Source organism: Pseudobutyrivibrio sp. MD2005 (genome assembly GCF_000621865.1).
In the GTDB taxonomy this organism is placed as follows: Bacteria; Bacillota; Clostridia; order Lachnospirales; family Lachnospiraceae; genus Pseudobutyrivibrio.
This window is the reverse complement of sequence record NZ_JHXE01000014.1, coordinates 115,343-163,949: the sequence shown is the minus strand read 5'-3', so window position 1 is coordinate 163,949 and position 48,607 is coordinate 115,343. Positions and strand designations below refer to the sequence as shown.

Genomic DNA, 48,607 nt, shown 5'->3' with positions numbered 1-48,607 from the left:
GTGAGACAGTTCGGTCCCTATCCGGCGCGGGCGTAGGATATTTGAGAGGAGCTGCCCCTAGTACGAGAGGACCGGGGTGGACGGACCACTGGTGTATCAGCTGTCGACCAACGGCATAGCTGAGTAGCCAAGTCTGGACGGGATAAACGCTGAAGGCATCTAAGCGTGAAGCCCCCCTCAAGATGAGATATCCCCTTTCTTTAAGGAAATAAGATCCCTTATAGACGATAAGGTAGATAGGTTCAAGGTGTAAGTGTGGTAACACATTCAGCTGATGAATACTAATAGATCGAAGGTTTATTCTAAAAAGGAAATGTGTAGTTAGGATGTAATTCTGAAATTTACTGTATGAAGTTTTGAGGTTGCTATAAATTTTATAATTTATAAGCAAGCCAAAAGCTTGCTATTTTTCATAAATAGTAAATATGGGGGCGTAGCTCAGTTGGGAGAGCACCTGCCTTGCAAGCAGGGGGTCAAGAGTTCGAATCTCTCCGTCTCCACTAAAATCCTTGTTTTATTCAAGGATTTTTTTATTTTAGCCACTTTTTTTATATTGAAAAAAATATGAAAATTTTGTGATTTTACTATTGCAGATATCTAGATATTGTGGTACTATAATCAAGTCGCGTGGGTGAGGGACTTAAACTAAGTTTAGGTTTTTCGCTTACGATTTAGGGGACTGGTCAAATGGTATGATAGGGGTCTCCAAAACCTTTGGTGGGAGTTCGATTCTCTCGTCCCCTGTTTGACTATAGCAGTAAATCAGATTTGATTTGCTGCTATTTTTTTTTGCGATTCATTGAATATAAAATTGCGGAGTGCTATAATAACAGTAAATATTCTGAATATTCAGTCAGAATTGAATGTACGGCTAAATATAATTACAAAAAAGGAGAAGGGGATTATGCTTGCTACTTTAGTACCACTATTTTATGAAGACATGTCAGTTGCGTCATATTGCCTGTATGCACAAAAAGAAAACTTGTATGAACACCCACATCTTTTAGTTTCTAAAAAGTATGATGGAGCAGGTTCTATTGTTGGAATTGAAGTTTTTGATAGTGTATCTGAAGATGATTTAGTTGCTAACTGCAGTATTATAATACCAATTAATAATATTTCGTTATTCTCTAATATTGAGCAACAGCTGACAGGATTTGACGGAAGAATTATATTGTTAGTTGATCAGACAATTAAACCAGAAGAGTCTTATAATAAGCGCTTACTTGATCTAAAGAGTAAAGGCTTTAAACTTGCGCTTAAAGATATTCCAGTAGCTAATATTGAGCAGTTTAAGTTTATGTTGGATGATTTTGATTTGTTCTTAATCGATAGCGAGCAAGGGGATGTTATCGAGCAGGCAAAGCAATTTAAAAAGATTATGCCAAGTACTACATTCTGCGCAGAAAACCTTCATACTATTGAAGAATTTGAAAATGCAAAAGCTTCTGGATTATTTAAAGTATTCGAAGGCACATTCTTTAGAGTACCTATAAATAAGGGGGACACAGAAGTTGCTCCTATTAAGATTAACTATATGAAATTGATGAAGGTAATCAATCAACCTGATTTCGACCTTTCAGATGTTGCTAATGTAGTTGGTCAGGACCCTGCATTATCAATCGAGCTTTTAAAGATTGCTAATAAACTTACTATAAACTCTAATATTCGATCTATTGCGCAGGCTACTGCACTTTTAGGACAGAAGGAGATTAGGCGTTGGCTTAATACTACACTTCTTAATGGCTTAGCTGCAGGAAAGCCTAACGAAATTACACGTCTATCACTTATTAGAGCTCGTTTTGCAGAGAATTTGGCTCCTGTATTCGATTATGCCATGAGAAAAGAAGAGCTTTTCCTTATGGGGCTATTTTCACTGTTAAATCTTATTCTGGATATACCTATGGAGGATGCCTTAGAGCAGGTAGGTGTTAGTAACGAGATTAAGAAAGCGCTGGTTAGTGACGATGGAATTTTCGCTCCACAGCTTGAGTTCTTACTTAGCTATGAAGCAGGTGATTGGCAGGAAGTATCGCGATTAATGGTACTACATGATATAGAGATGCATGACGTTTATGACGCATATGTTGAAGCATTAAAGTGGTACGGCAATATGTTTATCTAATTCTTGCTATTTATAGGGCCTCAGGTATGGTTACCTGAGGCCTTGTTTTAGCAAAAAAACATTAGGAAATTATTAAAATTTTATTAAATTTAGTATTGTGCAATATAGTAATTTTGGGAAACTGAATAGAATGAACTGGGCTGAAAATCCTATTATATAAGTGATATACGGGAAACTAAACTGCGCTTAATTGCTTGTTAGGTTTTATTTGTATTATTATATATCGACAGATTTTATAAAATTACATATATTTCAATGAAAAAACACATTAATTTGCATTGACACATTGCATTATAGGTGATATAAATTGACTTACCTTATTAATCATTCATATGTAATAGGAGTGGATTTTATGAAGTTTAAGATTTTGTTAAAGAACACACACGATGCAGAAGAATTTGTTAAGGCTGCTACAATGTGTGGTGGTGATGTTGACCTTCATAGTGGCGTTGTCTACATTGATGGAAAATCATTACTTGGTGTTTTAGCAATGGGAGTGAAAAGAGAGTTAGATGTTTATGTATCAGCACACAATGATGGAGCATTCAAGAATGCCGTTCAGAAGTTCGTTGTTGCATAGAATGGAATAATGTATAATATGACCTGTAAGTTTTGGCTTACAGGTCATATTTTTTTGTTATGAAAGTTTCAAGATTAGTAACTCCAGACGGAGAAAAGGCTCAAATAAATATATCAGTTAGAAATCTTGTAGAGTTTTTGCTTCGAGAAGGTGATATTGATGATAGAAAAGGTTCGGTAGACCCATTCGAAGTTATGCAAGCTGGAAGCAGGATCCATAGAAAGATACAAAATGCTATGGGTCCTTTTTATAGTGCCGAAGTTCCACTAAAGTTTAAGATAGAATATGATGATTATATTTTGGGCCTCGAGGGACGTGCAGATGGGCTTGTTTTAGATCGTGATGAAGAGGGAACTGTTGTTACAGCTACCGTTGATGAAATCAAAGGCATGTATATGGATGTAATGAGCTTTGAAAAGCCTGTTCTTGTACATGAGGCCCAGGCTAAATGCTATGCATACATTGTGGCTCAAGAATATGAGCTTGAAACAGTTGAAGTCCAAATGACTTATGTCAGCCTTGAGACAGAGGAAATCAAATACTTTAACCATGTCTATACTTATGAAGAAATAGAAGAATGGTTTTATACAATTATTGGTATATTTAAGAAATGGTCCGATTTTCAGTATTATCACAAGAAAGAATTATTAGAATCAGTTCAGGGATTAAGTTTTCCTTACGAGTATCGCGATGGGCAAAAGAAACTGGTAAGTGATGTTTACAGAAGCATATATAGAAGGAAAATTCTATTTATGCAGGCGCCAACTGGCACAGGCAAGACTATTGCTAATGTCTTTCCTGCTGTTATGGCTTTGGGGCAGAATCTAGCAGAACGCGTTTTTTATTTAACAGCAAAAACTGCGACTGCTCTAGCTGCAAGAGATGCATACAAACTATTAGTAGATAATGGTTATGAAGGCAAGACCATCATGCTTACAGCTAAAGAAAAAATGTGTATGTGCTCTGAGGCAGATTGCAATCCTGAAAATTGTCCATACGCCCGTGGTCACTTTGATAGAATCAATGATGCAATTTATGAAGTTATTACAAAAGAGACTGTAATAACAAGAGACGTCATCCTAGGGTACGCAGAAGAATATGTGGTATGTCCTTTTGAATTGGCGCTTGATGTAAGCACCTGGTGCGAAGGGATTATCTGTGATTACAACTATGTGTTTGATCCAAATGTGTATTTGAAAAGATTCTTTGCTGATGGGAAAAATGGGGAGCATATTTTCCTGATAGATGAAGCCCATAATATGGTAGATAGGGCCAGAGAGATGTATTCTGAGACTCTCATCAAAGAAGAAATTCTATCTATCAAAAGATACGCGAAGCCAGTTAGCAAAAAGCTGGTGAATGCATTGGAAAAATGTAATCGAATAATGCTTGAATACAAGCGAGAGTGTATAAATGATATAACGATTCTTTATGATGTGGATATATTGCTAAATGCTTGTGATAATCTTCAGATGATTTTAGAGCAGCTATTTAAGAAAGAAATCAAATTTGGAATATACCAGGATGAAGTTTTAGATTTTTATTTTAGGCTGAGAAATTTTACAGCATTGGCATATCAACAGGACCGAGACCATTATCGAATATATTGCGATTTTGATGAAGACAAGAATTTCAATCTGCATTTGTATTGCATTGATCCATCTGCGCAATTGCAAGACAGATTAAGGATGGCTCGTTCTACAGTGTATTTTAGCGCAACACTACTTCCTATAGATTACTATAAGGATTTGCTGTGTAACGAAAAGGATGTATATGCCATCTATGTTGATTCTGTATTTGAACAGGAAAAGCGTTTGTTGATGCTTGGGACAGATGTGACAAGCAAATATACAAGGCGAGGAGATGACGAGTATCAGAAGTTTGCAACCTACATTCACACAATTGTAGCGGCAAAGCAGGGCAATTATATGGTGTTTTCTCCATCTTACAAATTTATTGAAGAAATCCAAGGAAGATTTGATGCTTTTAATGATGATGTAGATGTGATTGTTCAAAATCAGAATATGACTGAATCGGAAAGAGAAGAATTCCTTGCTGAGTTTGATAAGCATAGGGATAAATCGCTTGTAGCCTTTTGTACATTAGGGGGCATTTTCTCAGAAGGAATAGATTTGGTAGGAGGAAAGCTGATAGGTGCTATTATCTTAGGGGCAGGTTTACCTCAGGTCGGAAATGAAAGAAAACTAATGTCTGATTTCTTTGACGAGAATGGAAAAAATGGTTTTGAGTATGCATATTTATACCCTGGAATGAATAAAGTAATACAGGCTGCAGGAAGAGTAATCAGGACAAAAGAGGATTATGGTGTGATAGCTCTTTTGGACGAAAGGTTTAGATTTTCAAGCTATCGCAAGACTTTTCCAAGGGAGTGGAACGATGCTGAATTTACGACTGTAGAAAACGTTTCGTTAAAATTAACAAATTTCTGGGATAAAAAAGGATAAAAAATTATTAGGACTTGTGTATTTTTTGTGTTATACTCTTTGTAACTGTGAGGCTGACTGTCATAATTACTAGCTTTTGAGACACAATTGACAGGCGGCATTTCACAGACTATCAAGTAAATATACGGAGGTTGTAAAGTGGGCAAAGTAAGAAGAGTTTACGTTGAGAAGAAACCGCAGTATGCAGTGGCTGCCAAATCTTTGTTATCAGAGATAGGGAGTTATTTAGGCATCAAGGATGTTACCGGAGTGAGAGTGTTGATACGTTATGACATTCAGGATGTTTCGGATGATGTATTTACAAAGGCTATCAAGACGGTTTTTTCAGAACCTCCTGTTGATAATGTATATGAAGGTACTTTTGACTTTGAGGGTAATGTTTTCAGTGTTGAATTCTTACCAGGACAGTTTGACCAGCGTGCAGATTCTGCCGAGCAGTGTCTAAAGCTTTTAAATGAGGACGAAGAGCCTACAATTCACACAGCTACTACTTATGTTATTGAGGGTAGCATTACCGATGACGAATTTAATGCTATTAAGAAGCATTGTATTAATCCTGTTGATTCTAGAGAGACTTCAGAAGATTTACCAGAGTCTCTATCTAATAATTTCGATGAACCAGCCGACGTCAAGACATTTGACGGTTTTTCTTCTATGGCTGAAAATGATTTACGCAAGTTATACGATTCCTTAAATCTTGCCATGACATTTAAGGATTTCATTCACATTCAGAATTATTTTTCCAAAGATGAGCATAGAGACCCTACTGTTACTGAGATTAGGGTGTTAGATACATATTGGTCTGATCATTGTAGACACACTACATTCTCTACAGAGCTTAAAAATGTAACAATAGAAGATGGATTTTATAAAGCTCCAATTCAGGAAACTTATAACGATTATCTTGATAACTTCAAAATCCTTTACAAGGATAGAGATGACAAATTCGTTTGCTTAATGGATTTAGCTCTTCTTGCAATGAAGAGATTAAAGGCTGATGGCAAGCTTGCAGATCAGGAAGAGTCAGATGAAATTAACGCTTGTTCAATCGTTGTTCCTATCAATGTAGATGGAACAGAAGAAGAGTGGCTTATCAACTTCAAGAACGAGACACATAACCATCCAACAGAAATTGAGCCATTTGGTGGCGCTGCTACATGTCTTGGTGGAGCAATCCGTGATCCACTTTCAGGACGTACTTATGTATACCAGGCAATGCGTGTTACAGGTGCAGCTGATCCTACAGTTTCTGTAAAGGATACAATCGAAGGAAAGCTTCCTCAGAAGAAGCTTGTTCGTGAGGCTGCTCATGGTTACAGTTCATATGGTAACCAGATTGGTCTTGCTACAGGATACGTTAAAGAGATTTACCATCCTGATTATGTTGCAAAGCGTATGGAGATTGGTGCTGTTATGGGTGCTGCTCCAAGACGCGCAGTTCAGAGATTAAATTCTGATCCAGGAGATAAGATTATTCTTCTTGGTGGTCGTACAGGCCGTGATGGTATTGGTGGTGCTACAGGTTCTTCAAAGGCACACAATACAGAATCTACTGCAGTTTGTGGTGCAGAGGTTCAGAAGGGTAATCCACCTACAGAAAGAAAGATTCAGCGTCTTTTCAGAAGAGAAGAAGTTTCTTATATAATCAAGAAATGTAACGACTTTGGTGCCGGCGGTGTTTCAGTTGCCATCGGAGAGCTTGCTCCAGGACTTATTGTTGATTTGGACAAGGTTCCAAAGAAATATGCAGGTCTTGATGGAACAGAGCTTGCTATTTCAGAGTCTCAGGAGAGAATGGCAGTAGTAGTTGCTCCTTCAGATGTTAATAAGTTCCTTCAGTATGCAGCAGAAGAAAACCTTGAAGCTATTGAGGTTGCTGTAGTTACAGAGGAGCCACGTCTTGTACTTAACTGGAGAGGCAAAGAAATCGTTAATCTTTCAAGAGCATTCCTTGATACAAACGGTGCACATCAGGAGACAGATGTTTATGTAGAACTTCCTGATAACAAAGATAAATACATTGATAAGATTGGCATCGAAAAGGTAGCATCAGATGTTGCTAATGGCGATTTCAAGGCAGCATGGCTTGATTCACTTGCTGATCTTAATGTATGTTCCCAGAAGGGTCTTGTTGAAATGTTCGATGGTTCAATCGGTGCAGGCTCAACACTCATGCCTTTCGGTGGAAAATATCAGCTCACAGAAACTCAGGCAATGGTAGCAAAGGTACCAGTTGCTGACGGCAAGACTGATGCGGTTACAATGATGGCATACGGCTTCAATCCTTATGTCAGCTCATGGTCACCATTCCATGGTTCACAGCTTGCAGTTCTCGAATCTATTTCTAGAATTGTTGCTACTGGTGGTGATTATAAGAAGATTAGATTTACATTCCAGGAGTACTTCCGCAGAATGAGCGAGGATCCAAAGAGATGGAGCCAGCCATTTGCAGCACTTCTTGGTGCATATAAGGCACAGATGGAATTCGGACTTCCTTCAATCGGTGGTAAGGATTCTATGTCAGGAACATTCAACGAAATCGATGTTCCTCCAACACTTGTTTCTTTTGCAGTAGATGTTGCTAAGGAGCAGGATATTGTTACTCCAGAGTTAAAGGAAGCTGGCGATAAGCTCTTCATTCTTCGAATTCTTCGTGACAATTACGACCAGCCAAACTACCAGCAGGCTAAGGCAGTCTTCGAAATCGTTAGACAGATGGTAGAGCTTGGAAATATTAAGGCTGCTTACGCTCTTGATGCAAACGGACTTGTACCTGCTGTTTCAAAGATGGCATTTGGTAACAAGCTTGGTGTAAAGCTTGTTGATGAATGTCAGTCAGTAATGCTTTTTGGCTGTGTTATCGGCGATATCGTAGTAGAGGTTTCAGAGGATGGCGCACTTGCTATCACAGCTGAGCTTGAAAAGCGTGGCCTTTCAGATTGTGGCTTCGTAGTTGGTGAAGTTACAGATGATGCTACATTCACATATCGCGATGCTAAGATTTCTGTTGATGAAGCTCTTGCAGCTTGGACAGGAACACTTGAGCCAGTATTTAAGACAAGAAGTTATGAAGACACAAGTAGCATAGAAACAAAACTATACGAAGCAAAGAATTTCTACTTATGCAAGAATAAGATTGCAAAGCCTAGAGTATTTATTCCAGTATTCCCAGGTACAAACTGTGAGTACGATTCAGCTAGAGCTTTCGAGCAGGCTGGTGCAATCGCGAACGTAAAGGTATTTAAGAACCAAACAGCAGAGGACATAAGAGAATCTGTAGACGAGTTCTCAAGAGCAATTGCTCAGTCTCAGATTGTTATGTTCCCAGGTGGATTCTCTGCCGGTGATGAGCCAGAGGGTTCAGCTAAGTTCTTTGCTACAGCATTTAGAAATGCAAAGATGAAAGAAGCTATTACAAACCTTCTTGAAAATAGAGATGGTTTGATGCTTGGTATCTGTAATGGTTTCCAGGCACTTATCAAGCTCGGTCTTGTTCCTTATGGTGAAATCCATACACAGGAGCCAGACTCACCAACACTTACTTACAATACAATTGGCAGACATATTTCTAAAATTGCATATACAAAGGTAGTCAGCAACAAGTCTCCATGGCTCGCTGGCACTCGTTTAGGTGAAACATATTGCGCACCTGCATCACACGGTGAAGGTCGTTTTGTTGCATCAGAAGAGTGGATTAAGAAGTTATTCGAAAATGGACAGGTTGCTACACAGTACGTTGATGTTGATGGTAATGCATCTATGGATGAAGAATGGAACATCAACGGAAGCTATTGCGCTATCGAGGGTATTACTAGCCCTGATGGTAGAGTATATGGAAAGATGTGCCATGCAGAACGTAAGGGAAATGGTGTTTCTATAAACATCTATGGCAACCAGGACATGAAGCTATTCGAGTCTGGTGTAGATTATTTCAGATAAACGTAAACTCCAAGGTAACTATATACCTTGGAGTTTTAATAAAAAGGGTAGAAAAGAGGAAAGATGAAAGCATTTTTAATTTTGGAAGACGGAACAGTTTTCGAAGGAACTAGTATCGGTTCAACAAGAGAAGTCATTAGTGAAATAGTTTTTAATACTTCTATGACTGGCTACTTGGAAGTTCTTACAGATCCTTCTTATGCGGGACAGGCTGTTTGTATGACATATCCGCTCATAGGTAATTATGGTATTACAGATGATATGGAAAGCGGAAGACCTTGGCCAGATGGATTCATCGTAAGAGAGCTTAGCAGAATTCCTTCAAATTTCAGATGTAAGGGAACTATTCAGGATTTCTTAGTGAAGCATAATATTACAGGTATTTCTGGCATCGATACACGTGCTCTTACTAAAATTCTTCGTGACCGTGGAACTATGAATGGAATGATTACCACAAACGAGCACTATAATTTTGAAGAAATCAAGCCAAAGCTTCAGGCCTACGCAACTGGAGATGTAGTATCAAAGGTTACCTGCAATGAGAAATCAGTATTATCAGGAAACGGCAAGAAGGTTGCACTCCTTGATTTTGGTGCAAAGAGAAATATTGCAAAATCCTTAAATGATAGAGGCTGCGAGGTTACCATTTATCCTGCACATACACCAGCTAAAGAGATTCTTGCAGCAGAGCCAGATGGAATTATGCTTTCAAACGGACCTGGAGATCCAAAGGATTGCGGTGAGATTATAGATGAGGTAAAAAAGCTTTACGATTCAGATGTGCCAATTTTTGCAATCTGCCTAGGACATCAGCTTATGGCTCTTGCTAATGGTCTTGATACACATAAGCTTAAGTACGGTCATAGAGGTGGAAACCATCCAGTAAAGGATTTAGAGACAGGTAAGGTTTACATTTCATCTCAGAATCACGGATATGTAGTAGATACAGATGGTCTTGATGAAAAGATTGCAGTTCCTGCATTTGTAAATGTTAACGACGGTACAAATGAAGGTTTGAAATATACAGGAAAGAACATCTTCACTGTTCAGTTCCATCCTGAGGCATGCCCAGGACCACAGGACAGCGGATATTTGTTTGATAGATTTATTAAGATGATGGGAGGAGAGCAGTAATGCCAAAGAGAAGTGACATTAAAAAGGTAATGGTGATTGGCTCAGGTCCTATCGTTATCGGACAGGCGGCAGAGTTTGACTACGCAGGTACTCAGGCTTGTCGTTCACTTAAAGAAGAGGGCATGGAGGTATGCTTAGTTAACTCAAACCCAGCTACCATCATGACAGATAAGGAAATAGCAGATCAGGTTTATATCGAGCCACTTACAGTTGATGTTTTAAAGCAGATTATCATTAAGGAAAAGCCAGATTCACTTCTTCCTACACTTGGTGGACAGGCTGGCCTTAACCTTGGTATGGAGCTTGCAGAATCAGGTTTCCTTGAGGAGCAAGGTGTAAAGCTTATTGGTACCACAGCTGAGACAATCTTTAGAGCAGAAGACAGACAGGCATTCAAAGACACTATGGAAAAGCTAGGTGAGCCTGTAGCAGCATCACTTGTTGTAAACACAGTTGAGGATGGTATCAAGTTTACAAACACAATCGGCTACCCTGTAGTGCTCCGTCCTGCATACACACTGGGCGGTTCAGGCGGTGGTATTGCACATAATCAGCAGGAGCTTGTTGAGATTCTTACAAACGGTCTTCGCCTTTCACGTGTACACGAGGTACTTGTTGAAAGATGTATTGCAGGCTGGAAGGAAATCGAATACGAGGTAATGCGCGACGCCAACGGCAACTGCATAACAGTTTGTAACATGGAAAACATCGACCCAGTCGGTGTACACACAGGTGATTCAATCGTAGTTGCTCCATCTCAGACACTTGGTGATAAGGAATATCAGATGCTTCGTACATCTGCGCTTCGTATTATCGATGAGCTTGGAATCACAGGTGGATGTAACGTACAGTATGCTCTTCATCCAGAGAGCTTTGAGTACTGCGTAATCGAGGTAAACCCTCGTGTATCTCGTTCATCAGCACTTGCTTCAAAGGCAACTGGTTACCCAATCGCAAAGGTGGCAGCTAAGATTGCCCTTGGATACACACTTGATGAGATTCCAAATGCTATCACAAAGAAGACATTCGCCAGCTTCGAGCCAATGCTTGATTACTGCGTAGTTAAGATTCCACGTCTTCCATTTGATAAGTTCATTACAGCTACAAGAAAGCTTACAACACAGATGAAGGCTACCGGCGAGGTAATGTCAATCTGTAATAACTTCGAGGGTGCTCTTATGAAGGCTATCCGTTCACTTGAGCAGCATGTAGATTCTCTTCTTAGCTATGATTTCTGCGACATGACAGATGCTGAACTTGAAGAAGCCCTTACAGTAGTTGATGACAGAAGAATTTACTGCATCGCTGAAGCACTTAGACGAGGCACATCATACGAGACAATTCATGAAATCACAAAGATTGACTTGTGGTTTATTGATAAGATTAAGATTCTTGTTGAAATGGAACTTAGACTTCAGCAGGAAGAACTTACAGTAGACCTTCTTAAGGAAGCAAAGAGAATCGAGTTCCCAGATAGCGTAATTGCTCACTTAAATGGCAAGATGACTGAGGACGAAGTTCGCAAGATGCGTTACGATAATGGCATTGTAGCTGCTTACAAGATGGTTGATACCTGTGCAGCTGAGTTTGATGCCATGACACCATACTACTACAGTGTATACGGTAGTGAAAACGAGGCTGTTAAGACTGAAGGTAAAAAGAAAGTTCTTGTACTGGGTTCTGGTCCAATCCGTATCGGACAGGGTGTTGAGTTCGACTATTGTTCAGTTCATGCTACCTGGGCATTCGCTAAGGAAGGCTGGGAGACAGTTATCGTAAACAACAACCCAGAGACTGTTTCAACTGATTTCGATATTGCAGATAAGCTTTATTTTGAGCCTCTTACAAACGAGGATGTAGAATCAATCGTAAATCTTGAAAAGCCAGATGGCGCTATCGTACAGTTCGGTGGCCAGACAGCTATCAAGCTTACAGAGCATCTTATGAAAATCGGCGTGCCAATCCTTGGTACAAAGGCAGAGGATGTAGATGCAGCAGAGGATAGAGAGCTCTTTGATGAAATCTTAGAGCAGACACAGATTCCTCGTGCAGCAGGTGGCACAGTTTTCACTGCTGAGGAAGCAAAGGCAGTTGCGAACCGCTTAGGTTATCCAGTACTTGTACGTCCTTCATATGTACTTGGTGGTCAGGGAATGCAGATTGCATTCAATGACGAAGAGATTGAGAAGTTCATGGACATCATCAATCAGATTGCTCAGGATCACCCAATCCTTGTAGATAAGTATTTACAGGGTAAGGAGATTGAGGTAGATGCCATCTGCGATGGAGAAAATATCTTAATCCCTGGTATCATGGAGCATATTGAGCGTACTGGTATCCACTCAGGTGATAGTATCTCAGTTTATCCTGCTCACACAATCAGTCAGGATATTAAGGATAAGATTGTTGATTACACAGAGCGCCTTGCAAAGGCACTTCACGTACTTGGTATGATTAACATCCAGTTTATTGCAATGGATGGAGAGGTGTACGTAATCGAGGTAAACCCACGAAGCTCTCGTACAGTTCCATACATCAGTAAGGTAACAGGTATTCCAATCGTAGATCTTGCAGCAAAGGCAATCCTTGGTCATAAGATTACAGAGATGGGATATAAGACAGGACTTCAGCCAGAGGCAGATTACATTGCAATTAAGATGCCAGTGTTCTCATTCGAAAAGCTTAGAGGCGCTGAAATCAGCCTTGGACCTGAAATGAAATCAACAGGTGAGTGTTTAGGTATCGCAAAGACTTTCGAAGAAGCTCTTTATAAGGCATTCCTTGGTGCCGGCGTTGTCCTTCCAAAGCACAAGCAGATGATTATCACTGTAAAGGATGCAGATAAACCAGAAGCACTTGAGGTAGCAAAGAGATTTGAAAAGCTTGGTTACAAAATCTACGCAACACGTTCTACTGCAAAGTATTTGCAGGATGGTGGAGTAGATGCACTTCAGGTTAATAAGATTTCACAGGAATCGCCAAACGTAATGGACCTTATCCTAGGTCACAAGATTGATCTTGTAATCGATACTCCAACACAGGGACATGGCGATAAGACAAGAGATGGATTCCTGATTCGTAGAAATTCTATCGAGACAGGTGTAAATTGTATCACTGCTATCGATACTGCTGTGGCACTTGCTACATCACTCGAGAGTGCAACTACTGAATACACACTTGTGGATGTTGCAAAAATCTAGAAATTAAGTCATGATTTTATAAGGCTAGTGGCATATTGCTGCTAGCCTTTTTTGGATATTAATATAAAACTGTGGTATAATACAAAAATTGTTGATTATATTCAATAAAATGAAAAAAAGTATTGACCTTCCACCTTGTAGAAGGTTTATATTTTAGCCATAGACAAGGCCAAGTCTTAAGAAACTTGAGGAGACAATATGAAAATCAATCAAGTAGAAGAGTTAGTTGGAATCACAAAAAAGAATATTCGATTCTACGAAGACCAGGGGCTGATAAGTCCAAAGAGAAACAGTGACAATGGATATAGAGATTATTCACTTCAAGATGTTGAACTATTAAATAAGATAAAGCTTCTAAGAAGATTAGATGTTCCTATTGAAGAAATAAGAAAGATAGAAAATGAAGAAATCTCTATGCAGAATTGTCTCGATAGACATATATCTCATTTCACACATCGACAGCATGAAATTGATGTAATGAAAGAGATGTGCCATCAAATAATAGAAGCAAATGTTTCATTCAAAGATCTTCATGCTGATGCTTATCTTGATGATATGAAAAACCTCGAGAAGGGAGGCGTTAGATTTATGGATGTAAATAAAACTGATATAAAGAAAACAAAAAGAGGACCAATTATTGCAGCAGCAGTTAGCATTGTTTTCTTTATTGCAATGATTCTTGTTATGTGCTGGGCAGAAATAACAGATCAGGAGGCCCCGGTGGGACTGCTTGTTATTTTTATCGTAATATTTGGTTCAATGATAGTAGGAACGCTAATAGCGTTAAAACAAAGATTAAAAGAGATAGATGGAGGAGAAATTAATGAAGCTCGTAAGTATTGAAACAATTCCAGGAAAGAATTTTGAAGTTATTGGAGTAGTAAAAGGAACTATCGTGCAGTCAAAAAACTTTGGTAAAGATTTTATGGCTGGCATGAAGACTCTAGTTGGTGGAGAGATCAAAGGCTACACAGATATGCTGGTGGAGGCAAGACAGATTGCTACTAAGAGAATGGTGGATGAGGCAGAACAGCTTGGTGCCGATGCAATTGTAGGAGTTAGATATGCATCATCATCTGTTATGCAGGGCGCAGCAGAGGTGCTTGCATACGGAACTGCTGTAAAGTTTGTGTAAATCACATCTTGTGGTAGAATAGTACTGCTTTAGCAGTATACAAAAGGAGATGTGATATGTCATATTTAATTAAAGACACAACAAAAGAAGAGAGAGAGCAGATTGTAAAGGAATCTCTTGGAAATATTGAAGCAAACTGTGATGGATGCATGGCAGGACTTGCTGAGATGTATGAAGATTATATTGAAGGCAAGAAGGAACTTCGTGAAATAAATATGGAGTTTAACGCTAGATATGTAAAAGATGATAATATGGAAGGCCGTGATGGCAGAAGCTGTGTGATGTAATAGTGATATTAAATTAAATTGCGCGCAAGATACTTGCATCTTATTGAAAATTGGTTTATTATGATGAAAAGTAAATCATTAAGGAGGAATATTTCATGGAAAGAGTGGAAAAGTTTCTTAAAGAGGCGGGTACTTATTATCTTGCAACAGTCGAAGGCGATCAGCCTAGAGTAAGACCATTTGGTACAGCTCATATTATTGATGGAAAGTTATACATTCAGACAGGAAAATCTAAGGATGTATCAAAGCAGATTCATAACAATCCTAAGGTAGAGGTTTGTGCTTTTAAGGATGGCAAGTGGCTTCGCGTAGCGGGTGAGCTTGTATCAGATGACAGAAGAGAAGTGAAGCAGGCAATGCTTGATGCATATCCATCTCTTCAAAGTATGTACTCTGCAGATGATGACAATACAGAGGTTCTTTATTTTAAGAATGCTGTTGCTACATTCAGCTCATTTACAGATGCACCAGAGACAATCAAATTCTAATAAAACATATATAAGAGCTTAGAGCGATAATTGCTTTAAGCTCTTTTTTGTAGGCTATAATGAAAGAAATTTTTGAATTCATCATTTTGCCATAAACATATACTATACTCTATATTGAAAAAGGTCCTTATTGGACAAATTTATAGATTGGGGGTAAATGTATATGATCAGCTTTTTTGTATGTTTAGTAGTACTTATTGGTGGGTACTTTGTCTATGGAAAGGTGGTAGAGAAGATTTATGGCCCAGACGATAGACAGACTCCAGCGGTGCGATTAAATGATGGCGTAGATTTCGTAATCATGCCAAAGTGGAAGCTGTTTTTAATTCAACTTCTTAATATTGCAGGACTTGGCCCAATTTATGGAGCTTTAGCCGGAGCTCAATGGGGAACATCGGTATTCCTGTGGATTACATTTGGTACTATTTTAGCAGGCGGTGTTCATGATTTTTCAGTAGGATTCATGAGCATGCGTCACGATGGTGCAAGTGTTTCAGAGCTTACAGGTATGTATCTAGGCGATATTATGAAGACAGTAATGCGTATTTTTAGCGTGGTACTTCTTGTAATGGTAGGTACTGTGTTTGCAGTAGGTCCAGCAGGTCTTATTTCTCTGTTAATAGGAAAGCAAGGAGGAACAGGACTTCTAGTTAATACATATTTTTGGTTAGCAATTGTTTTGATTTATTACTTCATTGCAACATTTATACCAATTGATAAAATCATCGGAAAATTCTACCCAGTATTTGGCATTTGCTTAATTGTGATGGCAATTGGTGTAGCATTTGGTATATTTACACATGGATATGCGATTCCAGAGCTTCAGTTATCTAATCTACATCCTGCTAATACACCTATTTGGCCAATGATGTTTGTATCTGTTGCTTGTGGTGCTATTTCAGGATTCCATGCAACTCAATCACCACTTATGGCCCGTTGCTGTGAATCAGAAAAGGAAAGTCACATGGTATTTTATGGAGCAATGGTATGTGAAGGTATCATCGCTCTGATTTGGGCAGCAGCAGGTAGTGCTATTTATGAAAAAACTGGTGGACTTACAACAGGTTTGACAGAGATGCTTGCAAATGGTCAAGCAACTTGTGTATATGATATTTGTACTAAGACAATGGGCGGTTTTGGAATAGTTCTTGCTATGCTTGGTGTTATTGCATGTCCAATCACATCGGGAGATACAGCGTTTAGATCAGCAAGACTTGTAATCGCTGATTGGTTCAAGATTGATCAGAAATCATATCGTAGCCGTCTATATATTTGTGTTCCACTTCTTGCAGTGGGCGCACTTATCAGCCAGCTTAATTACGGTGTTATCTGGAGATACTTCAGCTGGTCAAATCAGACACTTGCAATGATAGCTCTTTGGACAGCATCTATGTATTTGTACAAAAATGCAAAGAACTATTGGATTACAGCTGTTCCAGCAACATTTATGTCTGCTGTTTCTGTAACATATTTCTTCTGTGCACCGGAATGCTTGCATCTTTCAACATCGGTGGCTTATCCAGTAGGAATAATTGCAGCAGTAGTTTTCTTCGGAATGTTTGTTAAGGCCACAAAGAAGTAGTATAGTTGGATTGGTTAACACCGTCACCTAATATGGTGGCGGTGTTTTTTGTGGTATTTATTCAGGCTCATAATTGGCTGGTTTATTTTTTCTGCTAGGGGTAGAATATAACAGTATTACTAGTCTTAAATAGGAGTGTTAATTTAATGTACAAAACAACAGCGCGTCTTAATAACACTAGAATTATAGGCGCGATTTTAACTAGTTTAGGTGCTGCGTGTTGGGGGCTTTCGGGTTCTATGGGGCAGTACCTTTTTACAGTTCAGCAAATGGATAGCAGATGGCTTGTTCCAATAAGATTGGGATTAGCTGGAATAATTCTATTAATATATGCCATGGTAAAGCTTCCAAATGAAATAATGTTACCTTGGAGAACACCAAGGCAGGCTCTAACAATGCTTGTATATGGCCTATTAGGCGTGAGTTGCTGCCAGTTTTTCTACTTTCTTACAATAGAGTTATCTTCAGCAGCAGTAGGAACTATACTTCAAGACATGGCTCCTATTTTTATTCTTATATTCACATGTATTTCCGCCAGAAGATTGCCAAAGATAATGGAAATATCATCTATCATATTAGCGTTGGCAGGTGTGTTTTTCCTTACGACCCATGGAAACCTTTCTAATCTGTCAGTTCCGTCGTCAGCATTAATAGCTGGTATAGTCAGTGGTTTTTGTGTTGCAATATACAATGTTTTAGCAACAAAGCTTAGCCGTGTGCCAGTAATAATTGTTCAAGGCTGGTCATTCTTGTTAGGTGGAATTGCAGGCTGTTTTGTTTTTAGAATCTGGAGGATTCACTATATTCCTAATATATACGGAATCATAGGCATAGCATTTGTAGTGGTGGTTGGAAATATATTAGCATTTACTCTGTACATAAAAGGAGTGCAGCTGATTGGACCGAATATCGCAATACTATATAGTTTTGCAGAACCAATAACAGCAGCGATTATTTCTACAACAGTACTAGGCTCAGTCTTTACAGTCTATGATGCCATAGGATTTATATTGATATTTGCTATGTTATGTTTAATTTCAATAAGTAGAAAGTAAATACTAATAGTATTAAGTCATAGGAATAAAAGTCATATGACTGTGGAAAGGTTCGTGTCGGATGAACTTCCAGAGGAAGATAAGTCGTTCATTAGGAAATAAAATCACAAGATATTTAGGGATTGTTGCCATTCACAGTTACTATAAGTTTATGATGCCCTCACCCCTGCACCGGCTTCTACTATACACATGGCGTATTGCATGAATATTGCGTTTTTCTAATGGGCCATTTAAGCATCTTTATTTACATGTGTCTTTTGCAGGCCTGTACAATTTTGAAAAAGGTTTTTGGATGGCGGACACACAGTATAGAATAATTTGTACTTCTCAGGCTGAGGGGAACTTGGTTGATTTTGGAGCGAGCTTAGTAACATAAAAGCAGGTTTTGCAATATATAGGTATGCGCTGCCATGGACGGCAGCGCAAGTGGTCACTTAAAACACGATGTTGAATGTGCCACGGTACCTATATATGCAAAACCTGCTTTGTCATGTTACTTAGCAAGCGGAATATGAAACCAAGTCCCCTCAGCCCGAGAGGTACATGAAAAACTTCAATGTCCGCCACATGAAAAACATTTTTCAAAATGGTTCATTCCGCAACAAGACACATGTGCGATGCATAAATTTGGCCCATAAGAAAAACTGCAATATTCGCAAAATCACGCCATGTGTATAGTTGAAGCCGGTGCAGGGGTGAGGGCGTCCTTCAAAAACAAACTGTGAATGGTAACTAGGGATTCGTAAGAGTCCCTATTTTTTTGTCCAAAAATTTAATAATATAGTGTAAGATACAAATCTAGATTCTGTCTATATAGATGTAAGGCCTACAAATAACAGTACGAAGGGAGCAAAAATGAGAGACGAGGAAATTATAGAATTATATTTTAATCGTAATGAACGTGCAATTGAAGAGACTGATATAAAGTATGGCAATTATCTATCATCTATAGCAGGAAATATTTTGAAGTGTGCAGAGGACGTTGAAGAAACCCTTGATGACACTTACATGAAAGCATGGAAAAGAATTCCACCAACGAGACCACAGATTTTTAGAATCTTTCTTGGAAAAATCACAAGAAACATCGCTTTTAACAAATATGAAAGCATGAATGCAAAGAAAAGAGGCGGCGGTGAAGTAGCAGTGGTTCTTGATGAATTGGAGGAATGTATCCCAGATTCCAGTGATGTAGAAACAGCAATACTAGGAACTGAATTATCAAGAATTATTAGAGATTTTGTAAATGATTTGCCAGAAAAGGAAGCCTATATATTTTCATGCAGGTACTTCTTTACAGAAGATATCAGTACTATTGCAAAGAAATATAACATGACAAACAATAACGTGTCCGTTATGTTGAGCAGGCTGCGAGGCAAATTGCAGAAACGTCTTGTAAGGGAGGGATATTTAGCATCATGAAAAGTAGAGATTTGTATTTAAGCATGGTTGGAATAGACGACAATATTTTGGCAAAAGCATCTAGATATTCTGAAAAAAGAAAGATTATAAAATTTAATAAGAGATTATCATTTGTGGCATGTATATGTATGATTTTGCTTGCCACGGCGACAGCAGCTGCAGCAATCCATCACTTCTGGGGAAGAGGAATGAGTGGCATGTTGCGCTCTACAGATGCCCAGCAGCAGGAGTTGACAGAACAGGGCCAGGCCATCGTATATCCGGAGCTTGAAGATTATTCGTCATATCAGGTGACAGATCAGGGCATTACAATTGCACCAGATACAGTTGTTGTTGATGATAGATTTGCATATGTATCATTTAAGGTTTCAGGATTTGAGATTACAGAGCATGAGGAGCCAGGAGCAGATGTGGATTATTACTTAGGAGACGATAAAGAATCCACGAATTCCTGGGTGAATGGTAGCAGCTATTTCTTTGATGGAACTATGATTGATGATAATGGAATGGCCATATACACTGATGGTTCACCGCTTGAATCAGATGAAAATGGATTTTTCGGTCATTATTTAGATGAAAATGGTGATTTGGAATATGTAATACAAATTCAAGCTGTTGATGGGCTTAGTGAAATATTAGGAAACACACTTCATGTAGATTTTACAGCACTTGGAGTGTATGGTGGAAAGGCAGATTTTTCTAGTCGGGTGGATGGCAACTGGAGCTTTGAATTAGAGCTTCCAAATGTTAGCAGTTCTCAGACAATCACTGTAAATAAAGATATTCCTGATACTGATTGTACACTTACATCTATTGATATTTCGCCAGTATCAATTAGTGTGACATATAAAATCAATGGAGTAGAAAAACAGAGTAAGGATGCAAAAGGATTATCAGAGGCATTAGGGGGAGTGATAGACGGTGTTACTGGAGAAAATGTACAGGATGATGATATCACAGGTTTACCTGAAGTTTCTGGATTTGTATTAAAGGATGGCACAAGAATGCCATATGTTGCTGATGCCGGCTCTGATGGTTATACTGATGACAGCAGAGAATATGGCGTATGTACAAGAGGATTTGACAGAGTAGTAGATATTTCGCAGATAAAATCAATACTTTTCTGGCCAGATGATTCGGGAAATTGTGAGTTGGTAGAGGTTGAAATTCAATAAATCTTATTTAATATGGTTTGGTATCAAAAAAAAGACAATAATATGTTGCACAAGTAGTATAATGAATTGGGGCTTGGGGGATTACTCTAAGTCCCAATTTTTTTATAGAGGTCGAAAAAATGAAGTATTTAAAGCAGTTTCTCATTATTTTGGCAATCTCTTTAATCGGAGAAATATTAAAGGTGGTATTGCCATTACCTATTCCAGCTAGTATTTATGGCATGGTTATTATGTTTGTGTGCCTTTTGACAGGTGTAATCAAGCTTGATCAGGTTCGGGATACAGGTAAGTTTTTGATTGAAATCATGCCTGTAATGTTCATCCCTGCCGGAGTTGGACTTATGTCATCATGGAATGTGTTGCAGCCGGTATTGGTTCCAGTATCTATCATCACAGTTATCACTATTTTTACTGTTATGGGTGTTACAGGAATTATTTCACAGACAATCATCAGAAATAGTGGAAAGGAGGCAAAATAATGACAGAATTTATGCAAACAAGCGCATATGCAGGTGTCACTATCAGTTTAGTCTCTTATGCACTAGGCTCATGGCTAAAAAAGAAATTTGGATTTGGATTTTTAAACCCACTTTTGATATCAATCGTTGCCACTATTTTGGTACTGGTTGTTAGCAATGTTAGTTACGAAACATACAATGAGGGAGCTAAGTACCTTAGCTGGTTACTTACACCATCTACTGTATGTCTTGCGATTCCTTTATATGAGGAGTGGGAACTGCTTAAGAATAATGCCAAGGCAGTGCTTGCAGGAGTGTTTGCAGGAGTTATCACTTCCCTTGCTACAGTTTTTGCATTAGCAAAGCTCATGGGACTTTCACATGAGAATTATGTTACACTTCTTCCAAAGTCAATTACTACAGCTATCGGAATGGGTGTATCTGAGGAACTTGGTGGATATGTTACAATCACAGTAGCGGTCATTGTTATTACAGGAGTACTTGGAAATATATTTGGTGAGTTTATCTGCAAGATGTTTAGAATACATGAGCCAATTTCAAAAGGACTTGCACTTGGAACAGCGGCTCATGCCATCGGAACAGCTAAGGCGATGGAACTTGGAGATGTTGAGGGAGCTATGAGTTCTCTTTCCATTGCAGTTGCAGGTGTAATAACAGTTATTTTTGCATCAGTATTTGCAGGATTTATGTAAATCAATAGGAGTATAAGTATGAGCAGAAAGTTAGCAATAGTTTTTCCTGGAATTGGATATCATAGTGATAAGCCACTTTTGTATTATTCAAAGAAGCTTGCTAAGAATAAGGATTATGATATTGCAGAGGTTACATACAAATTTACTGAGGACTTTGCAACAATCAAAGGTGATGCAACTAAGATGCAGGAAGCATTTGATGAAGCATTCAAGCAGGTTGATGAGCAGCTTAAAGATATCGTATTTACGAATTATGATAGGGTGGTATTCATTGGTAAGAGTATAGGAACCGCGCTTGCTGCCAGATACAATATGACATATGAGCTAGATGCAGATATGATAGTGTTTACACCTATAGAGTATACCTTCGCTTACATCAACAATTGTGAGGGAATGGTATTTCATGGTTCTGCAGATCCACTTTGTGATACTGATATGTGCACACAGCTTTGCGAGGAACTATCACTTACCTATGCAGTAATTCCAGAAGCTAATCATTCCTTAGAAACTGGTGATGTAGCCACCGATATTGCCAATCTTGGCCGGGTAATGCATGCGGTTGATGGAATAATATAATAATATAAAGAAATCCCTTGTTACTGATAGGTGCTAAAAAATTTAACTTTTTTTGCATCTCACAATAACAGGGGATTTTTGTTTATGCTTGATCTGGACTATGTCCGCTGTTTCCGTAAGGTTCGATTTCATCTATGGCAAACATATCATCTTCTGATAATTCAAAGTCAAATACATTTGCATTTTCGATTATACGATTTTCATTTACAGATTTTGGAAGAGGAACAATATCGTGCTGTATTTCCCATCTTAAAATAATCTGAGCGACAGTACGTCCATATTTACTAGCAAGCTCCTCTAAAAGTGGGTGAGTGAGAGACTTGCCTCTGCCAAGAGGACTCCAGGCTTCTACTATAATTCCTTTTTCGTGACAATAATCTACAGTTTCTTTTTGTAAAAATCCTGGGTTGACTTCGATTTGATCAACGGCAGGAGTGATTTCCATATCAATAATAGTGTCAAGGTGATGTGTGAGGAAATTAGATACACCGATTGCTTTGACACGACCTGATTTATAGATTTCTGTCATAGCTTTCCATGTGGCGCGGTTGGTGTTTTTCCAATCGTCATCGAAAGCATAAGATGCAGGCCAGTGAATTAAGTATAAGTCAAGATAATCCATTTGCATTTCCTGGATAGTCTTTTCGAAAGCAGCTAAAGTCTTTTCGTAGCCGAGCTCTGTTTTCCAGGCTTTACTGGTTACAAATAGCTCATCCCTCTTTACACCTTGTTCATTCATAAAATCCTTGATGGCATTAGCAACATATTTTTCATTCTCGTAGAATGCAGCAGTATCAATGTGGCGATAGCCATTTTTTAGTGCCAGGCTTACTGAATCGTAAGCTTCAGCGGCATCTTTGATTTTGTAAGTACCATACCCAAACATTGGAATGGCAGTTCCGTTGTTAAGCTTAACACGTGTAGAAAGCGATTCCATAAAAATATCCTCCTTAATTTATAAGGCAATTATATTTATTTTGCGGGTGAAATACAACGAGGAATGTATTAGAATATTGATGTTTGAATGAAAAATATTGAGGAGGTTTATTATGGTAAAACATGTTATTTTATGGACATTAAAGGATGAGCTTACAGCTGCCGAAAAAGAGGACATCAAAAAAGGTATCAAAGAAGGTCTTGAAGGGCTTGCAGGAAAGATTCCAGGAATGATTGATATCAAGGTAAATATTAATGGACTTGAGACATCTACAGTCGACCTTATGTTAGATTCTACATTTGAAAGCTTCGAAGCACTTAAGGGATATTCTGTGCATCCAGAGCACGTGGCAGTTGCAGATAGTAAAGTAAGACCATACACTAAGCTTCGTAGCTGCTTAGACTATGAGGTCTAATTGGTGAGGTAGAAGATAATGTATATTTATGACGACGGATTTAAATTAAACGCAAAGCTTGATATGCCGGTAAATAAAGTTGAGAAATGTCCATTATGCCTTGTATTTCATGGTTTTACAGGGCACATTGAAGAGGAACACATTGTAGCTGTAGCAAAAGCTATGAATGAAGTGGGCGTTGCTACTCTAAGAGTTGATTTATATGGGCATGGACATAGTGATGGTGAGTTTAGAGAACATAATCTTTATAAGTGGCTTAACAACATAATGGCAGCTGTTGATTATGCCAAGAGCCTTGATTTTGTTACAGATATTTATATGTGTGGGCATTCGCAAGGCGGTCTTGCAATCACTCTTGCGGCAGCAATGGAAAAAGATGTTGTAAAGGCAATCATGCCACTTTCTCCAGCCTATGTAATTATTAAAGGAGCAAAAGAAGGTGAGCTTTTGGGCCAGCCATTTGATCCTGTTAATATCCCAGATGAGCTTGTTTCCTGGGATGGGCGCACTTTAAGTGGTAACTACATCAGAGTTGCCCAAAGTATTGATTTGGAAGCTGCCATGAAAAAATTCGAAGGGCCAGTATTGCTTGTTCATGGTGATGCAGATGAAGCTGTTCCAGTACAGTTTTCTATAGATGCAGCCAAAGTTTTCAAAAATTGTAGATTAGAGCTTATTAAAGATGATACTCACTGTTATGACAGACACCTAGATCAAGTTGTGGATGTTGTAAAGGATTTTATGACAACTGTTTTAAAATAATATTAGACAAAGAGACCGAGGAGCATATTCTTCGGTCTTTTTTAAAGTTCATACTTTGTTTACGAATAAAACGTACTTAAATGATATCATACGATTATAAACAGATAATGGGATTAGTGTTTTTATGTCTGAAAGGGGTCATTTATGTACAGCAAATTGTTTGACACAATGAATAGGTGCACTGGATGAAGCTTATTGACAGTTTTCCAACAAACAAAATAGGCGATTTAGAGTATCGTATGGGGCGAGTGTTCCCATTTGGCGCCAGCATAGTAGATGATGGTGTCAATTTTAGTGTGTATTCTAAAGAGGCTACAAGCTGTAGTTTGGTATTGTTCCACCATGGTCATAATAAACCATTTGTCGAAATCAATATACCAAAGGAATTTAAGATTGGTAACGTATATACGATAATGGTTTTTGGTATTAATATCGAGACTACAGAGTATGGCTATCGTTTTGATGGTGAGTTTGATCCAAAGCAAGGCCTATGGTTTGATAAATCAAAGGTGGTCTTGGACCCATATGCAAAATCTGTTTCAGGATTAAGTATTTGGGGAAAGAATCCAGGCAAAAGGCAGTTTAGGCACAGAGGCCAGATAATTAGAGAAGACTATGATTGGGAAGGAGACGTGTGGCTCGACATTCCCCAGCAGGACTTGTGCATTTATGAAATGCATGTCCGGTCATTTACCATGAAAGACAAGAGCATTAAGTATAAGGGCACATTTTATGGTCTTACTGAGAAGATTCCTTATTTAAAAGAACTTGGTATAAATTGCATTGAGCTAATGCCGATTTTTGCATTTGATGAATTCGAAAATAGCAGAAAAATCAATGGTAAGACACTATATAACTATTGGGGCTATTCTACCGTAGGATTTTTCGCACCAAAGGCGGGCTATGCTGCATCGGCACCATTTGGAATGGAAGCCGACGAACTTAAAAACATGATTAAGCATCTTCATAAGAATGGAATAGAAGTAATACTTGATGTTGTTTTTAATCATACTGCGGAAGGAAATGAAAATGGGCCATATATATCTTATAGAGGAATTGATAATCGCACATATTATATGCTGACGCCAGATGGAGCATATTACAATTTTAGTGGCTGTGGTAACACATTTAATGGAAACAACGCTGTTGTCCGCACAATGATTTTGGACTGTCTAAGATATTGGGTTTCTTCCTATCATATAGATGGATTTAGATTTGATTTAGCTTCGATATTAACCAGAGATATGAGTGGCGCACCAATGTATTCGCCACCGCTACTGGAGCTGCTGGCTAACGATTCGGTGCTTGGCAAGACAAAGCTAATAGCAGAGGCCTGGGATGCTGGAGGCTTGTATCAGGTTGGCAATTTCCCATCATGGAATCGATTTGCAGAATGGAATGGTAAGTACAGAGATTGCGTAAGACGATTTATCAAAGGTGATGCAGATGCAGCGATAGAGCTTTATTGGAGAATTGGTGGTTCTAAGGATATGTATCAGGAACGTTCATCTGATGCATCTATCAATTTTATAACCTGTCATGATGGATTCACACTATATGATATTTTTGCTTACAACGAAAAGCATAACGAAGCCAATGGTGAGGACAATAGGGATGGCTCAAATGATAACAACAGTTGGAATTGTGGTGTAGAAGGAGAGACAGAGGATAAAAGTATTAACGATTTGAGATTGAGGCAAATGAAAAATGCTTTTACGATTCTTATGACAAGCCGTGGTATTCCAATGTTTCTGGCCGGAGATGAAATCGCAAACACTCAATATGGAAACAATAACGCATATTGCCAGGATAATGATGTTTCGTGGATTGATTGGAAGCGGCTAAAGCTTTATGGCAATCTGTTCGAATATGTTAAGCATTTAATTGAACTAAGAAAAGCACATCCAGTACTTAGAAATAAGGATTTTGATGAGGCGCAGAATGGAACTGGCTACCCTGAACTATCATTCCATGGTGAAAATCCTTGGGCGTTTGACATAGTTTGCCCTAAGCTTGTGATGGGATATATGTTTGCGGAAGACCATATAAAATATGGTACAGCAAAAGATGCCTTCATTTATATAGGATTGAATGCCCATTGGGAGGAGCATCGAATCAATTTACCTATTATTCCCGGTAGTATGAAATGGCATTTGGCTGCTGATTCCTATACTGGAGAAACCTTTGGTGAAGGCCAGGAGAAGCTTTATGATAAGGATTATATTGAGCTTGCACCTCGTAGTTCAATGATTTTAATTGGGCAGTAAGTTTTTTTTATAGTACAAAATAATAATATTTGTTGACAACAAAATAGTGACATAATATTATAAGTTTGATATTTGTTGGTTTTTTATAACGTTCGAGGAAAAATATATGAAAGGAACATTACTTGATAACATTGTTGCAGCTATGGAAAATAATGAGTTGCAAGCATATTATCAACCTCAGTACAACCCAAAGAAAGGTGTTATTGGAGGGGCTGAAGCGCTAGTTAGATGGGTGAAGCCAGATGGTACAATCGTGCCACCTGTCGAGTTTATTCCAGAGCTTGAAGCAAATGGTCAGGTAAGTATCGTCGATTGGTTTATCGCAGAAGAAGCGTGCAAAACAATCAAGGAGCTTGGAGATAAAGCGGTTAAAATTAGTATTAATTTTGGTCGTGAGCATGCAAAAGACGATACATTTGTACAGAAGCTTGATAAGCTAGTAAATGCATACGGCATTGAAAAAAGCTTTTTGGGTGTAGAGATAACAGAGTCGGATGTAGCAACTGAAAAGGTCGATGTTATCGAATGGGTAAACAGAGTTGAGGAGGCTGGCTACACAGTTTCGATTGACGATTTTGGATCAGGCATGTCTTCACTTTCATTTGTAAAAGATGTTCCAGCAAAGGTTTTAAAGATAGATAAGTCATTCCTCGAGGATAACTGCGAATCGGAAAAAGGTCGAATTACCCTTGAATCTGTTTTCTATATGGCACACAGGCTTAGACTTACAACAGTAGTTGAAGGTGTTGAGACAAAAGAACAGCTTAATTTTATAAACACATGCGACTGTGATTATATCCAAGGATACATTTTTTCAAAGCCAGTACCTCATGATGAATTTTTTACAATGTGTACAGAGGAAGCACCGGTTGATGTAGAATACATTGATCCTTTTTCAACTCAAACTGCTTTTGGTCAAGTTCGTGTTTTAATCGATGCTGTATATAAAAAGTTCCCTTTAATCATATTTGTTAATCTTACAAGAAATAGTTATCACGTAATGAAAAAGGAAAACTTCCTTGAAACTTCGATTCCAGCCACAGGAAGCTATGACGAGGGATTTGAGCTTGTAAAGAAGCTTTCAGAAGAGGTGGATTATCCTGAATTAGAGAAGGCATTTACGAGAGAGAATCTTTTGGCAGCTTATGAAAGAGGCGAAAAGGGCGTTATAAGAATTGTTAAACAGCATGATGATAACGGCGTATTTCATCGAATTGCCATCGAGGACTATTTTATGGAGAATCCAGATAGTGATGATGTATTTATGGTGTCATTCATGCATCGCGTAGATTTTAGCGAAGAAACATACTTGACAGATGCTAGAAATCCTATAAATAACGGTACAAAATGGAATAGATAATTAATTATTGAGGGACTCGAAAGAGTCCCCTTTTTTGTGCAAGCCTTTTTATTATAATTAAATACTAAGGGCAGATTATTTAGTACATTACATAGAAGGCGAGGAGAATAATGATAATTGGAGTAATCTTTGAAATGCTGTTTCTATTTATATTTTTGTGTGTTCCAGCAATACTTTCTTTATACAATTTAATAGGGATGTTTCATGAGTGGAAGAAAAAGATACTTAGAAACATATTGTGGTTAATGACCTTTGTCTTAGGAGAGTTGTTTACTTTTTGGCTTTTCGAGTGGGGCGATGTTTGTTTTGGTTCGTTATGGAGTGATCAGTTATATAATGCTCAGCTTCATCAGCCTATATGGAGCGGTGGGGTTGTGTCAGTGGCTGTAATATCTCTTGCAGGAGTTGTTGGAGCAAGCATTTTAATTGCTAGAAACGTTAATGAGTTACCACCTTTAATTTCGGTATTGTGTATATCCTCTATGTACCTGACATTGGCGCTTCAAGTGGTTTGGAGTATACAATGTCTTCCTGTAGCAATAGAATATTTTCCTTATTTGGCAGTTCCAGTAAATCTTTTCTTTATCGCATATACGATAATTATCGAAAAGATAAATGAGTGGGACGAGAATCAACATCATCAGGATGCTGATTTTGGAAAAAATGATTTTATTAAGAGTATCAACAACTGTCTCATAGACTCTAGTAAATGGCCTGTTTTTGCACTGATATTATCTTTACCTTTACTTGGTGTTTTTCTTATTATATTAGTATTGTTTGGGCAGGAACCAAATTCAATTATCAAGGCTTGGACCGAGACTAGTGACTGGACATTTTCATTGAGGGAAGGGCCTCAGAATCTGTATTACGATGAGCATTATCTTTGCACCGTTGCAGCAGGAGGACATAAGAAAGTGGTAAAGCCTCTTAGAATGGGTGAGCGTCACGGCCATCCTGTCATTGTAAATAGGCAGCTTCTTATTGCAAATGCATTTGAAAATGTTTTAGAGGAAAGAATGCCTAAGTTTCATAGAGCTGTGCGAAATTTTTATGATAAATACGGCTTCCCAATAGCAGATTATATTAGAACAAATAAAGTGGCTTGCGATATAACTTACTTTATCATGAAGCCTTTGGAATGGATATTTTTGATAGTGCTATATCTGGTGGATGCAAATCCGGAAGATAGAATCGCCATTCAGTATATGCCAAGGAAAGATTGATTTGGAATTTATATTGACATTTAATAATTCAAGCCGTACTCTAATAGTCGCTGAAAAATATTGCAGCAGAAATCTGTAGATTTAGGTAGGTTAATAATATGAATGTTAAATCAATTATAAAAGAGCTTGTGGTGCTTACATTCGCCACAATTATCATTGGTGCAGCGGTATTCTTTTTCCTTATGCCAAGTCACGCATCGGTAAGTAGTATATCTGGTTTGGCCATTGTTTTGACTAATTTCATGCCATATTCGGTTTCTCAGATAACAATGGTGTTTAACGTAGTTTTACTCATAATAGGTTTCATTACCTGCGGAACAGAATTTGGGTATAAGACAGTTTATACTTCAATCTTACTACCAATAATTATTGGTGTTTTTGAGAAGGCTTTGCCAAATTATAAATCCCTCACAGGGGATGCCGCACTTGATGTTGTTTGCTATATTTTTACAATCAGTGCAGGTTCAGCAATTCTTTTCAATAGAAATGCATCATCAGGCGGTCTAGACATCGTTGGAAAGATATTAAATAAATATCTTCGTATTGATATAGGAAAATCAATGTCCATCGCTGGCATGTGCATTGCCCTTTCATCTGCATTAGCATATGATTCCAAGACAGTTATTTTGAGTATCCTAGGAACATACCTAAATGGAATGGTGTTGGATCATTTCATATTTGACCAGAAGCTCAAGAGAAGAGTATGTATTGTATCACCATTTGAGGCTCAAATCCGCGATTTCATTTTAAATGAATTGCACAGTGGGGCCAGCGTCTATAAGGTAACGGGGGCATATCGAATGGAAGAGCATGATGAAATCATCACCATCGTTGATAAGAGTGAATTCCAAAAGCTCATGGCCTTTATCGATAAGGTGGATCCAAAAGCCTTTGTCACTGTTTATAAGGTTAGCGATATGCAGTATCAGGCAAAGAGCATGCCAGAGAGAGTATTTTAGATAATTAGGGTGCAGTTTGTGAGAACTGCATCTTTTTTGTATATTATAAATAAGGAGAGAAAAGAAATGATTTATATAGGATGTCATTTATCAGTGACAAAAGGATACGAAGCAATGGGGTATACCATGAAAGGATATGGTGGTGACACATTTGCTTGGTTTACTAGAAATCCTAGAGGTGGTAAGGCTAAAGACATCGAGGAAAATGATGCTAAAGCTTTGAATGAATTCGTAAATACGAATCAGTTTGGAAAGCTTGTAGCTCATGGAAGCTACACTATGAATCTGTGCGCTGCCAATGAGTCTACCAGAGCAAATGGGCTTGATATGCTGAAGAATGATATTGAACGAATGGAGTATTTCCCAGGTAATTTCTACAATTTTCATCCAGGGAGTCATGTGGGCCAGGGTGTAGAAAAAGGCATAGAGCTTATTGCGGATGCATTGAATCAGTATTTAAGAGAGGATATGCACACAACGATTTTGCTTGAAACTATGGCAGGCAAAGGCTCAGAGGTGGGCAGCAGTTTTGAAGAATTAAAAGAGATAATTGATAGAGTTGAGCTAAAGGATAAGCTTGGTGTGTGCTTTGACACTTGTCATGCATGGGATGCCGGCTATGATTTAGTAAATGATTTGGACGGTGTGCTTACTCACTTTGACAATGTGATTGGTTTGGATAGGCTGAAGGCTGTTCATCTAAATGATAGCAAGAATGACCTTGGATGCCACAAGGATAGACATGAAAAGATTGGCGAAGGCTTTATCGGCATGGAGGCTATGCAACGTATAGTTAATCATCCAGCATTGCAGCAGCATCCTTTTATCTTGGAAACTCCTAACGACGAAGAGGGATATATCAAAGAAATACACGTGATTAAAGAGTGGCAACACTAAATTTTAAAAACTGTTTTTGAATTCTTTGATATAATAGCAATATGAAGGAGGGGTTTTATGGCATCAAAAGTTTATTTTATTAAGGACGTTACAGCTGAGGCTGTAGTAAAAATGTACGATAAGCTTGGCATCACTTTGCCAGGAAAGGTTGCTGTAAAGGTACATTCCGGAGAAGAAGGCAATCAGAATTATTTGAAGCCTGCTTTTTGGAAGCCTATGGTTGAGCATGTAAATGGCACTATTGTAGAGTGCAACACTGCTTATGAAGGTGAAAGAAATTACACAGATAAGCACATCAAGCTACTAAAACGACATGGCTGGAATGATCTTTTCGATGTGGATCTTATGGATGCAGAGGGGCCAGATGTTGAAATCCCAATTAAGAACGGCACCCATCTCAAGACAGATATAATGGGAAAGAATTTCATGAACTATGATTCAATGCTTGTGCTTTCTCATTTCAAAGGTCATCCAATGGGAGGATACGGCGGAGCTTTAAAGCAGCTTTCTATTGGTTGTGCTTCTTGCGCAGGAAAGGTAAAAATTCACTCAGCAGGAAAGTACGATAAAGCCAGTGAGCAGGATGTTGTTTGGACAGATTTACCAGAACAGGATGCATTTCTTGAGAGCATGGCAGAGGCTGCATCAGCAGTAGTAGACCATTTTGGAAAGAATATTGCATTTATCAATGTTATGGCAAATATGTCTGTAGATTGCGATTGCTGTGCAGTGGCTGAAGACCCTTGCCTTAAGGATATCGGTATCCTGGCAAGCCTTGACCCAGTAGCAATTGATAGAGCTTGCCTTGATTTAGTATATGCGTCTAAGGATGTTGGTCGTGACCACTTCCTTGAGAGAGTAACCACAAGAAATGGCGAGCACACACCAGAGACAGCCGCAAAGCTTGGTGTAGGAAGCCTAGAGTATGAACTTATTGAGCTGTAATAGATAAATTAAGTGAAATATATAATAGCACTGCTTTTGATGGCAGTGCTATTTTTTTATATTAAAATCTTTAAATAATTCTTCATAAATGATAGAATGGAAAACGGTTTTGTGTTGCAAAAGAAAAGAGACTTGAAAAGGGAGAACAACATATGGGAGCTATAGCAGCGGGTATAATAAGAGCATCAGGTATTATCGATTATACGATATACAGATGCACCGATTTTAACGCAGGTAAGTTTTTTGATGTGCCAGCGACGAATAAGTATTTTGGCGATTGGTCTGATGCATTTACAACTTATGAAACATACGCAAATGAGCATTTTTTAGCAATGGATTCAGTAGCAACTACTGATACATGGATGGGTGTGGATGCAGATGCAGCAAAAACTTTGCTTAGTGATACAGAGACAACACTTTTAAATGATATTTTAAAGCTGCATGATGACATAGATAGCTTACATGCAACGATACTTGATAATTTTAAACTTACAGTAGATAGTGCGGCAGATGCATACATAAGCTATGACGATTTAATGAAAATAGACAATGATTTTAAAGAAAAATCAGAAGCTTATGATACACAGGCAAAGGCAGTAGAAGACATGATACTGGATTTGCGAGAAAAATACAGTAAGTATGGAACTATAAGGACGCAAGATTTTTCAGCAGGCAGAACCGCATTTACGAATTTATGCGGTGATGATGAGACAGTAGGATACTTAGAAGAGTGTAGACAAAAGCTTGTGCAGTTTGATACTGAGACTCAAATATTGATAGAGGAAGCAGATCTTGATAGTATGATAGACGACCTTAATCAAAGAATGACATCATTCATCATAGAAACACACCCAGAGTATCATCTAGATTCCTATGTAGATGACATAGATGAATTTGAAAGTAAATACAAAGAAGAAAAAGCGAAAACCATTCTATGTAAAAACGCATCCCTTTGGACTGTTAATGATGCATATTTGGTTTGTGAGTGGTATGAAACAGCTGTAAAGAATGAAGACCAGGATAGTATATCCAGACTTTATGACATACTTCTTATAAATGAATGTCAGGGAAAAAATATAGAAGATAATGGTGAAGTAAAATACTGTGAAGGCAAAAACTATGATTTATATGTATCATACCTCGACCCAGCTAAAACCAGCATAATGTTTCTTGTTGCATCGGCAAAAGGAAAAGGCGATAAAGAAGCATATACAAGTCTACTGCAAATGTCTCAAAACAGTATGGTTTTGGCTGTTGAAACAGGTAAGACGCCACCTGCATTTTCAATCACGACAAAAAAGGTAAATGCCGGAATATCAGTAAGATGGAATGTCTTACAAGAAAGTGGAATAAAAGAATTTAACGAAGCCATAATCTTTAACAAGGAAGGACTAACGCTACAAGAAAAGTTTGAATTGATTGAAGAAGATGAGGGGGTATCTGAAGAATACAGATCAAAAATAAAGGCTACAAAAGATGATCTTAGAAGAAGTAAGCTTGAAGAGGTTACAAGTAAAAGAGATTTTAATGAGCATAATGGATATGAAAAAGATGTAAATGCTGAAGCCGATGATAGGGATATGTACGAATACATAAATGATTCCCTTACATATAGGACGCAGCTCGACATAGCAGCAGCGACTGGTAAGCCATTCCCGGGTTCTGAGTTTCTTGATGATGGCTTAGAGCAAATGACAGATGAGCAGAAAAAAATATATAACTATCTGTATTATCAAGACAGTGTCAATGGTACAGATACGGCGGATGAGTATATAGAACTATTAGGTCAATCTCTTATAGACCAATCGGCACAAAAGATAATTGTGCGCATCGATTCTAGCGATTCTTCCGAAGGAGAAAAAGTCGCAATAAAAACTGCATTAGAAGTAGGTGTAGGGCTTAGAAAAGTCGGAACAGGTTTAGCAAATGCATTCGACTTAAATGATGATAGAGATGGCGTAGCAAAGCTTGGTATTGAAGACTATATGGATTATTATATAATGACTAGTGCAAAATCGACTGGCGAAGCCACATTATATAATGTAGCAAGGTTTACTGGCGAGGCAATACCTGGAATAGCTGTAACTGTTGGAACTGGTGGTGAGGCATCACCTGTATTACTTGGAACATTATATGGAACAAGCGCAGGAGGAAATGCCAAGGCAGAGGCTGAAAGAGCCGGATATACCCCTAACCAGGCTGCAACCTACGGAGCGCTAGAAGGAACAAAACAAGGCGTAAAAGTTGCGGCATTATCACGTTTAGGTGGTTCAGGAAGTGGTAGTTCATTATTAAGTAAAGCATCAAGTATTATAGAAGATGGCGCAATTATAGGTGGTATGGAATTTGCAGATGAAACAATAGTAGATCCAAACATCAGATATAATGTGCTAAATGATGAAAATGCTTACATTAATGTAGACTTTAAGCAAGCGGCGAAAAACGCAGGAACTGCAGCTGGCATAGGGATGGCAGTGTCAACATTCAATTTGATGAGAGCGGAAATGCGTGGAAGCGGAAGCGTTAGTGAGGTTGAGGATGCAGCTATTTTAGAGACAGTAGATGATGTTGAGCTAGCCTCAGAAGAAAGATTATTAGTTGATATCAATGAAGCTGAGCTGGCAGCAGGAGAAACTGGAAAGATTGCTGAAGGAGCTGACGAAGCGCGAGCTATTAAAGAGATAGCAGAAGTTGAAAAAGTAGCTGAAAGTGGTAACATAATAGACAATTCTGATAGGATAAGTAAGGGGGAAAGTGAGTCTGACATAGACAGAATCCAAAATGTAGCTCAGCAAAGTTACGATTATGCTGTTGATAATCCAAGACAAAGTGGATTGAATAGAATGCAATTAGGTAAGGATGCTGAAGTCCAAGCCACAAGATGGACAAGAAAATGGGCTGAAAGAAATGGAATAGATTTAAGTGAGGAAGGATTACATTTTCAAGTTAGAGGTAATCATTCTATTCCAGATGTTGTTTATGAACCGACCCATAGTATTATGGATTTTAAACTGACACCAAAAGCAATAAGAAAAGTACAAAGTGATAATTTTAAACTAGATTTTCCTGATTATTCTATAGAGTATATATTTGGACCAGGACCATGGAGGGATAAATGATGAATATCGAACAAGCTTTTATACATTTTGATAATCCTAGTATTGTTAAATCGATTGTCGAAAGAAGGTTAAATGGTGATTTAAAAGAGTTAAGATATAATTATAACACTGAATTAAATGATTCATATGATGTGTTTTTAAAGAATGATAATAAAAGGAAGATTGCTATTTCTCCTGAAAAAGATGGTTGGATAACGATAATAGAATCTAAAGAAGTAAATGATTACACTATGTTGATTGAAATATCCAAAGAAACGGAATCAGAGGTAGTTGCTATTCAGCAATATGATTCTGTAGGAGCATGGGGATATGTATTAATTAATAAAGGTGAGATAGTTGATAGTTATTTTAGTGAAGACGACTATGATTATGAAAATATGATATTTGACAAAATGAAAACAAAAGGGATAAACAATGTATTATTGTTGTTTAGGGAAGTAATCCAGATGAAAGATGAAAATTGGATGTTTGTAAAAAAAGAATTATGATTTAATGATTGTCAATACTTTAGCACCACCAACCCTTCCCTATCAAAGCTAGCCAAAGTAAATCCAACCACCATCCCGAACCTGAATCGTCTCGGCTACGCTGATGTCAGTCGATGAAGGTGAGGGTAGCGAGTTACGGTAGTAAGGGGCAAGATATAGTGGTTTTAGCCCAAGTTGGGAATACTTAAGTAAAAATCAATAACGAATTTTTAGTTTAGTTCTAATAAGCTGATATGAATGCACTCTTAACAAATATATTTTTGTTAGGGGTGTTTTTCTATGACTAAAATTAAATCTATCAATTCAAATCAGCTTTATATCGCTCATAATGCCGAAGTATCGCTTAAGTTGGCAGGTAACACAGCACAGGTGACTTTCACTGCTGGTAAAAATAGGAAATGTCCTATAAAAAATCTATCAAAAGATGAGTTCGTGGATTTATCGACAGGTGAGGTGAAGGAACGCCAACATTCAGAGAATCGTTTTCAAAGGAAGAATGCTAAAGACGATTAAGGTTGTGATTGATGAAGCTGGAAATGTTATTACAGCATTTCCAAAGAAATAGTTTTAAAGGAGAAATAAGATGAATATATATATTGGTGATTGTATTGAGAATGTAAATATTAATGATAAAAATATAGAGCTAAGCGACGACTTTTTAGAATTCTTATTCAAAAATAGAAGTAGTATTTGTTCTAAAGAATATGTACTAAATGAGATTGATCCGTATGATGACACAATAATTGAATATCAAGATTTACATAGATTGTTATCTATGTGTAAATCGGTTATGGAGAGTGATATTTTAGAAAAGTATGAAGATATGGAAGATGTTAATAATTTTAAGGGATTAGTATTATTAGTTAAAGAGGCAATGCAAAATCATTCAAACATGATTATAATTGGAGACTGATTATGAATCAGTAAAATATTATCGGAAGAAATCATATTTCGGAATATTCCAAAGCTCTTTCTAATTGGTTTAGTAAGAAAAAATGTGCTATTAAAAATATAGAAAGTGCAGTTGCTGAAAAGATTTCCTCAATGGAAGTGAAAGACTATTATGAGGCAACAGGGTATTTAGCAGCCTTCAGTTTGACCTTTTTTATTGGAGAATCAGAAAGCAAAGCAGTTTCGAAAGTCGATGATGCCGCCGATGTCAGTCGAGCCTTAGAGGAGGAAAGAATACTAGCTGAAATCAATGAAGCTAAGCTGGCGGCAGGAGAAACTGGAAAGCTTGCTGAAGTAGCTGATGAAACGCGAGCTATTGAAGAGGTAGCAGAACTTGAAAAAGTAGCTGAAAGTGGCAATATAATAGACAATTCTGAGAGGATAAGTAAGGGTGGTCTAAATTCTGGAAAAGTATTAAGTAATGGGCAATCACTCGATGATATGGCAAAACTATATGCAGAAAAAGTAAACTCAAACAATAAATGGAGTTGGATGGATGATTTTCCGGATGCAGGAGAATTATCAAAGGTTGATAAAGCAGATATAAGGAATCTTGCCATAGAAAAAGGACTCATCCCAGACGTACCAGTAAATGCTACGACAGATGCTAGTGGAAGGACATACAGATATGCGGATTTTGATGCAGCTGGATTGGTTAAAGAAAAAGTCAATCTACCTAAGCATTTATGGTTTGAAAGTGATGCAGTTCAATTTAAATGGTTAGATGATAAAATCGGAGGTAGACCTGAGGGGTATACATGGCATCACACTGAGATTAATGGACAAATGGAGTTAGTCCCTACAGGTATACACAATGTTTATAATCATAATGGAGGCAGAACTGTAAATCACTGGGCTTATCGAGAAGGAGGAAGATAGAATGAATATAGAAGCTAATTCAATAATTAATGATAATATCTCTCAAAGAATAAGAAAAGTTGAAGAATATAGTAAAATAAAATTTCCAGATAGTTATATAGATTTTATAAAAAAATATAATGTAGGAGTTCCGATAGACAATGAATTTTTGTGTAATAAACATTTTTATTCTATTGATAGATTTCTCGGTTTTGTAAATGAATATAAAAAAACGCCGCTTGGAAACTATGATATTGCAGTTGTGCTATCACAAATCGACACTCGCTTAACAGATAATCCAGATTTGATTGGGGACGAACTGATACCTATAGCAAGTTTGTTTGCAGGAGATTATATATGCTTGGATTATAGAAAAAGTAAAGAAAAGCCATCAATCTGTTTATGGGATCATGAAGAATCAGAAGATTTTGCTCCTGTAACTTACCAAGTAGCAGATACATTCTCAGAATTTATTGAAATGTTGGGATAAATAACAGAAAAACAAAATCGGAGATGTTCTATGGGCTACGATAGCTATAGAACATCTCCGATTTTCGGTTATATGGCAATCTCGATAAAGATGTCCCATAGCATAACAAATTTCTGAAAAGCAGAGAAAGATATCAGTGGAGCAACAACATATGTGGCATGGTGACAGTGTAGCATTGCAGTTGAACAGGTGGAAGGCGAGGGGATATATGAGAAGGCTCATGCACTGGACAAAATTGAGAATGCAGCTATTTTAGAGTCAGTAGATGATGTTGGGCTAGCCTCAGAAGAAAGACTATTAGTTGATATCAATGAAGCTGAGCTGGCGGCAGGAGAAACTGGAAAGATTGCTGAAGTAGCTGACGAAGCGCGAGGTATTAAAGAGATAGCAGAAGTTCAAAAAGTAGCTGAAAGTGGTAACATAATAGACAATTCTGATAGGATAAGTAAGGAGAGTACAAATTCATTACTACCAGGGGATGGTGAAATAGGAACTTAGAGACTTAGTGGATGCTGGTGAGGTTGGAGATAATATTACACCACATCATATGCCATCTGCTGAATATATTTCACAATATGGAGTTCCTAAAAAAGATGGGGTGTGTATGAATATGGAAATGCCTAGTCCAGGAACAGGAGGTAGACATAGACTCACAGATACTTATGGTAGAAATATGACTGATGCTGAGAAAGCATATTACTATTCATTGTCTCCAAGAGATGCGTTAGCATATGATATAAAAAATGTAAGAGAAATATATCAAAGTCAAGGTTTATATTCGCAGATTAGACCACAACTTCACCTATATATAAATGAAAGTAAAAGACTATTTTCTAATTTATATCAAAAATGAAAGAGAGAGATAAGATGAACAAAAAAGAATTAATAAATCAATTATACAATTTGAGAAAACTAATCAATCAAGATGAATGTGAGGCTTTTGAAAATAAATTAGCTGAACTGTCTGAAATAATATCAATTGAAGATATAGGGGAGGTATGTAAAATATTTGATGATAATACTAAAGATGATGAAATTATGTTTGGGGTAATTCATATGATTGAAAAATTAGCTGGATATGATTATTTAAAATGTATAGCTTTGTACACTCCATTAATGGCTGAGGGTAAAGATTGGGCATTAACTTTAAATAAAAGAATATTAAATAGTAAAAAATACTATCCAGAATATATCGAAGTGATAAAGTCATTAGATGAAAAGGAAAAAAAACAAATTATTGATTTATTAATTGCAGTAAAAAATGATAATATATCTAGATTTGGTGAAAAAGTTGATTATTTATTACATACATGCTGATTCATAGAGAGTTGATGATTCTTGCAACACTCGGACAGCATTCTTGTAATTCTCGGACAACGTTCCTATAACATTCGGACAAATGCCATCGCTATTCTATTCACTTAGAATGTATGTAAATACATTCTAAGGAGGGTAATGAAATGAGGTGTCTACCAATGATGACTATGGAAGAAAAATAGGTTGGGTTGATTTTACAAATCATGGGTATGGAAATATTAATTCATCAGATTACCATACGGTACCTCATTGGCACGAAAAAGTTTATGATGCAATAAACCCAGATGGCATGAAAATTCATCATAGAACAGATGTAAATACACCTTTAGGAGATAAATAATTATGCAAATATTATGCGCTGACACTAATTCAAATATTGATATAATAAAGAATCTAATAGACGAGATTGAAAAAATGGTCTGGGATAAATGATGAAAAAGACCTTGATTATCTCGGAGACCCCATGCCAACAGCCATAAGCATGATGGATAATAAAATTGATAGGTCATTAACAGGGGGATGGCAATATTTATACAATTTTAATAAAGTCGCAGGTGAAAGTATGCCAGGTGTAGCAATAGGAATGGCTACAGGTGGCGCTGGTGTAATAGGCGAAATTGCAGGTGTAGCCGGTGCAGCTGGAATTTATGGTGGAAGTGCTTATGGAAATAGTAAGAGTTATGCGATTCAAAATGGGTACAGCAATGGTGAGGCAACAGATTTTGCTACGGAAGTAGGTTTTAAAGAAGGCTGTAAAACAATGATTGCTTATGGTATCCTAAGGGGAGCGAGTGGCTTATCCAGAGCAGGCTACTGCTCAGGCACAACAGCTGCGACAACAGCAGGTATTGGTACTTTTGGCCTGGAATTTATAGACGAAACATATACCACACCAAAAATCTACAAAGATACGTTGGGCCAAGACATCGAAGTAGACTATGGAGAAGCTGCAAGAAATTCAGCCATAGTAGCTACTATTAGTGGAGCAGCAACATATGTGGCATCTCGCCAGCGCGGCACTACAGTTGAGCAGGTAGAAGGCGAGGGGATATATGAGAAGGCCCATGCTCTGGACGGGGTTGAGGAAATTGAAGAATCTACACTAACTGGACAGGGGCAATATGCTCAGGAGTCTATTAAAAATGAGGGGAAAAGATTATTGCCAGGCGAAGGTGATATAGGAACATATAATGATTTGATTAAGTCCGGAAAAAGAGGAGATAATTTAACGCCTCATCACATGCCTTCTGCAGAGTATATGTCGAAGAAAGGCGTTGCAAAAAAGGATGGTCTGTGTATGAATATGGAAATGCCAGTTCCAGGTTCTGGTGGTCGACATAGATTAACTGATACTTATGGAGGGAATATGACAGATGCAAAAAAAGCATTTTATTATGATTTATCACCAAGAGATGCGTTAGCATATGATTTAAAAAATCTTTGTATAATATATCAAAATGACGGTTTATATGACAAAATTAGACCCCAACTATTAGAATACATAAAAACATCTAAATCTTTATATCAAGATTTGTTTGAAAAATAAGGAGACAAAATGAAGGACGAAATATTTAAGAATCTATATAATAATCGAATGCTAAGAAATAGCACTGAAATCGAAAAGTATGAGAATAATTTGAATTTGTTATCAGAAAATTTTTCTGAAGAAGATATTATTAATTTGTGTTTAACTTTTGAAGATAAGACACATAACACTGAAGTAATGTTTGGGGCAATCCATTTATTGGAATCTCTTTCGTCAGAGGTAGCTTATGAAAACACAATAATAGGGATAATAAAAATGTATGTGTCTGCCCCAGAATGGGCGAATATCATTACTTATAGAATTCTGAATGATGAGTTTTCAGTGAAAATGGTTAAGAGTATATACAATCGAATGGAAAAAAATATAAGTGCTAAATTTAAAGGTATTTTGGAAGCAATAAAACAGGATGATTGTGAAAAATTTGGGAATAGTATTAGTATAATATTAGGTTAATATTAAAAATATCGCTTTGTAATTGTAAAGGTTTAAAGGTTTTAATTATTAATTTATTTTTGCATATATCAAAGTAGAATTTTTGAATGTTACATATTTAGACAAAGAAACTTTTGAAGTGATCTGTTTATAAAAAGCCAATTCTACAAAGCTAGAATTGGCTTTTTTATGGATAATATATAATCATGAATGTTTATGGAGTCTAAAGGGGGGCCAATGATTTATCTAGAACTGGTTTAGTTTCAACAGCAGCTTTTGGTACTTTTGGTCTGGAATTTATAGACGAAACATATACCACACCAAAAATCTACAAAGACACTCTGGGCCAAGACATCGAAGTAGACTATGGAGAAGCTGCAAGAAATTCAGCCATAATAGCTACCATTAGTGGAGCAGCAACATATGTGGCATCTCGCCAGGGCGGCACTGCAGTTGAGCAGGTAGAAGGCGAGGGGATATATGAGAAGGCCCATGCGCTGGATGGGGTTGATGAGACTACGCCAACCGAATCAGGGATGCTTGGGCAGGATAATATTAAGACCAGCTATGGAAAGTCAAGTAGTAAATACAAAAATACATTAGATTATTTGAAGGAGATTAAATATAAAAATGGAAACTATTATGCCAATAAAAGTATAATAGATGAAATAGGTCAGATGGAAGCCAAAGGCGAAGACTTTTCAATTTTGAATAAAAAAATAATGCATTCAAGGGCATCGACCGAAGGCGGTACATCTATAGTTTATAGATATAGTGATGAATATGGAACAAAATATATGATTCATGAAGTTACTGATGCTAATGGATACATTATCCATAGAGACTTTGACGCTGTAAGAATTCCATCTGGACAGTTAATAAACAAAGGAAAGTGAAAATGAGTAATAGGTATTATAGTGAATTAATTAAAATAATTAATGGAATATTAGAAGGAAAATATGAGAAAGATTATCTTGAAGAGTGTTTGATAGATACATTTGATTGCGTGAAAATATATGATTCGGAGGATGAATTATTAACGGATGCTTTTTTTACATTAACTCATTATGCGAGTGGAGAAGAGGACATTGATGAAAAAGAGTGGAGATTTTTGTTAGACTGTTTATTGGGTACAAGAGAATATAGTATAAGTGAAAAAATGAACATCACAACAAATCCTCCCAACAGGCAGGATTAATAAGTGTTATATAGGCATTTAGATTAAATAACATTCTTACACAAACTTTACCGCTTCATACGGCTTACCACATTTCAGTATCGCATATACAACAGTTGTCAGTTCTCTTGACACTGCACCGACAGCTACCAAGTGATGTTTGCATTGGCTTCGTTTTTTTAGATAGTATTCATTAAAAGCACTGCCATGGAAAACACAACAACTGGCTGCAAGAAATTGAGTATGCCTTAGATGAGAGAATCCGCGTTTGGACATTAGGTTATGAGTAGAACAGTATTCACCGGATTGCCGAACAGTTGGATCAATACCTGCATATGCTACAAGTGAAGAGGAATTCTTAAATCTTCGTATGTCTCCGATTTCGGCAAGTATACAAGCGGCAGATATAGGCGTGATGCTTGGTATTGTATGAAGGTAACAATCGAACTGATTGTACAGGGATATGATCATTTCATCTAACTCTTTGAGCTGTTCGTTAAGAAGTTTTAGTCGTTCTAATAGCATTTTTAGTTGGAAGGAAAAAGCTTCCTGTGCTATTTTTAACTAATACGTTATATCATTTTGAATATGCGCGGAAAGCTATGGAAAATCTACCAGCGATAAAAAGTAGGAGGTCAAATATGACGGAAAAAGAACAATTGTGGTATTTAATAGATAAATTACTTGATGATAAATACCAAATTAAAGATTTTTGCAATGAATTTACAAGAATTTATGATTTAGAAGTTGATTATGATGAATTATCAACATTAGAAAATAAGCTATTCAATGAACTAAGTTCAATGACGAGTAGATTTTCGGAAAATGAGGAAGACTTAAAAATTCCTAATATGTATTATAACGAAAAAGATATTATATCTAAAGCAAAAGAGATAGTATCTATAATAAAAGCAAACAACCGCTGAAGAGATTATAAAATAACCAAGAAATGAAATATGGATTTTTACTTAACTAAGAATAATATAACTGAAACTTCGCACATTAAAAAGTGCTAAAGAACCTTGAAAATTCAATAAAAACTAGCAACCAAAAAGGCGACAAGCCTCTATAATTGGTACAATTTAAGTACACCCCAAAAACAAAACAAAAGGAGACTTGCGCCTTGTCTAAGATTATATCACAGAATGACCTACATCAAGGGTGGGGGATGAAAACAGAGAAGGAGCTAAAAAGCAGTGTTTTTATGGAAAAATATTAAAAACACTGCTTTATTTTTATCACTGTGGCGTAACTATGCCACGTATTAGCGACAGAGTATATTAGTCTTTGCTACGTGAAAGTATTTGAGATGGATTGAGCCCTAAATTCCATAATCACCAGCGATTTTCTATAATTTTGTCAGCGCAAATCGAGATTTTTCTCAAAAACCCTGTGCATCCAGAAATCTTATGCCACACTGAAGTGTTCGAGGGCAAAAGCTGATTAAGATAGAAGTAGACTATGGAGAAGCTGCAAAGAATTCAGCCATAGTAGCTACCATTAGTGGAGCAGCAACATATGTGGCAGCTCGCCAGGGCAGCACTGCAGTTGAGCAGGTAGAAGGTGAGGGGATATATGAGAAGGCCCATGCCCTGGATGGAGTTGATGAGACTACATCAACCGAATCAGGGATGCTTGGGCAGGATAATATTAAGACCAGCTATGGAAAGTCAAGTAGTATTTCAAGTGCAGATAATATTGCAGATGCTGCTAGATTAAAAGAATATTATAAGCAGGCTGAGAAATATGGAACAGGTTCAATAAAAGAATTGGAAAATGGAAGATTTCGTTTCTATGAAGAGATTAAACCAGCTAGAACGAACGGAGAAATGGCTGGAGCAAGACATGTAAGAGAAAGGGATCCTTATTCGGGATTAAAAAGAGACTGGTACGAGACGATTGACCGTAACGGAAATATAAGACAAGTTCGACCGGATCCTAATATAACTGGAGGAGTAAAAGTTCACTATATGTTTGACTCTGAAGAAAAATATATTGGTAAATGGAGTCCGGAATAAAGGAGGTTAGCATGAAACAGCCAACTAAGGAAGAAATAACTCAAAATGTAAAGATGTTTTTAGATGGGAAAATGAATAGAGAAGATATCTGTTCTTGGGCAATTAATTTTATTAGGAATGACGAACGGATAATTATTGATGATGTTGAAGCATGGCACTATCTAGTGGAAATATCCAACATAGACGAAATGATTGCACCAGGAGAATATCTTTTTGCTAAAGAAGATATTGAGGATATGGTAAAAAAATATTCTTAGACAACCACAACTAAGCCTCCCTAAAGGCAGACTTAAATTCGATAATGGTATTAATCAGTAACAAATACAAAACTACTTACACAAACTTCACAGCCTCATAAGGTTTACCACTTTTAAGTACATTAGGATGAGTAAAATGGCTAATAGAAATGAGATTCATCAAATGGATTAGCCATAGACTGAGTAAAATGGCTAATAGAAACGAGATTTATCAAATGGATTAGCCATAGACTGAATAAAATGGCTAATAGAAATGAGATTCATCAAATGGATTAGCCATAGACTGAGTAAAATGGCTAATAGAAACAGGATTCATCAAATGGATTAGCCGCAGACTGAGTAAAATGGCTAATAGTAACGGGATTCATCAAATGGATTAGCCGTAACCTGAGTTAAATGGCTAATAAAAATGAGATTTCTTCAATATATTAGCTAGCGACTTATTATGGCACATAAAGAAGAGATTCTATTAAAGATGTAGACGATAAGATAGCTAAAATGTCAGAGGGGATGATAGAAATTGATTTGAACAGTACATACTTAAATAGCGTGTTAAATAAGCTATTGGATGATTTTTCAAGCTAATTTTAGTAATACCTGGATAGACTAAGCAACTTCAATACGCTAAATCAAAAAAGAACTTGCATATTCTGGGGATTCGTTGTATATTTTTTCACAGGGACAAGGGTGTCTGCTCGCTATGCAGGCACCTTTTTTAGATTAAAAAGGAAATTGAGGTGGTATTATGAGGCCGGTAATAGGTTTGATTCCACTTTACGATGATGAAAAAGAAAGCTATTGGATGCTTCCAGGATATGAGAAAGTAATCGAAAAATGTGGCGGGCTTCCTATAATTCTTCCTTTTTCTGAAAATAAAGAAGAATTAATAGAGGCATATTCGCTATGTTCTGGTATACTATTTACTGGTGGGCATGATGTAGGGCCTAATGTTTATGGCAGCAAGCCTTCTGAAAAATGCGGTACGCCATGTACTGTTAGGGATACTATGGAAGGTATTCTGCTTGAAAAGTGTCTTGAGGAAAATAAGCCGGTATTTGGAATCTGTAGGGGGATTCAGTTTATTAACGCTTACCTTGGAGGCACACTTTATCAGGATTTGCCGTCAGAGCATCCTAGTGCTACGGAGCATCACATGGCACCCCCTTATGATAGGGCTGCACATAATATAGAAGTAATAGCTAATACAAGGCTGGCACAGATTATAGGGGCTGGAACACATCAGGTTAATAGTTATCATCATCAGGCAATTAAAGACTTATCTGAAAAGGTTGAGAAAATGGCCATTTCAGAGGATGGATTGGTTGAAGCAATCGAAGTTAAGCAACAAAAGTTTGCAATTGCCGTTCAATGGCATCCGGAATTCTCTTTCGAAAATTGCCAAGATAGTGTAAAGTTAATTCAGGCATTTATTAATGCTTGTAAATAAAAAGAATAGGAGATTAAGACCATGAAGAAGAAAATTTTGAGTGCAATGCTTATGGGTGTTATGACATTAGCATTAGTTGGATGTGGCAATTCTGCATCTAATGAAGGAAGTGCTGATAATGGCACAGCAGATGCTAATTCCTCAGAAAAGGTTTGGGTAATCGCTACTGATACATCATTCAAGCCATTTGAGTACACAGATGACAATGGAGATTTTGTTGGTATTGATGTTGATATTCTTGCAGCAGTTGCAGAAGATCAGGGATTTAAGTACGAGCTTAAGTCATTAGGATGGGATGCTTCTATCGCAGCTTGCCAGGCTGGACAGGCTGATGGTATGATAGCAGGCGCATCTATCACAGATGAAAGAAAAGAATCTGGCTGGATTTTCTCAGACGGATACTATGATGCAAATCAGAGCATGGCTGTAGAGGCATCATCTAGCATCGCTGGTTTTGAGGATTTAAAGGGACAGTCAGTTGCTGTAAAGACTGGTACAATGAGTGCTAGCTATGCAGAAAGCTTATCATCTGATTACGGATTCACTGTTACATATTTCGAGGATTCTCCAACTATGTACCAGGCAGTTGTTGGCGGCCAGGTTGCTGCTTGCTTCGATGATACTCCTATCATGGCTTCTAATATTAAAGATACAGGTATTGCTTTAAAGATTTTGGACAATACTGGAAATGACCCAGCTGAATATGGTTTCGCTATTTTCAATGCTGACAATCAGGAACTTGTTGACATGTTCAACGCAGGTCTTGCAAACATCAAGGCAAACGGAAAATACGATGAAATCGTAGCTAAGTATTTAGGTGAATAATATCAAAATGGGCGGGCAACCGCCCTTGATATTTTAGAAAGGTTTTTTATGTTTAAGATTATTACAGTTTATGGACCAATGTTGCTTGTCGCTCTTGGCAGAACATTATTATTGGCACTTCTTGGCCTGTTCTTCGCTTGCATAATCGGAATGATTTTCGGAATCATGGGAGTTGTTAAGAACAGAATTAGTAACATCATTTCACAAATATTTGTAGATGTCATTAGAGGAGTTCCAATGATTGTATTGGCGTTCTTTGTTTATTTTGGCATTCCATATTTGTTTAATACCATCATTGGAGGGTTCTCTGTAAGTTTAACAGCGCTTCAGGCAGGTACAATTTGTTTGGCACTTAACTGTGGTGCGTATATGGCAGAAATTATCAGAGCAGGTATTCAGTCTGTAGATATTGGACAGATGGAAGCTGCTAGATCATTAGGTCTTACTTATGGTATGGCTATGAGAAAGGTAGTTTTACCTCAGGCTATTCGTACTATGATTCCAACATTCATTAATCAGTTCATTATCACTCTTAAGGATACATCAATCCTTTCAGTTATTGGTTTCCCAGAATTGGTTAACACAGCAAAGAATGTTCAGGCTAACACATTCATGTCATTCCAGACATGGGCTATTGTTGGTGTTATGTATTTGATAGTGATAACAATTCTTTCACGTAGTGCAAAGATGCTTGAAAGGAGACTAAACGTTGGCAGATAAAGAAATTAAAATCAGCGTAAAAAATCTCAAGAAGTGTTATGGAAGCCTTGAGGTTTTAAAAGATATTACAACAGATGTTGAAAAAGGTGAGGTTGTTTGTGTTATCGGACCTTCTGGCTCAGGAAAGTCAACATTCTTACGTTGCCTTAACCGCCTTGAAACAGTAACAGCTGGTTCTATCGATGTTGATGGTCACAGCATTACAGATAAGCACATCAATATCAATAAAGTAAGAGAAAACATTGGAATGGTATTTCAGCATTTCAATCTTTTCAACAACCTCAATATTTTAGATAATCTTACACTTGCTCCAATACAGCTTAAGAAATGCTCAAAGGACGAGGCAGAAGAGAGAGCTAAAAGGATGCTTGCAAAGGTAGGCCTTGAGTCAAAGATATTCAGCTTCCCTAGTCAGCTTTCAGGTGGTCAGAAGCAGCGTGTTGCTATTGCAAGAGCGCTTTGTATGCAGCCAGACATCATGCTTTTCGACGAGCCTACATCAGCTCTTGATCCAGAAATGGTTGGTGAAGTTCTTCAGGTTATGAAGAACTTAGCTGCCGATGGAATGACAATGGTTATTGTTACTCATGAAATGGGCTTTGCCAGAGAAGTGGCAGATAGAGTTATTTTCATGGATGGTGGATATATCATCGAGGAAGGTACTCCAGAGGAAGTATTACTAAATCCTAAGGAAGCAAGAACGATTGATTTCCTTAATAAGGTTTTATAAGAGGGGCGTATGAAGAATATAATTACTATTAGCCGTCAGTTTGGTGCTGGCGGAGGCACAATAGGGAAAGCTGTGGCTGAAAAATTAGGCTACTATTATTGTGATAAGGACATGATTTTAAAAGCTGCCGTTGAAG

The 48,607-nt window shown here is 37.5% G+C and carries 49 protein-coding genes, 2 tRNA genes and 1 rRNA gene (1 of these 52 only partly in view); 50 read left to right on the top strand and 2 right to left on the bottom strand.

The features are described 5' to 3' along the window. The 20 genes from T498_RS0106490 to T498_RS15130 form a co-directional block, all read left to right on the top strand. A 23S ribosomal RNA gene (locus tag T498_RS0106490) occupies nt 1-305 on the top strand; the annotation flags it as partial. Between the two features lie 122 nt (nt 306-427). Then, nucleotides 428-500 (top strand) — tRNA-Ala (locus T498_RS0106485). A gap of 173 nt (nt 501-673) precedes the next feature. Further along, nucleotides 674-744 (top strand) — tRNA-Trp (locus T498_RS0106480). A gap of 160 nt (nt 745-904) precedes the next feature. Next, nucleotides 905-2,125 carry an EAL and HDOD domain-containing protein gene (locus T498_RS0106475; RefSeq protein WP_028235208.1) on the top strand — a complete coding sequence of 407 codons (1,221 nt, stop codon included), beginning with the start codon at nt 905-907 and terminating at the stop codon, nt 2,123-2,125. Between the two features lie 352 nt (nt 2,126-2,477). After that, nucleotides 2,478-2,705 (top strand): HPr family phosphocarrier protein, encoded by a 228-nt coding sequence (locus tag T498_RS0106470; protein WP_036977965.1) that lies wholly within the window; start codon nt 2,478-2,480, stop codon nt 2,703-2,705. Nucleotides 2,706-2,764: 59 nt separating this feature from the next. Then, nucleotides 2,765-5,170, top strand: coding sequence for an ATP-dependent DNA helicase (locus T498_RS0106465; RefSeq protein ID WP_028235206.1), 2,406 nt, complete (start codon nt 2,765-2,767; stop codon nt 5,168-5,170). A 138-nt stretch (nt 5,171-5,308) separates the two neighbouring features. Further along, entirely contained in the window at nt 5,309-9,109 is a 3,801-nt protein-coding gene (locus tag T498_RS0106460) for a phosphoribosylformylglycinamidine synthase (RefSeq protein ID WP_036977963.1), read from the top strand. Between the two features lie 63 nt (nt 9,110-9,172). Then, nucleotides 9,173-10,243, top strand: a complete 1,071-nt coding sequence (locus tag T498_RS0106455) for a carbamoyl phosphate synthase small subunit (RefSeq protein WP_028235204.1) — start codon at nt 9,173-9,175, stop codon at nt 10,241-10,243. Beyond that, nucleotides 10,243-13,443, top strand: coding sequence for a carbamoyl-phosphate synthase large subunit (gene carB, locus T498_RS0106450; protein ID WP_028235203.1), 3,201 nt, complete (start codon nt 10,243-10,245; stop codon nt 13,441-13,443). The genes T498_RS0106455 and carB overlap by 1 nt, the downstream gene beginning before the upstream one ends. Nucleotides 13,444-13,641: 198 nt before the next feature. Next, complete coding sequence (locus T498_RS0106445) at nt 13,642-14,286, top strand: MerR family transcriptional regulator (RefSeq protein WP_028235202.1); 645 nt, start codon at nt 13,642-13,644, stop codon at nt 14,284-14,286. Next, a complete protein-coding gene (locus T498_RS0106440; protein ID WP_028235201.1) occupies nt 14,267-14,578 on the top strand; it encodes a YbjQ family protein in 312 nt (103 codons plus the stop codon). The genes T498_RS0106445 and T498_RS0106440 overlap by 20 nt, the downstream gene beginning before the upstream one ends. 56 nt (nt 14,579-14,634) lie before the next feature. Further along, entirely contained in the window at nt 14,635-14,865 is a 231-nt protein-coding gene (locus T498_RS0106435; RefSeq protein WP_015550048.1) for a hypothetical protein, read from the top strand. Nucleotides 14,866-14,960: 95 nt separating this feature from the next. Continuing rightward, on the top strand, nt 14,961-15,353 hold the full coding sequence (locus tag T498_RS0106430; protein ID WP_028235200.1) for a pyridoxamine 5'-phosphate oxidase family protein: 393 nt from the start codon (nt 14,961-14,963) through the stop codon (nt 15,351-15,353). Nucleotides 15,354-15,516: 163 nt separating this feature from the next. Further along, a complete protein-coding gene (locus T498_RS0106425) occupies nt 15,517-16,935 on the top strand; it encodes a carbon starvation CstA family protein (RefSeq protein WP_028235199.1) in 1,419 nt (472 codons plus the stop codon). A gap of 146 nt (nt 16,936-17,081) precedes the next feature. Next, entirely contained in the window at nt 17,082-17,990 is a 909-nt protein-coding gene (locus T498_RS0106420) for a DMT family transporter (protein ID WP_028235198.1), read from the top strand. Between the two features lie 855 nt (nt 17,991-18,845). Next, complete coding sequence (locus T498_RS0106415) at nt 18,846-19,409, top strand: RNA polymerase sigma factor (protein WP_028235197.1); 564 nt, start codon at nt 18,846-18,848, stop codon at nt 19,407-19,409. After that, on the top strand, nt 19,406-20,584 hold the full coding sequence (locus T498_RS15135) for a DUF4179 domain-containing protein (protein ID WP_051524640.1): 1,179 nt from the start codon (nt 19,406-19,408) through the stop codon (nt 20,582-20,584). Before T498_RS0106415 ends, T498_RS15135 begins: the two co-directional genes overlap by 4 nt. 119 nt (nt 20,585-20,703) lie before the next feature. Further along, nucleotides 20,704-21,063, top strand: coding sequence for a CidA/LrgA family protein (locus T498_RS0106405; RefSeq protein WP_028235196.1), 360 nt, complete (start codon nt 20,704-20,706; stop codon nt 21,061-21,063). Then, a complete protein-coding gene (locus T498_RS0106400; protein WP_028235195.1) occupies nt 21,063-21,755 on the top strand; it encodes an LrgB family protein in 693 nt (230 codons plus the stop codon). The genes T498_RS0106405 and T498_RS0106400 overlap by 1 nt, the downstream gene beginning before the upstream one ends. Before the next feature lie 18 nt (nt 21,756-21,773). Continuing rightward, the gene (locus T498_RS15130) at nt 21,774-22,331 is read left to right on the top strand and encodes an alpha/beta hydrolase (RefSeq protein WP_051524639.1); all 558 of its coding nucleotides are present in this window, start codon (nt 21,774-21,776) and stop codon (nt 22,329-22,331) included. Nucleotides 22,332-22,413: 82 nt separating this feature from the next. On the opposite strand, the gene T498_RS0106390 is transcribed toward T498_RS15130, so the two are convergent. Then, on the bottom strand, nt 22,414-23,268 hold the full coding sequence (locus T498_RS0106390; protein WP_028235194.1) for an aldo/keto reductase: 855 nt from the start codon (nt 23,266-23,268) through the stop codon (nt 22,414-22,416). A 112-nt stretch (nt 23,269-23,380) separates the two neighbouring features. Here T498_RS0106390 and T498_RS0106385 point away from each other — a divergent pair, with 112 nt between their 5' ends. The 22 genes from T498_RS0106385 to T498_RS0106275 all read left to right on the top strand — a co-directional run bounded on the left by T498_RS0106385 (nt 23,381) and on the right by T498_RS0106275 (nt 42,495). Beyond that, nucleotides 23,381-23,683: a Dabb family protein gene (locus tag T498_RS0106385; RefSeq protein WP_028235193.1), complete on the top strand. Its 303-nt coding sequence runs from the start codon at nt 23,381-23,383 to the stop codon at nt 23,681-23,683. Between the two features lie 18 nt (nt 23,684-23,701). Next, the gene (locus T498_RS0106380; RefSeq protein ID WP_028235192.1) at nt 23,702-24,445 is read left to right on the top strand and encodes an alpha/beta hydrolase; all 744 of its coding nucleotides are present in this window, start codon (nt 23,702-23,704) and stop codon (nt 24,443-24,445) included. Between the two features lie 185 nt (nt 24,446-24,630). Next, nucleotides 24,631-26,712, top strand: a complete 2,082-nt coding sequence (gene glgX, locus T498_RS0106375) for a glycogen debranching protein GlgX (protein ID WP_028235191.1) — start codon at nt 24,631-24,633, stop codon at nt 26,710-26,712. 106 nt (nt 26,713-26,818) lie between these two features. Then, nucleotides 26,819-28,072, top strand: coding sequence for an EAL domain-containing protein (locus T498_RS15125; protein WP_051524638.1), 1,254 nt, complete (start codon nt 26,819-26,821; stop codon nt 28,070-28,072). 110 nt (nt 28,073-28,182) lie between these two features. Next, the gene (locus tag T498_RS0106365) at nt 28,183-29,295 is read left to right on the top strand and encodes a DUF6688 domain-containing protein (protein ID WP_051524637.1); all 1,113 of its coding nucleotides are present in this window, start codon (nt 28,183-28,185) and stop codon (nt 29,293-29,295) included. A gap of 98 nt (nt 29,296-29,393) precedes the next feature. Next, a complete protein-coding gene (locus tag T498_RS0106360) occupies nt 29,394-30,254 on the top strand; it encodes a YitT family protein (RefSeq protein WP_028235189.1) in 861 nt (286 codons plus the stop codon). Nucleotides 30,255-30,320: 66 nt separating this feature from the next. Beyond that, the gene (locus T498_RS0106355; protein WP_028235188.1) at nt 30,321-31,151 is read left to right on the top strand and encodes a deoxyribonuclease IV; all 831 of its coding nucleotides are present in this window, start codon (nt 30,321-30,323) and stop codon (nt 31,149-31,151) included. A 57-nt stretch (nt 31,152-31,208) separates the two neighbouring features. Then, nucleotides 31,209-32,096: a DUF362 domain-containing protein gene (locus T498_RS0106350; RefSeq protein WP_028235187.1), complete on the top strand. Its 888-nt coding sequence runs from the start codon at nt 31,209-31,211 to the stop codon at nt 32,094-32,096. Nucleotides 32,097-32,248: 152 nt separating this feature from the next. Further along, a complete protein-coding gene (locus T498_RS0106345; protein ID WP_028235186.1) occupies nt 32,249-35,215 on the top strand; it encodes a hypothetical protein in 2,967 nt (988 codons plus the stop codon). Continuing rightward, nucleotides 35,212-35,703 (top strand): hypothetical protein, encoded by a 492-nt coding sequence (locus tag T498_RS0106340; RefSeq protein ID WP_028235185.1) that lies wholly within the window; start codon nt 35,212-35,214, stop codon nt 35,701-35,703. The genes T498_RS0106345 and T498_RS0106340 overlap by 4 nt, the downstream gene beginning before the upstream one ends. 279 nt (nt 35,704-35,982) lie before the next feature. Beyond that, complete coding sequence (locus tag T498_RS15120; protein ID WP_036977959.1) at nt 35,983-36,216, top strand: hypothetical protein; 234 nt, start codon at nt 35,983-35,985, stop codon at nt 36,214-36,216. 70 nt (nt 36,217-36,286) lie between these two features. Beyond that, nucleotides 36,287-36,616 carry a hypothetical protein gene (locus T498_RS0106330; RefSeq protein ID WP_028235184.1) on the top strand — a complete coding sequence of 110 codons (330 nt, stop codon included), beginning with the start codon at nt 36,287-36,289 and terminating at the stop codon, nt 36,614-36,616. Nucleotides 36,617-36,747: 131 nt separating this feature from the next. After that, nucleotides 36,748-37,533, top strand: coding sequence for an HNH endonuclease signature motif containing protein (locus T498_RS16885; protein ID WP_051524636.1), 786 nt, complete (start codon nt 36,748-36,750; stop codon nt 37,531-37,533). 1 nt (nt 37,534) lies between these two features. After that, nucleotides 37,535-38,002 carry an SMI1/KNR4 family protein gene (locus T498_RS0106320; RefSeq protein WP_028235183.1) on the top strand — a complete coding sequence of 156 codons (468 nt, stop codon included), beginning with the start codon at nt 37,535-37,537 and terminating at the stop codon, nt 38,000-38,002. Between the two features lie 189 nt (nt 38,003-38,191). Then, nucleotides 38,192-38,500: a hypothetical protein gene (locus T498_RS16530; RefSeq protein ID WP_028235182.1), complete on the top strand. Its 309-nt coding sequence runs from the start codon at nt 38,192-38,194 to the stop codon at nt 38,498-38,500. Nucleotides 38,501-38,507: 7 nt separating this feature from the next. Beyond that, complete coding sequence (locus tag T498_RS16525) at nt 38,508-38,855, top strand: hypothetical protein (RefSeq protein ID WP_197019933.1); 348 nt, start codon at nt 38,508-38,510, stop codon at nt 38,853-38,855. A gap of 14 nt (nt 38,856-38,869) precedes the next feature. Beyond that, entirely contained in the window at nt 38,870-39,319 is a 450-nt protein-coding gene (locus tag T498_RS0106305; protein WP_028235180.1) for an Imm30 family immunity protein, read from the top strand. 148 nt (nt 39,320-39,467) lie between these two features. Next, nucleotides 39,468-39,659, top strand: coding sequence for a hypothetical protein (locus T498_RS0106300; protein ID WP_028235179.1), 192 nt, complete (start codon nt 39,468-39,470; stop codon nt 39,657-39,659). Nucleotides 39,660-39,782: 123 nt separating this feature from the next. Beyond that, on the top strand, nt 39,783-40,865 hold the full coding sequence (locus tag T498_RS16880) for a hypothetical protein (RefSeq protein WP_207638272.1): 1,083 nt from the start codon (nt 39,783-39,785) through the stop codon (nt 40,863-40,865). A gap of 9 nt (nt 40,866-40,874) precedes the next feature. Then, nucleotides 40,875-41,318, top strand: a complete 444-nt coding sequence (locus T498_RS15110) for an Imm30 family immunity protein (RefSeq protein ID WP_051524635.1) — start codon at nt 40,875-40,877, stop codon at nt 41,316-41,318. Nucleotides 41,319-41,722: 404 nt separating this feature from the next. Further along, nucleotides 41,723-42,193, top strand: a complete 471-nt coding sequence (locus tag T498_RS0106280) for a hypothetical protein (protein ID WP_028235177.1) — start codon at nt 41,723-41,725, stop codon at nt 42,191-42,193. A gap of 2 nt (nt 42,194-42,195) precedes the next feature. Then, nucleotides 42,196-42,495 (top strand): hypothetical protein, encoded by a 300-nt coding sequence (locus T498_RS0106275; RefSeq protein WP_028235176.1) that lies wholly within the window; start codon nt 42,196-42,198, stop codon nt 42,493-42,495. Between the two features lie 36 nt (nt 42,496-42,531). Here the strand turns inward: T498_RS0106275 and T498_RS17220 are convergent, their stop codons facing one another. Further along, nucleotides 42,532-42,945, bottom strand: a complete 414-nt coding sequence (locus T498_RS17220; protein WP_207638271.1) for a transposase — start codon at nt 42,943-42,945, stop codon at nt 42,532-42,534. 170 nt (nt 42,946-43,115) lie between these two features. On the opposite strand from T498_RS17220, the gene T498_RS0106265 reads away from it, so the two are divergent. The 8 genes from T498_RS0106265 to T498_RS0106225 all read left to right on the top strand — a co-directional run. Beyond that, nucleotides 43,116-43,400, top strand: a complete 285-nt coding sequence (locus T498_RS0106265; RefSeq protein WP_028235175.1) for a hypothetical protein — start codon at nt 43,116-43,118, stop codon at nt 43,398-43,400. 594 nt (nt 43,401-43,994) lie between these two features. After that, a complete protein-coding gene (locus tag T498_RS16875; protein ID WP_028235174.1) occupies nt 43,995-44,492 on the top strand; it encodes a hypothetical protein in 498 nt (165 codons plus the stop codon). Between the two features lie 11 nt (nt 44,493-44,503). After that, complete coding sequence (locus T498_RS0106250; protein ID WP_028235173.1) at nt 44,504-44,749, top strand: hypothetical protein; 246 nt, start codon at nt 44,504-44,506, stop codon at nt 44,747-44,749. Nucleotides 44,750-45,494: 745 nt separating this feature from the next. Beyond that, nucleotides 45,495-46,196 carry a gamma-glutamyl-gamma-aminobutyrate hydrolase family protein gene (locus T498_RS0106245; RefSeq protein WP_051524633.1) on the top strand — a complete coding sequence of 234 codons (702 nt, stop codon included), beginning with the start codon at nt 45,495-45,497 and terminating at the stop codon, nt 46,194-46,196. 21 nt (nt 46,197-46,217) lie between these two features. Further along, nucleotides 46,218-47,021, top strand: a complete 804-nt coding sequence (locus T498_RS16710) for a transporter substrate-binding domain-containing protein (protein WP_028235171.1) — start codon at nt 46,218-46,220, stop codon at nt 47,019-47,021. A gap of 48 nt (nt 47,022-47,069) precedes the next feature. Then, nucleotides 47,070-47,741 (top strand): amino acid ABC transporter permease, encoded by a 672-nt coding sequence (locus T498_RS16705; RefSeq protein ID WP_028235170.1) that lies wholly within the window; start codon nt 47,070-47,072, stop codon nt 47,739-47,741. Beyond that, nucleotides 47,731-48,471, top strand: a complete 741-nt coding sequence (locus T498_RS0106230) for an amino acid ABC transporter ATP-binding protein (RefSeq protein ID WP_028235169.1) — start codon at nt 47,731-47,733, stop codon at nt 48,469-48,471. The genes T498_RS16705 and T498_RS0106230 overlap by 11 nt, the downstream gene beginning before the upstream one ends. Before the next feature lie 9 nt (nt 48,472-48,480). After that, a protein-coding gene (locus T498_RS0106225; RefSeq protein WP_028235168.1) for a cytidylate kinase-like family protein crosses the window boundary here: on the top strand, nt 48,481-48,607 show its start. The gene runs 461 nt beyond the window's last position; the window shows 127 of its 588 coding nt (coding positions 1-127); its start codon is at nt 48,481-48,483; the stop codon falls past the right edge of the window.

Bases quoted from the DNA above. Each gene is read 5' to 3' on its own strand.
- T498_RS0106475 (WP_028235208.1), top strand. From the start codon at position 905: ATGCTTGCTACTTTAGTACCACTATTTTATGAAGACATGTCAGTTGCG.
- T498_RS0106470 (WP_036977965.1), top strand. From the start codon at position 2,478: ATGAAGTTTAAGATTTTGTTAAAGAACACACACGATGCAGAAGAATTT.
- T498_RS0106465 (WP_028235206.1), top strand. From the start codon at position 2,765: ATGAAAGTTTCAAGATTAGTAACTCCAGACGGAGAAAAGGCTCAAATA.
- T498_RS0106455 (WP_028235204.1), top strand. From the start codon at position 9,173: ATGAAAGCATTTTTAATTTTGGAAGACGGAACAGTTTTCGAAGGAACT.
- carB (WP_028235203.1), top strand. From the start codon at position 10,243: ATGCCAAAGAGAAGTGACATTAAAAAGGTAATGGTGATTGGCTCAGGT.
- T498_RS0106445 (WP_028235202.1), top strand. From the start codon at position 13,642: ATGAAAATCAATCAAGTAGAAGAGTTAGTTGGAATCACAAAAAAGAAT.
- T498_RS0106440 (WP_028235201.1), top strand. From the start codon at position 14,267: ATGAAGCTCGTAAGTATTGAAACAATTCCAGGAAAGAATTTTGAAGTT.
- T498_RS0106435 (WP_015550048.1), top strand. From the start codon at position 14,635: ATGTCATATTTAATTAAAGACACAACAAAAGAAGAGAGAGAGCAGATT.
- T498_RS0106430 (WP_028235200.1), top strand. From the start codon at position 14,961: ATGGAAAGAGTGGAAAAGTTTCTTAAAGAGGCGGGTACTTATTATCTT.
- T498_RS0106425 (WP_028235199.1), top strand. From the start codon at position 15,517: ATGATCAGCTTTTTTGTATGTTTAGTAGTACTTATTGGTGGGTACTTT.
- T498_RS0106420 (WP_028235198.1), top strand. From the start codon at position 17,082: ATGTACAAAACAACAGCGCGTCTTAATAACACTAGAATTATAGGCGCG.
- T498_RS0106415 (WP_028235197.1), top strand. From the start codon at position 18,846: ATGAGAGACGAGGAAATTATAGAATTATATTTTAATCGTAATGAACGT.
- T498_RS15135 (WP_051524640.1), top strand. From the start codon at position 19,406: ATGAAAAGTAGAGATTTGTATTTAAGCATGGTTGGAATAGACGACAAT.
- T498_RS0106405 (WP_028235196.1), top strand. From the start codon at position 20,704: ATGAAGTATTTAAAGCAGTTTCTCATTATTTTGGCAATCTCTTTAATC.
- T498_RS0106400 (WP_028235195.1), top strand. From the start codon at position 21,063: ATGACAGAATTTATGCAAACAAGCGCATATGCAGGTGTCACTATCAGT.
- T498_RS15130 (WP_051524639.1), top strand. From the start codon at position 21,774: ATGAGCAGAAAGTTAGCAATAGTTTTTCCTGGAATTGGATATCATAGT.
- T498_RS0106390 (WP_028235194.1), bottom strand. From the start codon at position 23,268: ATGGAATCGCTTTCTACACGTGTTAAGCTTAACAACGGAACTGCCATT.
- T498_RS0106385 (WP_028235193.1), top strand. From the start codon at position 23,381: ATGGTAAAACATGTTATTTTATGGACATTAAAGGATGAGCTTACAGCT.
- T498_RS0106380 (WP_028235192.1), top strand. From the start codon at position 23,702: ATGTATATTTATGACGACGGATTTAAATTAAACGCAAAGCTTGATATG.
- glgX (WP_028235191.1), top strand. From the start codon at position 24,631: ATGAAGCTTATTGACAGTTTTCCAACAAACAAAATAGGCGATTTAGAG.
- T498_RS15125 (WP_051524638.1), top strand. From the start codon at position 26,819: ATGAAAGGAACATTACTTGATAACATTGTTGCAGCTATGGAAAATAAT.
- T498_RS0106365 (WP_051524637.1), top strand. From the start codon at position 28,183: ATGATAATTGGAGTAATCTTTGAAATGCTGTTTCTATTTATATTTTTG.
- T498_RS0106360 (WP_028235189.1), top strand. From the start codon at position 29,394: ATGAATGTTAAATCAATTATAAAAGAGCTTGTGGTGCTTACATTCGCC.
- T498_RS0106355 (WP_028235188.1), top strand. From the start codon at position 30,321: ATGATTTATATAGGATGTCATTTATCAGTGACAAAAGGATACGAAGCA.
- T498_RS0106350 (WP_028235187.1), top strand. From the start codon at position 31,209: ATGGCATCAAAAGTTTATTTTATTAAGGACGTTACAGCTGAGGCTGTA.
- T498_RS0106345 (WP_028235186.1), top strand. From the start codon at position 32,249: ATGGGAGCTATAGCAGCGGGTATAATAAGAGCATCAGGTATTATCGAT.
- T498_RS0106340 (WP_028235185.1), top strand. From the start codon at position 35,212: ATGATGAATATCGAACAAGCTTTTATACATTTTGATAATCCTAGTATT.
- T498_RS15120 (WP_036977959.1), top strand. From the start codon at position 35,983: ATGACTAAAATTAAATCTATCAATTCAAATCAGCTTTATATCGCTCAT.
- T498_RS0106330 (WP_028235184.1), top strand. From the start codon at position 36,287: ATGAATATATATATTGGTGATTGTATTGAGAATGTAAATATTAATGAT.
- T498_RS16885 (WP_051524636.1), top strand. From the start codon at position 36,748: ATGGAAGTGAAAGACTATTATGAGGCAACAGGGTATTTAGCAGCCTTC.
- T498_RS0106320 (WP_028235183.1), top strand. From the start codon at position 37,535: ATGAATATAGAAGCTAATTCAATAATTAATGATAATATCTCTCAAAGA.
- T498_RS0106305 (WP_028235180.1), top strand. From the start codon at position 38,870: ATGAACAAAAAAGAATTAATAAATCAATTATACAATTTGAGAAAACTA.
- T498_RS16880 (WP_207638272.1), top strand. From the start codon at position 39,783: ATGCCAACAGCCATAAGCATGATGGATAATAAAATTGATAGGTCATTA.
- T498_RS15110 (WP_051524635.1), top strand. From the start codon at position 40,875: ATGAAGGACGAAATATTTAAGAATCTATATAATAATCGAATGCTAAGA.
- T498_RS0106275 (WP_028235176.1), top strand. From the start codon at position 42,196: ATGAGTAATAGGTATTATAGTGAATTAATTAAAATAATTAATGGAATA.
- T498_RS17220 (WP_207638271.1), bottom strand. From the start codon at position 42,945: ATGATCATATCCCTGTACAATCAGTTCGATTGTTACCTTCATACAATA.
- T498_RS0106265 (WP_028235175.1), top strand. From the start codon at position 43,116: ATGACGGAAAAAGAACAATTGTGGTATTTAATAGATAAATTACTTGAT.
- T498_RS0106250 (WP_028235173.1), top strand. From the start codon at position 44,504: ATGAAACAGCCAACTAAGGAAGAAATAACTCAAAATGTAAAGATGTTT.
- T498_RS0106245 (WP_051524633.1), top strand. From the start codon at position 45,495: ATGAGGCCGGTAATAGGTTTGATTCCACTTTACGATGATGAAAAAGAA.
- T498_RS16710 (WP_028235171.1), top strand. From the start codon at position 46,218: ATGAAGAAGAAAATTTTGAGTGCAATGCTTATGGGTGTTATGACATTA.
- T498_RS16705 (WP_028235170.1), top strand. From the start codon at position 47,070: ATGTTTAAGATTATTACAGTTTATGGACCAATGTTGCTTGTCGCTCTT.